Origin of the sequence: Vibrio sp. Isolate32, from assembly GCF_022397955.1 — a bacterium.
GTDB lineage: Bacteria > Pseudomonadota > Gammaproteobacteria > Enterobacterales > Vibrionaceae > Vibrio.
In genome coordinates this window covers 1-57,166 of the sequence record NZ_JAKEUQ010000022.1, presented here as the reverse complement: position 1 = coordinate 57,166, position 57,166 = coordinate 1, and the positions used below count along the sequence as shown (strand labels likewise).

At 44.5% G+C, this 57,166-nt stretch carries 57 protein-coding genes, 1 tRNA gene, 1 rRNA gene, 1 pseudogene and 1 riboswitch (1 of these 61 cut by a window edge); of the genes and pseudogenes, 27 read left to right on the top strand and 33 right to left on the bottom strand.

Features of this window, described 5'->3' with window-relative positions:
- Positions 1–579, top strand: partial view of an adenylyl-sulfate kinase gene (gene cysC / locus L1D11_RS16185; protein ID WP_004738745.1) — the 3' portion only. 42 nt of this gene lie to the left of the window's left edge; only the last 579 of its 621 coding nucleotides appear in the window; its start codon lies off the left edge, out of view; it ends in the stop codon at positions 577–579.
- Between the two features lie 152 nt (positions 580–731).
- Here the strand turns inward: cysC and L1D11_RS16180 are convergent, their stop codons facing one another.
- The 7 genes from L1D11_RS16180 to L1D11_RS16150 all read right to left on the bottom strand — a co-directional run bounded on the left by L1D11_RS16180 (position 732) and on the right by L1D11_RS16150 (position 6,369).
- Entirely contained in the window at positions 732–1,640 is a 909-nt protein-coding gene (locus tag L1D11_RS16180) for a TIGR03899 family protein (RefSeq protein ID WP_239831816.1), read from the bottom strand.
- Positions 1,641–2,067: 427 nt separating this feature from the next.
- Complete coding sequence (locus tag L1D11_RS16175; protein WP_239831803.1) at positions 2,068–2,583, bottom strand: DUF3299 domain-containing protein; 516 nt, start codon at positions 2,581–2,583, stop codon at positions 2,068–2,070.
- Positions 2,584–2,596: 13 nt separating this feature from the next.
- The gene (locus L1D11_RS16170; RefSeq protein WP_239831802.1) at positions 2,597–3,856 is read right to left on the bottom strand and encodes an FtsX-like permease family protein; all 1,260 of its coding nucleotides are present in this window, start codon (positions 3,854–3,856) and stop codon (positions 2,597–2,599) included.
- Complete coding sequence (locus L1D11_RS16165; RefSeq protein ID WP_239831801.1) at positions 3,853–4,569, bottom strand: ABC transporter ATP-binding protein; 717 nt, start codon at positions 4,567–4,569, stop codon at positions 3,853–3,855. The genes L1D11_RS16170 and L1D11_RS16165 overlap by 4 nt, the downstream gene beginning before the upstream one ends.
- A gap of 140 nt (positions 4,570–4,709) precedes the next feature.
- A complete protein-coding gene (locus tag L1D11_RS16160; RefSeq protein WP_239831800.1) occupies positions 4,710–5,393 on the bottom strand; it encodes a DUF2796 domain-containing protein in 684 nt (227 codons plus the stop codon).
- Positions 5,394–5,435: 42 nt separating this feature from the next.
- Positions 5,436–5,726: a DUF2607 domain-containing protein gene (locus L1D11_RS16155; RefSeq protein WP_239831799.1), complete on the bottom strand. Its 291-nt coding sequence runs from the start codon at positions 5,724–5,726 to the stop codon at positions 5,436–5,438.
- 91 nt (positions 5,727–5,817) lie between these two features.
- Complete coding sequence (locus L1D11_RS16150; protein ID WP_171368767.1) at positions 5,818–6,369, bottom strand: YtfJ family protein; 552 nt, start codon at positions 6,367–6,369, stop codon at positions 5,818–5,820.
- A 252-nt stretch (positions 6,370–6,621) separates the two neighbouring features.
- Between L1D11_RS16150 and L1D11_RS16145 the strand changes: the two genes are divergently transcribed.
- Entirely contained in the window at positions 6,622–6,822 is a 201-nt protein-coding gene (locus L1D11_RS16145; RefSeq protein ID WP_239831798.1) for a DUF1107 family protein, read from the top strand.
- Positions 6,823–6,932: 110 nt separating this feature from the next.
- On the opposite strand, the gene msrA is transcribed toward L1D11_RS16145, so the two are convergent.
- On the bottom strand, positions 6,933–7,562 hold the full coding sequence (gene msrA / locus L1D11_RS16140) for a peptide-methionine (S)-S-oxide reductase MsrA (protein ID WP_239831797.1): 630 nt from the start codon (positions 7,560–7,562) through the stop codon (positions 6,933–6,935).
- Between the two features lie 192 nt (positions 7,563–7,754).
- On the opposite strand from msrA, the gene L1D11_RS16135 reads away from it, so the two are divergent.
- From L1D11_RS16135 to L1D11_RS16125, 3 genes are all read left to right on the top strand, one after another.
- Positions 7,755–9,467 carry an autotransporter assembly complex family protein gene (locus L1D11_RS16135; protein WP_239831796.1) on the top strand — a complete coding sequence of 571 codons (1,713 nt, stop codon included), beginning with the start codon at positions 7,755–7,757 and terminating at the stop codon, positions 9,465–9,467.
- Complete coding sequence (locus L1D11_RS16130) at positions 9,464–13,222, top strand: translocation/assembly module TamB domain-containing protein (RefSeq protein WP_239831795.1); 3,759 nt, start codon at positions 9,464–9,466, stop codon at positions 13,220–13,222. The genes L1D11_RS16135 and L1D11_RS16130 overlap by 4 nt, the downstream gene beginning before the upstream one ends.
- 74 nt (positions 13,223–13,296) lie before the next feature.
- The gene (locus L1D11_RS16125) at positions 13,297–13,653 is read left to right on the top strand and encodes a gamma-glutamylcyclotransferase (protein ID WP_239831794.1); all 357 of its coding nucleotides are present in this window, start codon (positions 13,297–13,299) and stop codon (positions 13,651–13,653) included.
- Positions 13,654–13,741: 88 nt separating this feature from the next.
- Here the strand turns inward: L1D11_RS16125 and fbp are convergent, their stop codons facing one another.
- Entirely contained in the window at positions 13,742–14,752 is a 1,011-nt protein-coding gene (gene fbp / locus L1D11_RS16120; RefSeq protein ID WP_239831793.1) for a class 1 fructose-bisphosphatase, read from the bottom strand.
- A 274-nt stretch (positions 14,753–15,026) separates the two neighbouring features.
- On the opposite strand from fbp, the gene mpl reads away from it, so the two are divergent.
- From mpl to thiQ, 5 genes are all read left to right on the top strand, one after another.
- Positions 15,027–16,385, top strand: coding sequence for a UDP-N-acetylmuramate:L-alanyl-gamma-D-glutamyl-meso-diaminopimelate ligase (mpl, locus tag L1D11_RS16115; RefSeq protein WP_239831792.1), 1,359 nt, complete (start codon positions 15,027–15,029; stop codon positions 16,383–16,385).
- A 38-nt stretch (positions 16,386–16,423) separates the two neighbouring features.
- The gene (locus L1D11_RS16110) at positions 16,424–17,047 is read left to right on the top strand and encodes a flavin prenyltransferase UbiX (RefSeq protein WP_239831791.1); all 624 of its coding nucleotides are present in this window, start codon (positions 16,424–16,426) and stop codon (positions 17,045–17,047) included.
- 43 nt (positions 17,048–17,090) lie between these two features.
- Positions 17,091–17,210, top strand: a riboswitch (TPP riboswitch).
- Between the two features lie 53 nt (positions 17,211–17,263).
- Complete coding sequence (gene thiB / locus L1D11_RS16105) at positions 17,264–18,256, top strand: thiamine ABC transporter substrate binding subunit (RefSeq protein WP_239831790.1); 993 nt, start codon at positions 17,264–17,266, stop codon at positions 18,254–18,256.
- Between the two features lie 81 nt (positions 18,257–18,337).
- Positions 18,338–19,951 (top strand): thiamine/thiamine pyrophosphate ABC transporter permease ThiP, encoded by a 1,614-nt coding sequence (gene thiP / locus L1D11_RS16100; protein ID WP_239831789.1) that lies wholly within the window; start codon positions 18,338–18,340, stop codon positions 19,949–19,951.
- Positions 19,951–20,655: a thiamine ABC transporter ATP-binding protein gene (gene thiQ / locus L1D11_RS16095; RefSeq protein ID WP_239831788.1), complete on the top strand. Its 705-nt coding sequence runs from the start codon at positions 19,951–19,953 to the stop codon at positions 20,653–20,655. The genes thiP and thiQ overlap by 1 nt, the downstream gene beginning before the upstream one ends.
- A gap of 107 nt (positions 20,656–20,762) precedes the next feature.
- Here thiQ and yjgA read toward each other — a convergent pair whose 3' ends face one another.
- On the bottom strand, positions 20,763–21,287 hold the full coding sequence (gene yjgA / locus L1D11_RS16090; protein ID WP_017058909.1) for a ribosome biogenesis factor YjgA: 525 nt from the start codon (positions 21,285–21,287) through the stop codon (positions 20,763–20,765).
- A 118-nt stretch (positions 21,288–21,405) separates the two neighbouring features.
- On the opposite strand from yjgA, the gene pmbA reads away from it, so the two are divergent.
- Positions 21,406–22,749 carry a metalloprotease PmbA gene (pmbA, locus tag L1D11_RS16085; protein ID WP_239831787.1) on the top strand — a complete coding sequence of 448 codons (1,344 nt, stop codon included), beginning with the start codon at positions 21,406–21,408 and terminating at the stop codon, positions 22,747–22,749.
- An 80-nt stretch (positions 22,750–22,829) separates the two neighbouring features.
- Here the strand turns inward: pmbA and mgtE are convergent, their stop codons facing one another.
- The 12 genes from mgtE to L1D11_RS16025 all read right to left on the bottom strand — a co-directional run bounded on the left by mgtE (position 22,830) and on the right by L1D11_RS16025 (position 32,103).
- Positions 22,830–24,185: a magnesium transporter gene (mgtE, locus tag L1D11_RS16080; RefSeq protein ID WP_239831786.1), complete on the bottom strand. Its 1,356-nt coding sequence runs from the start codon at positions 24,183–24,185 to the stop codon at positions 22,830–22,832.
- Positions 24,186–24,333: 148 nt separating this feature from the next.
- Entirely contained in the window at positions 24,334–24,609 is a 276-nt protein-coding gene (locus L1D11_RS16075; protein WP_137407606.1) for an HPr family phosphocarrier protein, read from the bottom strand.
- An 8-nt stretch (positions 24,610–24,617) separates the two neighbouring features.
- Positions 24,618–25,481 carry an RNase adapter RapZ gene (rapZ, locus tag L1D11_RS16070; protein ID WP_239831785.1) on the bottom strand — a complete coding sequence of 288 codons (864 nt, stop codon included), beginning with the start codon at positions 25,479–25,481 and terminating at the stop codon, positions 24,618–24,620.
- 1 nt (position 25,482) lies between these two features.
- Positions 25,483–25,944, bottom strand: coding sequence for a PTS IIA-like nitrogen regulatory protein PtsN (ptsN, locus tag L1D11_RS16065; RefSeq protein ID WP_004738707.1), 462 nt, complete (start codon positions 25,942–25,944; stop codon positions 25,483–25,485).
- 1 nt (position 25,945) lies between these two features.
- Positions 25,946–26,233: a ribosome hibernation promoting factor gene (gene hpf, locus L1D11_RS16060; protein WP_239831784.1), complete on the bottom strand. Its 288-nt coding sequence runs from the start codon at positions 26,231–26,233 to the stop codon at positions 25,946–25,948.
- 60 nt (positions 26,234–26,293) lie between these two features.
- The gene (locus L1D11_RS16055) at positions 26,294–27,754 is read right to left on the bottom strand and encodes an RNA polymerase factor sigma-54 (RefSeq protein ID WP_239831783.1); all 1,461 of its coding nucleotides are present in this window, start codon (positions 27,752–27,754) and stop codon (positions 26,294–26,296) included.
- A gap of 54 nt (positions 27,755–27,808) precedes the next feature.
- Positions 27,809–28,534, bottom strand: a complete 726-nt coding sequence (lptB, locus tag L1D11_RS16050) for an LPS export ABC transporter ATP-binding protein (protein WP_004738702.1) — start codon at positions 28,532–28,534, stop codon at positions 27,809–27,811.
- Positions 28,535–28,536: 2 nt separating this feature from the next.
- The gene (gene lptA / locus L1D11_RS16045) at positions 28,537–29,031 is read right to left on the bottom strand and encodes a lipopolysaccharide transport periplasmic protein LptA (RefSeq protein ID WP_239831782.1); all 495 of its coding nucleotides are present in this window, start codon (positions 29,029–29,031) and stop codon (positions 28,537–28,539) included.
- Entirely contained in the window at positions 29,012–29,575 is a 564-nt protein-coding gene (gene lptC, locus L1D11_RS16040) for an LPS export ABC transporter periplasmic protein LptC (RefSeq protein ID WP_004738700.1), read from the bottom strand. Before lptC ends, lptA begins: the two co-directional genes overlap by 20 nt.
- On the bottom strand, positions 29,572–30,129 hold the full coding sequence (gene kdsC, locus L1D11_RS16035) for a 3-deoxy-manno-octulosonate-8-phosphatase KdsC (RefSeq protein ID WP_239831781.1): 558 nt from the start codon (positions 30,127–30,129) through the stop codon (positions 29,572–29,574). The genes lptC and kdsC overlap by 4 nt, the downstream gene beginning before the upstream one ends.
- On the bottom strand, positions 30,129–31,100 hold the full coding sequence (gene kdsD / locus L1D11_RS16030) for an arabinose-5-phosphate isomerase KdsD (protein ID WP_008220426.1): 972 nt from the start codon (positions 31,098–31,100) through the stop codon (positions 30,129–30,131). The genes kdsC and kdsD overlap by 1 nt, the downstream gene beginning before the upstream one ends.
- A gap of 34 nt (positions 31,101–31,134) precedes the next feature.
- Positions 31,135–32,103 (bottom strand): calcium/sodium antiporter, encoded by a 969-nt coding sequence (locus tag L1D11_RS16025; RefSeq protein WP_239831780.1) that lies wholly within the window; start codon positions 32,101–32,103, stop codon positions 31,135–31,137.
- Between the two features lie 265 nt (positions 32,104–32,368).
- Between L1D11_RS16025 and mlaF the strand changes: the two genes are divergently transcribed.
- The 8 genes from mlaF to L1D11_RS15985 all read left to right on the top strand — a co-directional run bounded on the left by mlaF (position 32,369) and on the right by L1D11_RS15985 (position 37,830).
- Positions 32,369–33,163 (top strand): phospholipid ABC transporter ATP-binding protein MlaF, encoded by a 795-nt coding sequence (mlaF, locus tag L1D11_RS16020; protein ID WP_239831779.1) that lies wholly within the window; start codon positions 32,369–32,371, stop codon positions 33,161–33,163.
- 1 nt (position 33,164) lies between these two features.
- Positions 33,165–33,944, top strand: a complete 780-nt coding sequence (gene mlaE, locus L1D11_RS16015) for a lipid asymmetry maintenance ABC transporter permease subunit MlaE (RefSeq protein ID WP_239831778.1) — start codon at positions 33,165–33,167, stop codon at positions 33,942–33,944.
- Between the two features lie 2 nt (positions 33,945–33,946).
- Positions 33,947–34,438, top strand: coding sequence for an outer membrane lipid asymmetry maintenance protein MlaD (gene mlaD / locus L1D11_RS16010; protein ID WP_135384604.1), 492 nt, complete (start codon positions 33,947–33,949; stop codon positions 34,436–34,438).
- Positions 34,439–34,442: 4 nt separating this feature from the next.
- Positions 34,443–35,102, top strand: coding sequence for a phospholipid-binding protein MlaC (locus L1D11_RS16005; RefSeq protein WP_239831777.1), 660 nt, complete (start codon positions 34,443–34,445; stop codon positions 35,100–35,102).
- Positions 35,102–35,410, top strand: coding sequence for a lipid asymmetry maintenance protein MlaB (locus tag L1D11_RS16000; RefSeq protein ID WP_239831776.1), 309 nt, complete (start codon positions 35,102–35,104; stop codon positions 35,408–35,410). Before L1D11_RS16005 ends, L1D11_RS16000 begins: the two co-directional genes overlap by 1 nt.
- Positions 35,411–35,423: 13 nt before the next feature.
- A complete protein-coding gene (gene ibaG / locus L1D11_RS15995; protein WP_004738686.1) occupies positions 35,424–35,678 on the top strand; it encodes a BolA family iron metabolism protein IbaG in 255 nt (84 codons plus the stop codon).
- A gap of 8 nt (positions 35,679–35,686) precedes the next feature.
- Entirely contained in the window at positions 35,687–36,952 is a 1,266-nt protein-coding gene (gene murA / locus L1D11_RS15990) for a UDP-N-acetylglucosamine 1-carboxyvinyltransferase (RefSeq protein WP_171368779.1), read from the top strand.
- Between the two features lie 152 nt (positions 36,953–37,104).
- The gene (locus tag L1D11_RS15985) at positions 37,105–37,830 is read left to right on the top strand and encodes a 1-acylglycerol-3-phosphate O-acyltransferase (RefSeq protein WP_239831774.1); all 726 of its coding nucleotides are present in this window, start codon (positions 37,105–37,107) and stop codon (positions 37,828–37,830) included.
- Between the two features lie 108 nt (positions 37,831–37,938).
- Here L1D11_RS15985 and L1D11_RS15980 read toward each other — a convergent pair whose 3' ends face one another.
- From L1D11_RS15980 to arcA, 5 genes are all read right to left on the bottom strand, one after another.
- Entirely contained in the window at positions 37,939–38,328 is a 390-nt protein-coding gene (locus tag L1D11_RS15980) for a RidA family protein (RefSeq protein ID WP_004738682.1), read from the bottom strand.
- Positions 38,329–38,463: 135 nt separating this feature from the next.
- Positions 38,464–38,925 carry an aspartate carbamoyltransferase regulatory subunit gene (pyrI, locus tag L1D11_RS15975; protein ID WP_004738681.1) on the bottom strand — a complete coding sequence of 154 codons (462 nt, stop codon included), beginning with the start codon at positions 38,923–38,925 and terminating at the stop codon, positions 38,464–38,466.
- A 12-nt stretch (positions 38,926–38,937) separates the two neighbouring features.
- Positions 38,938–39,867: an aspartate carbamoyltransferase gene (pyrB, locus tag L1D11_RS15970; RefSeq protein ID WP_004738679.1), complete on the bottom strand. Its 930-nt coding sequence runs from the start codon at positions 39,865–39,867 to the stop codon at positions 38,938–38,940.
- Between the two features lie 269 nt (positions 39,868–40,136).
- The gene (locus tag L1D11_RS15965; RefSeq protein ID WP_239862626.1) at positions 40,137–41,138 is read right to left on the bottom strand and encodes an ornithine carbamoyltransferase; all 1,002 of its coding nucleotides are present in this window, start codon (positions 41,136–41,138) and stop codon (positions 40,137–40,139) included.
- Positions 41,139–41,295: 157 nt separating this feature from the next.
- Positions 41,296–42,516, bottom strand: coding sequence for an arginine deiminase (arcA, locus tag L1D11_RS15960; RefSeq protein WP_004738676.1), 1,221 nt, complete (start codon positions 42,514–42,516; stop codon positions 41,296–41,298).
- Positions 42,517–43,092: 576 nt separating this feature from the next.
- On the opposite strand from arcA, the gene rraB reads away from it, so the two are divergent.
- Both rraB and L1D11_RS15950 read left to right on the top strand, forming a co-directional pair.
- Entirely contained in the window at positions 43,093–43,509 is a 417-nt protein-coding gene (gene rraB, locus L1D11_RS15955) for a ribonuclease E inhibitor RraB (protein WP_004738675.1), read from the top strand.
- 124 nt (positions 43,510–43,633) lie between these two features.
- On the top strand, positions 43,634–44,428 hold the full coding sequence (locus L1D11_RS15950; protein WP_239862624.1) for a hypothetical protein: 795 nt from the start codon (positions 43,634–43,636) through the stop codon (positions 44,426–44,428).
- A gap of 8 nt (positions 44,429–44,436) precedes the next feature.
- Here the strand turns inward: L1D11_RS15950 and L1D11_RS15945 are convergent, their stop codons facing one another.
- The 5 genes from L1D11_RS15945 to pepA form a co-directional block, all read right to left on the bottom strand.
- Positions 44,437–45,342 carry a bifunctional helix-turn-helix transcriptional regulator/GNAT family N-acetyltransferase gene (locus tag L1D11_RS15945; protein WP_239862623.1) on the bottom strand — a complete coding sequence of 302 codons (906 nt, stop codon included), beginning with the start codon at positions 45,340–45,342 and terminating at the stop codon, positions 44,437–44,439.
- A gap of 96 nt (positions 45,343–45,438) precedes the next feature.
- Positions 45,439–45,837, bottom strand: coding sequence for a DUF2061 domain-containing protein (locus tag L1D11_RS15940; protein WP_171368783.1), 399 nt, complete (start codon positions 45,835–45,837; stop codon positions 45,439–45,441).
- 232 nt (positions 45,838–46,069) lie between these two features.
- Entirely contained in the window at positions 46,070–48,943 is a 2,874-nt protein-coding gene (locus L1D11_RS15935; protein ID WP_239831767.1) for a valine--tRNA ligase, read from the bottom strand.
- A 102-nt stretch (positions 48,944–49,045) separates the two neighbouring features.
- Positions 49,046–49,495 carry a DNA polymerase III subunit chi gene (locus tag L1D11_RS15930; RefSeq protein ID WP_239831766.1) on the bottom strand — a complete coding sequence of 150 codons (450 nt, stop codon included), beginning with the start codon at positions 49,493–49,495 and terminating at the stop codon, positions 49,046–49,048.
- Between the two features lie 99 nt (positions 49,496–49,594).
- Positions 49,595–51,115, bottom strand: a complete 1,521-nt coding sequence (gene pepA, locus L1D11_RS15925) for a leucyl aminopeptidase (protein ID WP_004738667.1) — start codon at positions 51,113–51,115, stop codon at positions 49,595–49,597.
- A 192-nt stretch (positions 51,116–51,307) separates the two neighbouring features.
- On the opposite strand from pepA, the gene lptF reads away from it, so the two are divergent.
- On the top strand, positions 51,308–52,408 hold the full coding sequence (gene lptF / locus L1D11_RS15920) for an LPS export ABC transporter permease LptF (RefSeq protein WP_063522543.1): 1,101 nt from the start codon (positions 51,308–51,310) through the stop codon (positions 52,406–52,408).
- 3 nt (positions 52,409–52,411) lie between these two features.
- Positions 52,412–53,482 carry an LPS export ABC transporter permease LptG gene (lptG, locus tag L1D11_RS15915; protein WP_105025884.1) on the top strand — a complete coding sequence of 357 codons (1,071 nt, stop codon included), beginning with the start codon at positions 52,412–52,414 and terminating at the stop codon, positions 53,480–53,482.
- 59 nt (positions 53,483–53,541) lie between these two features.
- Here the strand turns inward: lptG and L1D11_RS15910 are convergent, their stop codons facing one another.
- Positions 53,542–54,018, bottom strand: a complete 477-nt coding sequence (locus L1D11_RS15910) for an RDD family protein (protein ID WP_004738663.1) — start codon at positions 54,016–54,018, stop codon at positions 53,542–53,544.
- Between the two features lie 194 nt (positions 54,019–54,212).
- Between L1D11_RS15910 and L1D11_RS15905 the strand changes: the two genes are divergently transcribed.
- The 4 genes and pseudogenes from L1D11_RS15905 to L1D11_RS15890 form a co-directional block, all read left to right on the top strand.
- Positions 54,213–54,297: transfer RNA gene (locus L1D11_RS15905), tRNA-Leu, on the top strand.
- Between the two features lie 473 nt (positions 54,298–54,770).
- Positions 54,771–55,178 carry a VOC family protein gene (locus tag L1D11_RS15900; RefSeq protein WP_239831765.1) on the top strand — a complete coding sequence of 136 codons (408 nt, stop codon included), beginning with the start codon at positions 54,771–54,773 and terminating at the stop codon, positions 55,176–55,178.
- A 144-nt stretch (positions 55,179–55,322) separates the two neighbouring features.
- A pseudogene (locus tag L1D11_RS15895) lies at positions 55,323–56,016 on the top strand (HD domain-containing phosphohydrolase); the annotation flags it as partial.
- 1,012 nt (positions 56,017–57,028) lie between these two features.
- A 16S ribosomal RNA gene (locus tag L1D11_RS15890) occupies positions 57,029–57,166 on the top strand; the annotation flags it as partial.

The window sequence follows — 57,166 nt, the reverse complement described above, 5'->3', positions numbered from 1 at the left end:
CATCAACACTCGATTGATAAAGCATTCCGCGCGGATCTGAAATCACAAAAGCCTGCTGTGCTTTGGTTCACTGGGCTGTCTGGTTCTGGTAAGTCGACAGTGGCAGGTGCGCTAGAGAATCGTTTGGCGCAACTGGGTTACCATACCTATTTGCTGGATGGTGACAATGTTCGTCATGGTTTGTGTAGTGACCTTGGCTTTTCTGAGCAAGACCGCCGAGAGAATATTCGTCGTATTGGTGAGTTAGCTAAATTGATGGCTGATGCTGGTTTGATTGTACTATCTGCATTTATTTCTCCTCACCAAGCGGAAAGACAACTAGTACGCGACTTACTGCCTGAAGGAGAGTTTCTTGAAGTGTTTGTGAATACGCCATTAGAGGTTTGCGAACAACGCGACCCTAAAGGTTTGTATAAGAAAGCACGTGCGGGAGAGATTCCTAATTTCACGGGAATTAGCTCGACTTACGAAGCGCCACAAAACCCTGAGATTGATCTACCTGCAGGAGAGAAGACGATCGATGAATTGGTCGAGTTGTGCATTGATGCGTTAGAGAAGCGTAACATTTTAGCCAATTGAGATCGTTGGTATGATTAAGGCTGCGCATGGGCATGTTCGCTAAAAGCAATGCAGCCTTAATCTACCGAGACAAGAAACCTACCCTCTAGATTATCTTTGTTTCTCTCAATACTCTTCACTTTTTACACCGTCTATTTCCTAGACTCTATTATCTAGACGGTGTAGTTCACACTGCTTTTCACCTCGGTTTGAACCGTGAACTTCTGACTCAGTAGGGCAACCAATTGGTCGTAATAAGGCATGTTAGGTTTATTGCCTAGTAGCGCACACAGTTCATTGCCTGTAGGGCTAAACCGGTAGTACACCAACTTAACGCCTTTTGATAGCGGCGCTAATGACATACTTTTGCCTTGGTACGTCAGATGTAATGCTGGGTCGAAGTCGATCTCTCCAGACTCTAATTCCGTGCCTAGAATAATGCCAAGTTCAATCAGGTGGAGAAGGCTAGAGTAGGGAAGGTTATGCCCACCAAGGTTAATGGTGTTGGTGGTGTCTCTTTTACCAAAACTAAATAGCCCTGCGTGAGATTTAAAACCAAGCAACAGCTTTTTACTGTTGTCGCTGCCAAAGCTACAACCCAGTGAAGCGGCTCTTTGTAAGGTCAGAGCTTCCTTTGGTGTCATATCTTTTAGGATTTGCAGCGCCTTCATCGACGTAGAACCTGGGTTAGTGACCTCTCGTTTCAGTACCTGAGCCCAAAGCCTTTGCATCGACGTATTGTGGATCTCTTGTGCCATATCGAAAAAGCGATATAACCAGTCCTGATCCGGGTCGCCAGCCGCCTCATCTTTACATGAAGAATGTGCCAGTTTCAGGACTTGCTCTAAGTTCTTCTGGCGCAATTCCTTGCGTTTCTTCTCTCGTAATAACGCTCGCTCGATCAGTGTGCTAGCGGCTTTATCGTTCGCTTTGTTACTTTGACTGATTAAGGAATCTAAACCGAAGCTTTGGGCAATGTGCAGCATTCGACTAGCACTGTCGGCAATATGAGGCTTTTTCTCATGCTTATGCTGTGTATCGCTAGCATGCTCAATGATTACTGGCTGTTTGGTTTCTGACATAAGAGTACCGTTAGGAGACGAATCAATACCAATCGTAGTCATTCATTGCTCGCCCTAGCTTGTTAGAACGCTATTTCTGATTACTTACTGTGATTGGTATAACTGTCTAAAATGTAACTCTTTATCTGATTGGTGGCTATATTTTGCGTGCAGAGTTGAAGACTTCAACAAAATTTTACTTTTGATAATGATAATAAAATGTTAAATTTGTTGTAATTATCAAGGAGGAGTTATGAATCAAGTCAATGATAACAAGCTGAAAAAGCAGCTTGGTATAGGTTTATTACTCGCGACTTATGTGGGTGTGCTAGCTTATTTATCTAATTATATTGCGTAACTTAGAGGAACAATATCGTTATTAAACTGTTATTGAATAATTTTGTTTATTCAGTGACGGCGGCTCATTGCTGAGCCACCCTCCAAACGACTACATGTCGTCGTATTCTTCTATCGCAGTCCCTTCAATCAGATAGCCTGTTTGTGCTAAATCGTGACTGATCGATTCTGTTTTCAGCGTACCTACCAAATAGATAACATCCCATAATTGCTGGATTGGTGCTCCCTTAGGGAACTTAACGTAGATGATTTGGTTTGGTGGCGGTGGTGGCACGTGGATACATGCTCCAAAATATGGCACCAATAGAAACTCAGTGATCATATTCTCATCGCCTTCCAATGGGATCACAAAGCCTGGGATCTTAACCTTACTGCCATTTAGCTCGGGGCGAACTGCGCCTTGAGTCGACTGTTGAGGTTTCTCCATGCTGTTATGGTCAACCATTGGCATGCCAAACGAATCTAGTTTAGCGCGCTCTGATTCTGGAATTAAATCAATCCATTCGAGTGTTAATACTGATTCCTCATTCTGAGGTGCTTCAGCGTGAGCTGTACTCATAAATGGGAACATTAGTAGCCCAAATATCAGTAGGAATTTGCGTTGCATCGTAGTTTCCTATTTAGATTCGAATTGTCATGCCATCAGACAATGACTGACGGTAAGCCCTGAAAGCGGGAATGAAGCCGATAATTATTCCGGCAATTTGCACCAGCATAAGCAATTTCCACTCGTGTGGTGTAATCGCAGATATCGAGATGTTGATACCATAACTTTGTTGCACAATAGGAGCAACTACTGCGATCAGAGCAAACAACACTGCAACGCCCAATGTTATGCCTAAGAAGGTCAGGGCACTGGCTTCACTAATCAATAGACCAAACACATGACGAGGCCTTGCGCCCATCGCACGCAGAATAGCCATCTCTCGACGTCGCTCTTGTAAGCTAGTCAGTAAGCTACTTAGCATCCCCAGTAAACCGGCAACGACAACAAACCCTGAAACAATCAGCAATGCTTGTTCTGCGACGGCCATCATGCCCCATAATTCATGCAGAGCAATGCCCGGCATAATTGCGCTCAATGGCTCTTGACGGTAGTTATTGATTTCTCTTTGCAGTGCGAAGGTTTGAATCTTCGAGTTCAGTCCAAGCATCATCGCTGTGATTTGCTGAGGTTGGAAATCGTAGGTTTTCAAGGTTTCGGCATCTGGGGTGTGGCCTAGGTTGGCACCTGACTCCCAACCAACGTGAATCGCTTCGATTGCTTCTAACGATACATGCACGGTTTTGTCTATTGGCGTTCCTGTTGGTGCGAGTATTCCGACAATCTTGAAGGGCAGGTTATCGTGACGGCTGAACGCCACATCACTGATACCGTGTGCAAGAATGATTTGATCACCAATCTTGTAATCTAACTTTTTCGCGACATCGGCACCAATCACTACATCAAATAGCGCATTAAACTCTTTACCTTGCTGGAAAGTAAGTGGTTGCTTACTTCCATAGCGGTAGTTTTCAAAGTAGCTATGGTTAGTACCCATCACACGGAAGCCTTTATGAGAATCACCCAATGAAATAGGGATCGCCCACTTTACGGCTTTGTGTTGGCTAAATTCTTGATAGCTTTTCCAGTCGATATTGTTGGTCGCATTACCGATTCTAAATACAGAGTAGAGCAGAAGGTTTACCTGACCTGAGCGGCCACCAACGATAAGGTCAGTGCCTGAAATGGTATTAGCAAAGCTGCTCTTGGCTTCGGTTCTAACACGTTCTACACCGAGTAATAGAATAACCGAGACTGCCACAGTAAGGATTGTGAGAATAGCCGTAGCTTTACGGTTGAGTACACTTTTTAGGGCTAAGTGAGTAATTACTTTCATACGACAACCTTAGCTTGGTTAACGGTTTTTAAATCTATGGTTCGAGTGAACAGTTTTTCTAATGTTGGATCATGGCTGACAAATATCAGAGTAGAGCCTGCTTGATTTGCTTGTTCTAGCAACAGTTCGATAAAGGCTTCTCGGTTGTCATGATCGAGTGCCGAGGTAGGTTCATCTGCAATGATGATTTTAGGTTGCCCCATAAGAGCACGGGCAGCGGCAACACGCTGTTGCTGGCCAATACTCAACTCAGTAACAGGTTTGTTCATTAGGGCTTGAGGCAGCTTTAGTCGTAACAATAAATCTTGAGCAGTGGCTTGCAGGCTGTTCTTACTTTCTGTGACTTGCTGCTTACGTGTTTTTGAGAATTGGCAAGGAAGCGTGACGTTATCGATCACTGATAAATAAGGAAGAAGGTTAAAGTGTTGGAAAATATAACCAATATGATCGGCTCTAAACGTGTCTCTTTGGCGAGGTGTTAGCTGAGTCAGATCTTGACCTAAAATAGAGACTTCGCCTTGCTCTGCTTGGTTTATGCCAGTCAGTAACCCTAATAATGTTGACTTGCCACAGCCACTTGGCCCTTTTATGAAGAGGTGCTCTTGGGCTTGGATATGCAGAGAAGGGATTTCTAGAGTTGGGGGTAATTCTGGTTTCCAACGAAAGCTGATATTTTCGAGTTTGACCACAAGTGATGAACTGTCAAAAGACATGCTAGCTCCAATAATTAAAGCGGTGTATCTACTGGTCAGCAGTTAGCAACATAAATTCCCATAGCACACCGATTTGAACAGCCAAGTAAGTAGGCACTTACTTGGCTGTTTGTTTTACGTTTAATCCGATCTAGTAGTGATTAGAATCGGAAACTAATACGCTCTGCGTTAAGTACTTCTTGTACTTGAGCTGTATCTGTTAGTAGGTTCACCGTCATTTTTTCAGTGTTGCTGAACTTAGAGAACCACTGAGTGCTAACTGTGTCTAGCTTAGCTACATCTGAACATTGGTAGTGGTACTCAACAGTGAACTCACCGTGGCCACCTTCAGAGTGGTCATGACCTTCATGATCGTGGTGGTCGTGACCTTCGTGGTCGTCATGATCGTGTTCAGCGTGGTCATGGTCTTTGTGGTCATGATGATCGTGCTCAGCATGGTCATGGCCTTCGTGGTCATGATGATCGTGTTCAGCATGGTCATGACCTTCGTGATCATCATGATCGCCTTCTAACGTGTTTGTCACTGACTTGAACTTCAACGTACAGTTCGCGTTGTTAAAGCTAAATAGCTCGTCTGGCTTGTTAAGTTGTGCAATAGCTTGCTCAAATACTTTCTTTTGCTCTGCTGTTTCTGGAGCGTGCTCAAAGCCAACTACATCTGCACCTGGTGCAGTTACTTCAACAAGCAGTTCTTGTCCGTCTTGAGCGATGTTTACTTCAACATGTCCGTGTTCGTGTGCACCGTGAGAACGGAACTCCTCATTAGCTAGAGCAGTAGTAGAGACAGTCATACCGATAACAACGGCTAAAATAGAAGGTTTCATGTTTTTTTTCCTGAATAAAGGTTAATTAAAAAGTAGTGGTAATTAAGTAATTTTGACAGGAGGAGAGCGCGCCAGATAGGCGAAATAGTGGCGCTGCAGTGAGGCTACTGAGTCTGTGATAACGGCAGTAAACTCTGAATGAAACTCTGGAACTTGTGGTAGCGAGTGCGCAGTAATGAACTGATTTATGGAAAACAGCTCACAGTGATGCGAAGTGTGGTGCTCCGGGTCAATATCCACTATATGTGTCGCTGCTAACACGCTTAGCATGAGCATTAGCCCGAGCAAGAAGCTTGTTTTGCGTTTCACATTGTTGGGTGTGTTTTGCCACATGAGGATGATTGACCACAGAATTAAAAAAGGATACTGTTATAATATAACAATATCCTTTGATAAGGTCTCGAAAAAAGACGCGAATATATGATTAAAGGCTGGCTTTAATCAATTCAATAACTTGCGTTACCTCTGATTCGTTAAGTGCGCCTTCCTTTACAAACAAGATCTTACCTTGTTTGTCTTGCACGATAATCGCTGAGCTCTCTTCTTTTAGAGCCCATGACGAAGCAACGGTGCCACTTTCATCAAGAACCATAGAAGACCATGGAAATTCTTCTTTGCTGCTTTCTGCTGATGATTTTACAAAAGAGCCTGTGCCCCAAATCGCATCATCTTGGTTGATAATGGTCGTAGTTTGGTAGCTGTCTTCTGAAAACTTCGATGCTGTGATAGCTGCCATCAGTGGTGCATTAAGCTCTTTTGAGCTGCTGCGGCCTGCGATAGCTTGAACGACACGAACTTTACCCAGAAGATCCTTGGTTGCCCAAGCTTGATATTCTGTAGCTCCGTCTTTTAGAACGATTTCACCATAGTTACTAACGTCAACGGCAGGAAGAGTTGAACCTACAGATAAGTTATGAGCATTGGCGAAGAGTGGAGAGGCTGCGGCTAATAAAGCCAGTAGAGTTTTGTTTTTCATTATATATTTGTTCCGCTTGTTGGTTTGCATTGAAAGTATAATATGAAATTTGAAAAATGCCTCTTTAACTTTTTTATCGTACGACGTAGAAATAAGTTGCAGGCTTGTTACTAAAGGGTATAATGCAACGATATCAAGATGAACAATAGATTATCTTGCTGCTTGCTAAAGGAATTAGCGATTAAATGTGCTTTGAACTCGCCAGTGTTCAGGTGCGTGACTGTAGTACTCAAATGGAATTGAGGTTTTAATATGTTAAGAAAATTTTCTACTTACCGCCCACATCAGGTGGCGCGTTTCGTTAAAGTCCTATTCAAAGGCCAGTTTGCCATCGAAGGTGTCGGAGAGTTTCGTTTCGACTATGGTAAAGTGCTGCCTCCTGAAGTTTCAGACAAACAAAAGCTCACTATTTTTAGAGAAGTGAACGGCACAATTGCTACTCTGCCGATGTAATTAAGCTTTATTGATTGGTCTTACTTCAAATAGATTAACAATGAAAAGGGCTTCCGAGTGGAAGCCATTTTTAATGGATATCGTTTGAGGTAGAGCAGCCTAACTGCCCTTTATTGTGGAGGGAAACAAACACCGGTTCCGCCCAACCCGCAGTACCCATTAGGGTTCTTAGCCAAGTACTGTTGGTGGTAGGTTTCCGCGAAAAAATATTTCCCTGCAGCCAGAACTTCTGTCGTAATCTCATTGCCTAAAGAGGCAGTAATCGCTCTTTGGTAATTTTGTCGAGATTGTTCAGCAATGGTCTGTTGTTCTTCACTGAAGGTGTAGATAGCAGAACGGTATTGTGTCCCTAAATCATTACCTTGGCGCATGCCCTGAGTTGGGTCGTGGCGTTCCCAGAAGGTCTCAAGTATTTGTGCTAGAGAGGTTTGCTCGCTATCAAAAATGACACGAACGACTTCTGTATGACCAGTTTGTCCGGTACACACTTGTTCATAGGTTGGATTTACTGTGTAACCGCCAGCGTAGCCAACTGATGTAGAGACCACACCGTCTAATTGCCAAAATAGACGTTCAGCTCCCCAGAAACATCCCATGCCTAACAAGACTTCTTGTTGGGATCCCACCGGGGCAGCTAGCAAGTCAGTTTGATTAACGTAATGGCGCTCAGTGATTTGAATTGGAGCTGCATTTCCCGGTAATGCGGTGGCTGAGGAAACCAGTTGTTGTTTGTTTAGCATGTCATATTCCTTTTCGCATACGTGACCACGTTGGCTTTTGTGAACTGTGGGCGCATTAACGCTTGGTTCATATTAAATAAGTCTTTAAATTAGACCGTGTTATTGCAGGATTACTTACAGACTCAATGCCTTTTTAGCGGTATTATTTCTTTTTGATTATTAACGTATTGATAACTTCTTCACCAATTAAGCATGATAAGAAAAACTTTACCAGTTCTGATTGGCACTCTATTGTCATCGGCGCTCGCTTTTGCTGACGTTTCCCTTGAAGTTAAAGGGCTTGATGGGGCGCTTGAAGATAACGTAGATGCTTATCTGAGTGCTGTGCCTGAAGAAGAGTATGCGGTATCACTAAGATTCCAGTCTCGCTTGGAGTCTTTGATTAAAGAAGCCCTCAATGCGTTAGGCTATTACCAACCCACCATTACGTTTTCCCACTCTGAAGATGAAACCGAGCTCACGGTGACGGTTGAACAGGGAGAACCTGTTCGTATCTACACATCAGACATTGTTCTGAGCGGTGAAGCCAAAAATGACTCAGACTTTCTAGCTTTAATAGCCAAGAGCAAGCTATCGAAAGGCACGATTTTGAATCATGGTAATTACGACTCTTTGAAATCATCGATGCGTAATCTCGGATTGGCAAAAGGCTATTTCGATGGCGCGTATGAGGTTAGCAAGTTAGAGGTTGCGTCTGAATTGAATCGTGCTTATGTTCGCCTTCATTACAACAGTGGTATTCGTTACCACTTTGGCAAAACTACAGTGACCGGTAGTCAAATCGAGGATGATAAGGTTCAATCTCTCAAGACCTTTGAAGATGGTGAACCCTATTCGATTACTAAAGTGGGGGAATACAACCAAAACTTGTCCAACACGGATTGGTTCTCCTCGGTTTTTGTTGAGCCTGATTTAAGCCGATTAGGTGAAGGCAGAGAAATTCCGATGAAGGTCAGCCTTGCTCCGCAAGCGCGTAACCAGATTGAAACGGGTATTGGTGTCTCTACCGACCTTGGTGTGAAAGGTACACTCAAATGGAAGAAACCTTGGGTTAACGAGCTTGGCCACAGCTTTAACAGCAGCTTGTCGATCTCCAAGCCTGAGCAGACGATTACCGCGACTTATAAAATCCCATTAGATGATGTGCTTAACGATTATTACCAAGTTAAGTACGGGATGAAGAACCTAGATAATCGCGATACCAAGAGTTTGGAATCAAACTTAGCGCTAGAAAGATATTGGCGTCTCGACAATGGCTGGCAACGCACCGTATTCATTCGATACTTGGTTGAAAACTATGAGCAAGGTTTGCAGGATGATTTAGCGCAATTCGTGTTGCCGGGTATTGCTTTCTCACGAACTCGAACGCGTGGTGGTTCAATGCCGATGTGGGGTGATAAACAAACCATCATGGTTGAAGCGGGTGATGACACCTTACTGTCGGAAACCAAGGTGGTACGCTTTCAAGGACATACGGCATGGATTCGTAGCATTGGTAACAACCACCGTGGTCTAACCCGCCTACAGTTTGGTGGGAACTTTGCTGATGAATTTGAGAAGCTGTCTCCCTCACTAAGATTCTTCGCCGGTGGTGACAACAGTATCCGCGGTTACGGCTATGAATCGATCTCTCCTCGTGATGAAAGTAACGCATTAACCGGTGCTAAGTTCATCGCAACCAGCTCGTTTGAATATCAATACCGTTTAGTTGGAAACTGGTGGGGTGCAGCCTTCTACGATATTGGTGATGCGTTCAATGATAAACCAGAGTGGAAACGTGGTACTGGTGTTGGTGTTCGTTGGGCATCACCCGTTGGACCTGTCAGCCTTGACTTTGCGTGGGGTCTAGATGAGAAGAAAGGTGATGAGTTCCAATTGCACTTTAGTTTAGGACCAGAGTTATGATCAAAGTGATGGGCAAGTGCATAAAATGGACGTCGATTTCATTGACGTCCATTTTGCTGCTGTTAATAGCCCTGTTAGGTTTTGTATTGTTTACAAACCCTGGCTTAAACACTGTGTTGTGGGGCGCTGAAAAAGCTCTGCCACAACTTAAAGTGGGAAGTACAAAAGGTGCTTTATTCCCGAGCTTTACGCTCAATAATGTTCAATTCAAAGATGATAGTCTCCATATCGATACCAAAGTGGAAAAACTGGTATTGGCTATTAATCCTCGTTGTTTGCTCGACCCTAAGTTGTGTGTTGATCGCATTGTAATTCAAGGGCTAGATTTTGCTTTTACGGAGCTTCCTCCAGCCTCTACAGAAGAGACTGAGCCAACGCCACCTATTAAGTCGGTAAAAACGCCAATTCCAATCACCATCAATCGCATCGCTTTATCTGATATTAAGCTGAACATCTTGGGTAATGAGATTGAATGGAGCTTGTTCTCAACGGCTTTGAGTATGCAAGGTGAAAGGCTGACAATATCGCCAACCTTGTTCAATGACCTAAAAGTTAAACTTGCTGAATCAACAGAAGATCCAAAGCCAGAAGTAGTTGAGCCGGAACCTGCGGTGAAAACAGCGATAGAGCTGCCTGAGGTCTGGATCCCATTACAGGTTGTACTAGAACGATTTGATCTCAACCGTTTCACCTTAGAACAAGAGACGCCAATCGTTGTCAATCATCTCGGGCTTGAAGCGAGCGCCGGAAAAAACACCGTCGATGTATCCACTCTTGAGCTCGACATGCCGCAGGCGAGTGCGAATCTTTCTACTAAGGTTGAGCTTAAAGATGGCTATCCTTTAGAGCTTTCATTGGACGCTAAGGTGAAGGAAACCGACCTTGCTGGTCAGAAGTTATCACTGAAAGCACAAGGCAGTGTGGCTAAGCTGCAGCTCGACTCGAAGTTTTCTGACTTGATAAAAGCCAAGCTCTCTGGAGAACTTCAACCTTTAGAGCCTACGCTGCCATTTGATTTACTGCTAGAAGATGGACAAGCGCAATGGCCCCTAATTGGTAAAAGCGATTACCAAGCCGAAATTGAACGCCTTAAAGCCGACGGTTCATTAGATGGTTTTAATGTTCAGCTTAAAGGTAAAGCGGATGGTAAGGAGATTCCTGCACTAGCCATCGACTTACAGGGTAAAGGTACCACTGAACAAATAGAGCTTGAGCGACTGAAATTGAACATCTTGGGCGGTGAGCTCAATGGTTCGGTCAAAGCTAACTGGGCAAAGCTTGTTAATTGGCAAGTGGATGTATCCCTAAAAGACATTCAACCTGCTCTGCAATGGCCTGAAGCGGAAGGTAATATCAGTGGTAGCATAGTAACATCGGGTGAATTGACCGAGGCTGGTGGCTGGGCAATTGAGCTACCTAAGCTTGATATTGAGGGTATCTTGCGTGATTACCCATTGGATATTGAAGGCCAGTTGTCGGCGTCTGATCGAAGCGCAAGTGGTGAGCCTAAGCTGAAAACCAGTGGCTTGATCTTAGCTCACGGTGTGAATTCGATTAAGGCACAGGGACAGCTCGATAAGCAGTGGGATATGGGCGTTGATATTTACTTCCCTGAGCTTGTGAAAAGTGTTCCAGACTTGAAAGGACAAGTGATTGGTAACATCCAACTTAGTGGTCCTACTCAAGAGCCCAAGGTCGATCTAACACTGAACGTGAATAAGGTGGATTGGAATAGCGAAGCAACACTGGAGTCGCTATCTCTTAATGGTTCAGTGGTTCCATTGCCATTACCTGAAGCGCAAGCCGACCTTGTGTTAAAAGCCAAGAACTTGAGTTATCAAGAACAAAATGTAGAAAGTATCGATTTGACGGTAAGTGGCGGTGAGAAAAAGCACACTGTGACGTTAGATGTTATATCCGACATCGTATCGACAAGTTTGGCGATTTCTGGTGGGTTGATTCAAAAGCCTTCTCTTATCTGGAATGGCTCGTTAGACCGAGTGAAAATCACGACTCAGCAAGGCCCTTGGGTGCTTGAACAACCTGTCTCTATTAAGGCCGATGTCGACAAGCAGTTTGCTGATGTTCAAGCGCACTGTTGGAAGCAAGCTAGTTCGAGTGTGTGTCTGGACGAAGACATCCGTGCAGGAAAATCGGGTGAGGTCAAGATCGCAATTAATCAGTTCGACTTCGATCAGATTAAAGCCTTTGTTCCTAAAGAGACTGAACTACAAGGCTTAGTGAATGTTAAAGCTCACGCAAAATGGTCGGAACAAGGTCAGCCAGAAGTCACAGTAAGCCTTGATATGCCAAAAGGTCAGGCTGTACAGCAAGTCGGTGAACCAATCACAATCGGTTGGGAGAGCGTTGCCCTAAACGCTCAACTGAAAGATAACAAGCTAGATGCGGACTTCAAACTGGATGTTTCTGATAACGGTGATCTGTCTGGTACTGTGTCGCTACCTGATATTCTTGCACAAGATCAAATAGTCGATGCTGCGATTAAGTTGACGACTTTCCATTTGGATTTCTTGCAGCCTATTTTAGGTGAATACAGCTTGTTGAAAGCCGACCTTGCGAGTGACTTGCAGGTAAAAGGCTCTTTGATGCATCCCCAAGTGTTCGGGCAATTTTCAGTGGACGGCATTCAAGTTAAAGGCGACGTAACCCCAATTGATGTGAAAGATGGTCGTATTGACCTCGACTTTGATGGCTATAGTGCAAAGCTAGATGCCAATGTAGAAACCCCAGATGGACACCTTGATATTGAAGGCTCTGGTGAGTGGCAAGATCTTCAAGCATGGCATTCGAACGTTAGAGTGTTTGCCGATGAATTGATGGTGGATGTTCCACCTATGGTCAAGGTTAAGGTCGTCCCTGACATGACCATTGATGTTACGCCTGAGCTTGTAAAAATTACCGGTGATATTGCATTACCATGGGGACGCATTGTGGTTGAAGACTTGCCGCCTTCTGCGGTTGGCGTTTCTTCTGATCAAGTTATTTTGAATAAAGATCTGCAACCTGAGGGCGAATCGACCATTCCATTTGATGTCGTGACGAACATTAATATCTCCATTGGTGATGATTTTAAGCTGTCCGCTTTCGGCCTTGAAGGTGATTTGGTCGGTAAACTGAATGTTGCTCAAAAAGACCAAGGCCCTTTTATCACCGGTGAAGTGAACATCGTGGATGGTACTTACCAATCATTCGGACAAGACCTGTTGATCGAAGAGGGCAAGATTCTAATGAACGGTCCGCCGGATCAGCCTTATGTAGCGATCAATGCGATCCGTAATCCTGACAATACTCAAGATGATGTGACGGCGGGTATTCGAGTGACTGGCCCGGCAACAGAGCCTGCTATTGAGATTTATTCAGACCCTGTGATGCCGCAAGCAAATGCACTTTCTTACATCTTGCGTGGTCAAGATATCGATGGCGAGTCGAGCGGCTCCATGACAACCACTTTAATTGGTTTGAGCTTAGCGAAGAGCGGTAAGGTCGTTGGGGAGATAGGTGAGGCCTTTGGTGTACAAGATTTGCAACTGGATACCGCAGGCTCTGGTGACGACTCACAAGTAACGGTAAGTGGTTACATCCTTCCTGGCTTACAGGTTAAGTATGGTGTGGGTATCTTCAACTCGCTTGGTGAGTTTACTGTTCGTTATCGATTGATGCAGGACCTCTACGTTGAAGCCGTTTCTGGTTTAGACAGTGCAGTAGACCTCTTATATCAATTTGAGTTCGAGTAAAGCTATTTGAAGTCACCTAGGTAATACATCAGCCATTCATTACCGTGCTCGTGTGAATGGCGTGTGGAGGATTTATGAAGCATCTTGTTTTTGTGTATGGAACCTTGAGACAAGACCAATCCAATCACCATTATTTAAAGGGTTGTAAATTACTAGGTAGGTTTGAGACTCCTGAGGAATACGATCTTTTTGAACTAGATGCTTATCCAGCGATGATTTTAGGAAAGAAAAGTGTCGCTGGGGAGGTCTATATGATTAACGACGAAGTTTTGGAGTCGCTCGATCGGCTAGAAGATGTGCCTATTGAGTATCGTCGCGAGCAAATAGAGACTATATTTGGATTAGCATGGGTATATTTGTATCAGCTTGATCTAACAGCTAATAAAGAAATACTTTCGGGTGACTGGTGTAAGCGGAACAATGATTCCTAATTAGTTATTCACCTAGCGAGGCAACAAAAAGCCAGCATTTCGATGCTGGCTTTTTTAATGAGATTAAGTTGAGAAAGAAACGAGAGGGTTAGTCTGGGTTCTGCTCAAGAAACTCTTCAACTTTACGAACCATATTCTTAGAACCAACGAAGAAAGGTACACGCTGGTGTAGCTCAGTTGGTTTGATGTCCATGATACGTTGTACACCATCAGAAGCGATACCGCCTGCTTGCTCCATGATGAAGGCAATAGGGTTGCATTCATAAAGCAAACGCAGTTTACCTTGAGGGTGGCTTTCTGTACTTGGGTATAGGTAGATGCCCCCTTTAAGTAGGTTGCGGTGGAAGTCAGATACAAGAGAGCCAATGTAGCGAGAAGTGTAAGGACGATTATCACTTGGCTCGCTTTCCTGACAGTACTTGATGTACTTCTTAACACCTGTAGGGAAGCGAATGTAGTTACCTTCGTTGATTGAATAAATCTTACCTTCGTCAGGGATCATCATGTTTTCATGAGACAGACAGAAGGTGCCTAGTGATGGGTCGTAAGTGAAGCCATTTACACCCGCACCGGTTGTGTATACAAGCATGGTCGAAGAGCCGTAAATCACGTAACCAGCAGCAACTTGCTTATGTCCAGGCTGTAGGAAATCTTCTTGTGCTGGTGGAGTACCAATCGGTGATACTCGGCGGTAGATTGAGAAAATTGTACCGACCGATACATTCACATCGATGTTTGAAGAACCATCAAGTGGATCCATTAGTACAACGTATTTTGCGTTTTTGTTGAGCTCTTTATTGAAGGCAACGGCTTCGTCTTCTTCTTCACTCGCGACACCACAAACTTGATCTCGAGCTTCAAGTGCGGCTTTAAACTTGTCGTTAGCATACAGGTCTAGCTTTTGTTGCTCTTCACCTTGAACGTTGTCTGTACCAACAGCGCCAGTAATATCGACAAGACCTGCTTTGTTAATTTCACGGTTAACAATTTTTGCAGCAAGACGAATTGATGACAAAAGGGATGATAGATCACCGCTTGCATGGGGGAAGTCATTTTGTTTTGCAACAATGAACTCACCAAGGGTGCGCATCTCAGACATGTTATTTCCTTAAACTTCTCTGAATATTAGGGGGGGGGGATTTGAGCACTATAGAATTGGCCTCTTATATGGGCTTTATTCATCTAGACGCTTACCTAAATTCTAAAGGCTAGATCTTTTTAATGGTAATGAACTAAGCGACACAGATCTCACTTACTATGTCGACTAAATTTGTTTTGCATTGCCGCTCGCTTTTAACCGCCATTTAATGATAATGAGTGCAAGCCGTTTTAATTAGGCACCGTTTATTTAGCCAAGCGTTTGGAAGCAATTTATGCATATTCATATCTTAGGAATTTGTGGCACCTTCATGGGTGGTGCTGCGGTATTGGCTCGTCAACTAGGTCACAAGGTTACCGGTAGTGACGCGAATGTTTATCCTCCAATGAGTACTTTGTTGGAATCTCAAGGGATCGAAATTATTGAAGGTTTCGACCCTAGCCAGCTAGAACCAAGGCCGGATCTCGTGGTTATAGGTAATGCGATGAGCCGCGGTAACCCATGCGTAGAGTATGTCTTGGATAACAACCTTCGATACACCTCTGGTCCACAGTGGTTGCAAGAGTTCTTGCTGCATGACCGTTGGGTTCTGGCGGTGTCCGGTACTCATGGTAAAACCACGACATCAAGCATGCTGGCTTGGATCTTGGAAGACTGTGGTTATGCTCCGGGCTTCTTAGTTGGCGGTGTGTTGGGTAACTTTGGTATCTCTGCTCGCCTTGGTGAAAGCATGTTCTTTGTGGTAGAAGCCGACGAATACGACAGTGCTTTTTTCGATAAACGATCTAAGTTCGTTCATTACCACCCAAGAACCTTGGTGATGAATAACCTAGAGTTCGATCATGCGGACATCTTTGACGATCTTGAAGCGATTAAGCGTCAATTCCATCATTTGGTGCGTACAGTGCCTAGCAATGGCCGCATTTTCTCACCTAAGCAAGACGCTGCTATTCAAGATGTTCTAGCTCGCGGTTGCTGGAGTGAAACTGAATCGAGTGGCGAGCAAGGCGACTGGGATGCCAAGAAGCTCGTCAAAGATGGTTCTCAATTTGAGGTTTACTTCCAAAATGAATGTGTTGGAACGGTAAATTGGGATTTAGTGGGCGACCACAACGTCAACAATGCCTTGATGGCGATAGCAGCTGCACGACACATAGGTGTGACGCCAGATTTAGCGTGCGAATCGCTAGCTACTTTCATTAACACTAAACGTCGTTTGGAGTTTAAAGACGAGGTGGCAGGTGTTTCTGTTTATGACGATTTTGCTCATCATCCAACGGCGATTGAACTTACTCTGGGCGGATTACGTAATAAGGTCGACACTAAGAAGATCATTGCTGTTTTAGAGCCTCGTTCTGCCACCATGAAACGTGGTGTGCACAAAGAAACACTGGCTGATTCGTTGAAGCAAGCGGATTCTACCTACTTATTCCAACCCGACAATCTTGATTGGTCGGTACAAGACGTCGCGGACGCTTGTCACCAACCGGCACTCGTGAGTGATGACATGGATGCATTCGTTGCTAAAATTGTCTCAGAGGCACAAGCGGGCGACCAAATCTTGGTAATGAGTAATGGTGGTTTTGGTGGTATTCACCAAAAACTGTTGGATGGTTTGGCACTCAAAGGCTAATGGCGCCTACGATCTTATAATTTGAAGTAATTGAGAACATGACAAAACACGATAAAGCGATAACTCTTGCTTTCACTGGCGCATCTGGTGCGCCTTATGGCTTGCGTTTACTTGAATGCCTTTTGGCTGCCGATTATCAGGTCTATTTGCTGATTTCATCGGCAGCGCGAGTGGTATTGGCGACCGAGCATGATCTCAGGTTACCTGCTGGGCCAGATGCGGCCAAACAAGCTTTGGTTAAACGCCTTGGCTGCGACCCTCAAAAGTTGGTGGTGTGTGGCAAAGATGATTGGTTCTCGCCAGTTGCCTCTGGTTCAGCTGCACCGAAGCAGATGGTAGTTTGTCCATGTTCCGCGGGAAGTTTGGCTTCGATTGCACACGGCTTATCGGATAATCTGATTGAGCGAGCAGCAGACGTAGTCATGAAAGAGCGAGGTCAACTGTTATTAGTAGTTCGTGAAACGCCATTTTCTACGCTGCATTTAGAGAATATGCACAAACTCTCGACTATGGGCGTGACGATCATGCCTGCGGCTCCGGGTTTTTATCATCAACCTAAGTCGATTGAAGATCTGGTCGACTTTATGGTGGCGCGTATTCTTGATCATCTTGGTATCGAACAAGGTTTAGTGCCACGTTGGGGCTACGATCAACGTAATTGATCCAAACTTGATAGCTTATTGTTAAAAATCAAATTACAATTCTGAACACTCATCGGGGAGCGAACCATTCAAATAATGAATGCGAGCTGAGATCAAGCAGATGCTTGGGACCCGTAAACCTGAACCAGATAATGCTGGCGTAGGAATTGAGTTAGGAACAACCTCTACCGTTCTCCTCCCTCAAACCTGTGCCGCTCAGACCATGGAGAGCGTCCAGTGAAATTCACATTAACTACCCTTGCTGTTACTACAGCGATCTCTTTTTCTGCCTTTGCTGCAGACAATACGTTAACCGTATATACCTATGACTCTTTTGCTGCGGATTGGGGCCCTCGTCCTGCCGTAGAGAAAGCGTTTGAAGAAAAGTGTGGCTGTGATGTGAATTTTGTCGCGCTGGAAGATGGCGTCTCTATTCTTAACCGCTTACGCCTTGAAGGTGGCAACAGCAAAGCTGACATCGTTCTTGGTTTAGATAACAACCTCATGGCTGAAGCGAAAGCGACGGGCTTATTGGCTGAGCACAATGTTGATACTTCGACAGTAACACTGCCAAATGGCTGGAACGATAATATATTTGTACCTTACGACTTTGGCTACTTCGCTTTTGTCTACAACACAGAGAAGCTAGCAAACCCACCGAAAAGTCTGAAAGAGTTGGTTGAGCAACGTGAAGACCTGGAGGTTATCTACCAAGATCCACGAACTTCAACACCAGGCCAAGGCATGATGTTGTGGATGAAGTCAGTTTACGGTGATGAAGCGACAGCCGCATGGAAGAAGCTTGCTCAGAAAACCGTGACGGTAACCAAAGGCTGGTCTGAAGCTTACTCTATGTTCCTAGAGGGTGAATCTGATTTAGTATTGTCTTACACCACTTCTCCGGCTTACCACATCATTGCGGAGAACGATTCTAAGTACGCAGCAGCGAACTTCAAAGAAGGGCATTACACTCAAGTGGAAGTGGCTGCAAAGGTCAAAGGCAGCAAGAATGAAAAGCTTGCTGATGAGTTTATGGCGTTTATCCTAAGTGATGAATTCCAATCGGCGATGCCGACAGGTAACTGGATGTACCCAGTGACAGATGTTGAGCTACCTAAAGGTTTCGAACAACTGACGGTACCTCAGCAAGCGCTAAGCTTTAGCTCTGAAGAGATCGCCGAGAAGCGTAAGTCTTGGATTCGTGAATGGCAGAGTGCGCTTACTTTTTAATTAACTTTTAAAAGAATGAACAACCTGTATTTAAAGCCATTCTTTATGTTTGGAATGGACTTTTACGGTAAAGATCAATTTATGATAAAGAAAACGCCTAAGGTCGGTATTTGGGTTGCGATACTCATTACCGCCTTCGTGGTTTCAGCAGTAGGGGCATTGCTTAGCAATGCCCCTTCTCTTGATATCAGCCAAGTATGGTCCGAACCCTACTATTGGCATGTAACGAAGTTCAGTTTTTATCAAGCAACACTCTCAACGGTGCTGAGTGTTGGCTTTGCTATACCTATTGCTCATGCTCTGTGTCGCAGGCAATTTTTTGGGCGAGCCTTGTTGTTAAGGCTATTCGCTTCGACCTTGGTTCTGCCAGTGTTAGTCGGCGTGTTTGGTTTACTGGCTATTTACGGCAACAGTGGTTGGTTGGCAAAACTGCTTGAGAACTTTCATATTGAACTGCCATTCTCGATTTATGGGTTGAATGGCATTTTGTTGGCACACGTCTTCTTCAATCTGCCTTATGCCAGTCGTTTACTTCTGCAAGCGTTAGATACGGTGCCTGCTGAGCAGCACAAGTTGTGTGCGCATTTAGGCATGAGTCATTGGAATAAATTCAAATGGGTTGAATGGCCGAGATTAAGACAGCAATTACCACATGTTTTTGGCTTAGTCTTCATGCTGTGCTTTACCAGCTTTGCTACTGTGATGGCGCTAGGCGGTGGACCTAAATCAACCACTATCGAGCTCGCTATTTATCAGGCGATTAAGTTCGACTTTGATCTGCAAGCGGGAGCTTTGCTGGCGATATGGCAAATGCTGTTATGTGGCGTGTTAGCAGTGAGTATTCAGCGCCTGTCTAAGCCTATCTCTGTGACGGCGAGTCAGTTGTCGGAAGAGAAATATTTGGTTAAGGACAGCTGGAGGTCAAAAGCTTGGGATAGCTTTTGGATCATCATAGTCTCAATACTGGTATTGCCGCCATTAGCTATGGTTATCGTCAGTGGTATTAACTCGCAGGCATTAACCGTACTGAGCAGTGAGCCGTTTTGGGCTGCGTTAATGACCTCGGTTAAAGTCGCGTCATTAGCAAGTGTTATCGCGGTTGGTATTGGTATCGCGATACTATTGACCAGCAGAGCATGGCGCTTACAGAATAAGAACTTTAGAGCCGATAAAATCGAGCTGATTGGCACTATTATCTTAGTCACTCCAGGGCTAGTGATCAGTACGGGGATCTTCTTATTACTGCGCTCATTCACAGATGTTTTCAGCTTAGCTTTCTTTATCGTGATTGCAGTCAACAGTTTAATGGCACTGCCTTACGTAATTAAAACCTTGGCTCAACCTATGCTGCATTTGTCTCAGCAGTACCAGTATGTGTGTGCAAGCTTAGGGATGACAGGGTTCACTCGCTTTAGGCTGGTGGAGTGGCGAGCACTGCGTAAGCCGATGGCGCAAGCATTCTCAATCAGTTTTATGCTGGCGATGGGCGACTTAAGTGCGATTGCCTTGTTTGGTAGTCAAGATTTTAGGACTTTGCCTTTGTACCTATTCCAATTGTTAGGCAGCTATCAGATGGAGGCCGCAGCGGTAGTTTCAGTGAGTTTATTGTTATTGAGTGTCGGCAGTTTTAGCCTGATTGAATTTTTGTTTAGCCGAACCTCTAAGTCTGATGCTAAAGCGTTAAGGAACCGATGATGTTAGTGATGAAAGATGTGGATTACCACTATCACCAAGAGTTGTTTAGTTTTGATTTCCAAGCTGAACAGGGCGACATTGTTGCGCTTATGGGACCGAGTGGCGCCGGTAAATCAACACTGTTAGCGCTAGTTGCTGGGTTCATCGAGCCTACATCGGGTGAGATTTCAGTGGCAGGGCAATCACTGATTGGCAAAGAAGCGCATCAACGACCGTTGGCGATGTTGTTTCAAGAGCACAACCTGTTTGCTCACCTTACGGTGCGAGAAAATATTGGCTTAGGTCTGCATCCTGGTTTAAAGCTTATCTCAGCCCAAAAGCAAGCTGTGGAGCAAGCCGCAGCGCAAGTTGGCGTCGCTGAGTATTTGGATAGATTGCCTGAGCATTTATCCGGTGGTCAACGCCAGCGTGTCGCACTAGCGCGTTGTTTTGTTCAACCACATGATATTTGGCTGTTGGATGAGCCTTTCTCTGCGCTGGATCCGCTATTGCGAGAAGAGATGCTTAGCTTAGTGAAGCGATTAGCGGCAGAGCGAAATATTACGGTTTTGATGGTGACTCACCACTTAGGTGACGCGCGCAGCATTGCAAATAAGTTTGTTTTTGTGGCGCTAGGTAAGGTGTTGGTTGAAGACTCGATAGAGGTATTGACGGCGGAGCATCCACAGCCAGAGTTAAGCTCATTTGTTAAAGCGGGTGAGTGACGATTCATCACTCCTGTTGAATGTCTCGATATTGAGTTCGTAGAAAACAAAAAGACCTAGCATGCGCTAGGCCTTTTATTCACTCTATGAGTAAAGCGAGATAACGATTAGTCTTCTAGCTTTAGCTCTTTTAAGATTTGGAAGATCTCACGAGAAGACTTTGCAGGCTTGTTCGCAGATTTCTCTTTGTTAGCTTGGCGAGCTAGCTGACGAAGACGCTGACGGTCTGCTTCAGGGTACATTTCCATTACTTCTGAAATAGCCGCATCGCCTTCAGCAACAACACGATCACGCAGTTGCTCAAGCTTATGTAGCTCAGCTGTTGCTTGTGAGTGTTTGTTACGTACTTTATCCAAAGCCGCTTGAATTGGCTCTGGATCGACATTGCGCATTACTTTACCAATGTATTGAAGTTGACGACGCTTCGCTTCATTTTTAAAGCGTTGTGCATCCTTAATCGCTTGTGCCAAATCTTCAGACAGCGGAAATTTGTCTAATACAGAAGGCTTTAGACCAACAAGCTCTTCTCCCAGCTTTTGCAGGGCATCCATGTCCGTTTTCATTTCTGTCTTACTTACCCAGATGATTTCTTCTTCTGGTTCCCATGGGGCTTTTTGGTTTTTGCGGGCCATCTTTTCTGCCTATGTCACTATCTCAAACGAATATATTGCCTATTTTAGCAAGAATCTTGGGGAGAAAGCGAAATTCTTGTTATCCTACGTAATATTGACCTAAAAAATTAGAATAGATATGGATGTAAAACAGCAAGTCGCCCAGCAAAGAGTTGAGCTAGAAGCCGCAGTAGCTAAAGCGTTGGATATGGCATCAGTGAGTGCAGACGCAGCTGAGGTCGCTATTACTAAGTCAACGGGTTTAAGTGTTTCAACACGTATGTGTGAAGTGGAAAACGTTGAATTTAATAGTGATGGTGCGCTAGGTATTACTGTTTATCGCGGCCAGAAAAAAGGCAGCGCATCTACATCTGATCTGAGTGAAAAGGCTATTGCTCAAACAGTAGCGGCTGCGCTTGATATCGCTCAGTACACTTCTGAAGACCCATTTGCAGGTCCTGCAGCAAAAGAATACATGGTAAAAGAAATTCCAGACTTGGATCTTTTCCACCCTGATGAACCAAACCCTGATTATGCTGCTGAGATTGCAATTGCTGCTGAGAAGCAAGCGTTAGCTTATAGTGACAAGATTAAGCAGAGTGATGGCGCAAGCTACGACAGCCATTATGGCATTAAGGTTTATGGTAACAGTCATGGCTTACTAGCAAGCTACGCTTCAAGTCGCCATAGCACGAGCTGCTGTGTGATTGGACAAGGCGCTAACGGTGAAATGGAACGAGACTACAGCTACACCGTTGCACGTCACCGTGATGAGCTATGGACGCCTGAGCGCGTAGGTCAAGAAGCAGCAGAAAAGACTATTAGCCGTTTGGATGCGAAAAAGCTACCAACAGGCCAATACCCAATTATGTTCGCTAACGATGTGGCTACTGGCTTGATTGGTCATCTTGTGATGGCGATCAGTGGCGGTAACCTATACCGCAGAGCGTCTTTCCTATTGGATCATCTAGGTCAGAAAATTCTGCCTGATTGGTTCAATATTTCTGAGCGTCCTCACATTCTATGTGGTTTAGCTTCAAGCCCATTTGATAGCGAAGGTGTGTTCACTCAAGATCGTGAAATCATCACTGATGGTGTTCTAGCGACTTATCTACTGACGAGTTACGCAGCCCGTAAAATGGACATGACACCAACAGGCCATGCGGGTGGTATTCATAACTGGTTCGTTAAATCGACCGGTCAAAACTTTGAGCAGATGCTAAAAGAGTTGGGCACTGGTTTCCTAGTGACGGAAGTGATGGGCCAAGGCGTTAATACTGTGACGGGTGATTATTCACGTGGTGCTGCAGGTTTCTGGGTTGAGAACGGAGAGATCCAATACCCTGTATCAGAAGTAACAATCGCAGGTAACCTAAAAGACATGTTTACTCAGATTGTTGCAGTTGGTAACGACGTAGAAACACGTTCGCAAATTCAAACAGGTTCTATCTTACTGGAGTCAATGAAAGTTGCGGGTGAGTAACTCACTTTAGTGTAAACCTGATATATTAAAAAAGGGAGCCGATGGCTCCCTTTTTGTATTTACCGAGTTAGGTAACTAAGCTAGATAAGTATGGTGGCTAAGCCTAAGAACACAGATAGGCCAATAACATCGGTTACTGTGGTCAGTGCCATACCGCCAGCAAGGGCTGGATCGATATTCATCTTCTTCAGCATCACCGGGATGGTTACACCAGCAATACCAGCGACAATTAAGTTAGTCATCATCGCTGCTGAGATGATGCCTCCCAGTATCCAGCTACCTTTCCAAGCGACCACGATACCACCAATGATAACGGCCCATAACACACCGTTGAGGAAGCCGATGGCTGCCTCTTTAAGTAGTAGTTCACGTTTGTTACTGTCACCGATATGACCGAGTGCCAAGCCACGAATCACCAGAGCAACGGTTTGGTTACCAGCAACCCCGCCCATTGAAGGCACGATAGTCATCAGAACCGCAATCGCTGCCATTTGGTCGAGCGTTGCTTCAAACATATTGGATACAGATGCGGCAGCAAGTGCAGCAAGGACATTGGCACCAAGCCAGACACTACGACGACGAGCGGATTTTACGACCGGTGCGAAGGTATCTTCGTCATCGTCCATACCCGCCATACTCATCATTGAGTGTTCGGCATCTTCACGGATAACATCAACTACGTCATCGATGGTGATACGACCAACAAGGTGCTGGTTACTATCGACGACAGGTGCTGAAACCCAGTTACGACGCTCAAACAGGCTTGCGATATCTGAAGCACTGGTTTCAACCGCGATCGCTTCGTCGGCATCATCCATCACTTCTGAAACCTGAACATCAGGCTGAGTCGTTACTAGTGTTGTAAGCGATAGGTTACCGATAAGACGTTCTTCTTCATCAATAACATATAGAGCGTCAGTTGCATCTGGCAGTTCGCCACGCATACGCATGTAGCGTAAAACAACGTCAACATCGACATCACCACGAATTGTGATCACGTCAGTGTTCATGATCGCACCCGCTGAATCTTCAGGGTACGACAGGGCGGTTTCAACTAATGCACGATCGACGGAGTCCATTTGAGACAGGACTTCGCGAGAAACATCGTCGGGCAGGCTTCGAAGTACGTACGCGACGTCATCGGTTTCCATGCCTTCTGTTGCTTCTGCCAAGGTTTCTGGTGCCATTTTCGACACAAGGGCATCTTTGACGTCTTCGTTTAGTTCATCAAGAATTTCACCGTAGTCTTCTGGATCGGTGAGTTGCCAGAGTACGTCACGACTTTTGCGAGGGGAGGCTTCTAAAAGGTGTGCAATATCCTCAGGTTCCATGTCCTGAAGTTGTCGGCGTACGTGAACAAATCGGCCGTTTTCTAGGGCTTCGCTGACTTCTTGGAGGGTTTGGTGAGCTTGGTCAAATTCTAATTGCTCTGCCATATTTTCCTCCTATCTCATTATTCTTACAATGCTTGGAATAATAACTTAATTCTAGGGCTTATTTAAATCATAAACTTAGGTAGAACTAAGATTTAATATAGGTTGGTTCACTGTTTGAGTTTGCGGCCTTACGAGTTAAGCGTCTTGGCTACTCACCCTCATCAAATTTATCTTCGATAAGGTGGCAAACGGCATCAAGTGCTTGTTGTGAATCAGCACCCGAAGCTTGAATCGTGATGTGTTGTCCTTGTGCGGATTCCAGCATCAATAGTCCCATCACGCTGTCTGCGGTGGCACTTTTATCTTCTTCACTATGAATTGTGATAGTGGCATCAAAGCTTTGGGCAAGCTCAACCAACTTTACGGCAGCTCTAGCGTGAAGACCCAAGCGGTTTTGGATCAGTACAGTTCGAGTTAATTCCATGGTTAGCCTTATTGGTGCTTCTCTAGAGAGGCATGTCTGATTTGAACTTGATGACCAAGTTGTTCGAAGTACTCACCAATTTTTTGAGTTAGATAAACCGAGCGGTGTTTACCGCCAGTACAACCAATCGCGACCGTTAGGTAACTGCGATTATTCTTCTCTAACATTGGCAACCACTGTTCAACAAAGCCTTGGATCTGTTGCTTGAGCTCAAGGACTTCTGCGTGTTTTTCTAGAAAAGAGTGAATTGGTGCATCAAGACCTGTTAAAGGCCGTAGTGCTGGTTCCCAGTGAGGGTTGGGCAAAAAGCGAACGTCGAACACATAGTCGGCATCACTTGGTAGGCCATATTTAAAACCGAAAGATTGAAAGACAATGATCAGCTCTTGCTTCTCTTTGCCTTCAACTTTAAATCGAACCTTTTCGCTCAATTCGTAGAGGTTACAGTCACTACTATCAATCACAATGCAGGCTTGCTCTGCGAGAGGTGTCAGGAGTGTCTTTTCCAAATCAATCGCTTGCTCAAGAGATAATTTTTCTTGGCCGATTGATAACGGGTGGATTCTACGTGTTTCGCTGTAGCGTTTGAGTAACGTCTGCTTGCTTGCGTCTAGAAATAATACGTTCACATCAATGTTGGTTGCAGACTCTAGCTGCTCTAGCATTTCTGTTACTAGCTGAGGCTCTTTTGGAAGGTTACGAATATCAATGCTTACAGCAACGTTTTGATTGATCTCGCGTACCGATTCGACGAAGTCGTTGAGCAGGTTTACTGGCAGGTTATCGACACAGTAATACCCCAAGTCTTCAATGACTCGCAGCGCAACACTTTTACCAGCTCCTGATTGGCCACTAACAACGATTAACCGCATGTTATTGCTCGCAAGTTGGCACTTGAATCATGATGTCGTAAAGCTCTTGATCGCTTTGAGCATTACGCAACTGTTTAAGAGTCTGCTTGTCGTTAAGTCGTTCCGCCATACAAGAAAGGGTTTTTAGATGCTCCTTGCACTGTTCACTTGGAACAAGCAGGGCAAATAGTAGGTCGACAGGACGGTTATCAATAGCATCAAATTCGATCGGATCTTGGCATTGCAGTAATACAGCAATTGCTTTATCACTGACATTCATACGAGCATGGGGAATAGCGATGCCATTACCAATGCCAGTACTACCCATTTTTTCACGGCTCAACATGCACTCAAACAGTTCTGTTGAATCTTGACCACAGCTTTCTGCTGCGATCTGACTGATGAGCTCAAGGGCTCTTTTTTTGCTTGTGCATTGGACTGCACTTTTGGTGCAGTCCAATGAAAGTACTTCGCTTAATTGCATGTTAGTGACTACTTAGCTTTTCTTTGTGCTTGTTGAGTTGGCGGACGAGTTTATCAACCAATGAATCAATCGCGGCATACATGCTTTCATCTGTTGCTGTCGCATGGATTTCCCCCTGATTTATATGCAGAGTAGCTTCTGCGATTTGATTGACTTTCTCAACTTTTAAAACAACCTGAACACTATTGATATGATCAAAGAAGCGCTCAAGTTTGTCGAATTTGGTGTGAACATAGTCTTGCATTGAATCGGTAAGATCAACGTGATGGCCTTGAATATTGATTTGCATAGACTTTCCTTTTCAGTTGGTGCCTGATAATAGCGATTGAGCTAAGAAGGACTCATTCGCTTATAGAAGGCGTTTACGCTGACTCGATGGGGCTATGCCCAGAGACTCACGGTATTTAGCTATCGTACGTCTAGCTACCTGAATTCCTTGGTCAGCCAGTAAAGCAGCTATCTTGCTATCACTGAGAGGCTTAGCGGTATTTTCTGCCGCAACAAGCTTCTTAATGAGTGCTCGAATTGCTGTCGATGAACATTCACCGCCATTGTCAGTACTGACATGGCTCGAGAAAAAGTATTTCAGTTCGAAGATGCCACGAGGCGTATGCATGAACTTTTGAGTCGTCACACGAGAGATCGTGGATTCGTGCATATCAACGGCTAAAGCAACATCGTTGAGTACCATTGGCTTCATCGCTTCTTCGCCATGTTCGAAGAAATCGCGCTGATGTTCAACAATGCATCGCGCAACTTTGAGTAGCGTCTCATTTCGGCTTTCTAAGCTTTTGATTAACCACTTCGCCTCTTGCAAGTTCGAGCGAATGTATTGGTTATCGGCGCTGTTGCCTTTACTTCCCAAGTCAGCGTACTGCTGATTGACTTTCAGCTTTGGCACGCTGTCAGGGTTAATGGTTACTAACCATTTACCTAGGTCTTTGAACACTGATACATCAGGAACCACATATTCGGTTTCGTCTGGCGTAATCTTGCTGCCAGGTCGTGGGTCCAGTTGTTGAATGAGCTGCAGAACCTCACGTAGCTCTGCTTCCTTCAACTTGGTTTCCTTGATCACGAGTTTGTAATCACGGTTACCGAGTTGGTCGATATGGCTAGTAAGTACTAACTTAGCCTCATCAAGCCAAGGTGTGTCTTGTGGGAAAGTCGCCAGTTGCAGCAGCAAGCAATCTTGAAGGTTTAGCGAGCCAACGCCCAACGGATCAAATTGCTGGATTCTTTTGCGCACTGCTTCGATTTCATCAAGTTCAATGTATTCACTGTCGAAATTTTCAAGGATATCTTCACAAGATACGGTGAGATAGCCATAATCATCAATGGCATCGATTAGCGCGAATGCAATGCTTCGGTCTGTTTCTGTGAATGGTGTGAGGTCGAGTTGCCAAAGTAGGTAATCGTGCAGGCTTTGGGTGGTTTCACCTTGATATACAGGCATGTCGTCATCAATAGCAATACCAGTGTTACCTGTATTTGCGCTATAGACATCTTCCCAAGTTGTGTCGATCTCGAGCTCGTTACCAATCTCTGATTTTTCGATTAAGTCTGAGCTGTCAGGTAAGTCTTGCTCTGCGGCTTCAACTGTTTCTTTCTCGTCACTGCTAGGTTTTTCTTCCGATGATGGCGTTTCTTCATTGCCTTCTTCGACATCGAGTAGTGGGTTAGATTCAAGTGCTTCTTGGATCTCTTGTTGCAAATCTAAAGTAGACAATTGCAGCAAACGAATCGCTTGCTGCAATTGAGGAGTCATTGCTAACTGTTGGCCTAGCTTAAGTTGTAATGAGGGTTTCATTCAGTGTTACTTACCTAGTTATTATTCTTAGAACTCTCGATACTCTCTATATAATCATAGACGGAATTGTTCGCCTAGATAAACTTGTTTAACTTGTTCGTTATTGAGAACATCTTCAGGAGTACCTTCTGCGATCAGGTGTCCTTGGCTCACGATGTAGGCCTTTTCACACACGTCTAATGTTTCACGAACGTTGTGGTCGGTAATCAAAACACCCAAACCGCGATCGCGCAGGTGTTCGATAATTTTCTTGATATCGATAACAGAGATCGGGTCAACACCAGCAAACGGTTCGTCTAGCAAGATAAACTGAGGGTTTGCTGCTAGAGCGCGAGCGATTTCAACACGACGACGTTCACCACCCGATAGGGCCATACCATTACTGTGACGGATATGTTGAATGTGGAACTCTTCTAGAAGGTCTTCTAGCTTATCCTGACGCTGTTCATTGGTCATCTCATCGCGAGTCTGTAAAACCGCCATGATGTTGTTCTCAACAGACAGCTTACGGAAGATTGATGCTTCCTGAGGCAGGTAACCGATACCAAGACGCGAACGGCTATGCATCGGCAAGATACTGATATCTCGGTCATCAATGCTGATGGTACCTTCGTCACGAGCAACTAAGCCTACAATCATGTAGAAGGATGTCGTTTTACCGGCACCATTAGGACCAAGTAAACCGACGATCTGACCTGACTCAACCTGTAGGCTTACGTCAGTCACTACTTTACGTTTGCTGTATGTTTTCGCTAGGTTTTGCGCTTTAAGAACGGCCATGGCTACTTATTCACTTCCGTTGGTTGTAAAACCGTTGATACTCGTTTGTTCTTACCACTGTCAGCGACTAGCTTCTGAGAGCCAATCTGGTAAGTGATCTTAGAGCCACGGATGATGCTGCCATCTTGAGATAGCATTGCATTCTTGGTCATGATCAGTTTATCGGCAACAAGCTGGTAATGCAGGTCGTCCGCTTCACCGTAGAGCGTTTTTCCGTCATCAGTCAGCTGAGAGAAGGTCGCCGGTTTACCGAAGCCTTGAATCTCTTCAATTTCACCGTTTACGGCGTTGCGGGTAACAATAACCTTATCGGCATTGATATTGATGCTACCTTGTTTCAGGTTTACATCACCAATGAAGGTTACTTGGTTACTTTTCATATCCAATTGCTGGCTGTCTGAGTCAATGTAGACAGGTTGCTCGCTATCAGAAGATAGGGCGTAGACATTTGATGCCGCAAGAGTCAAAGCGAATAAACTAAGGTGTAAGAGTTTCATATCTACCTTGAACAGAATTAAAGAGAGTCGCATTGTTGGTACCGAAGTTACCTTTTATTGCTTGACCCTCATTTTCAAAAAATGTACCGATCATATGGACCGGAGTATCTGAATAAAAATCTCGGCTTTTCAGCTCAACAACCATTTTGTCTGTGGTCATTGTATCGAAGCTTGCCCCTGGCAGTAGATTCTTTGCCACAACGTTGTCATAAAAAGTGACAACCTGATTTTCATCCATAATCGCGCGATCAGCGGTGACTTGCCATTCAATCGTATGCCCTTCACGGAATACCGAGAGAACAGGGTTTTGAAAGTGCGTGTCGCCAACCACTGAGAAGTGTTCTAAATACGTCGATTCAACTTGGTAGCTGCGAATACCTGACTCATCGTAACTGATGTTGTTTAGGCTGTTGCCGCTAAAAGCAGGTAGCTCCAAATTTGGAGCCACTTGTATCGTCGATGTTTGCTCTTTGTCGAACAAGTAGTAGGTCGACCAAGAGGCAATAAATATTAGTATTAAATAGATAATACGAGTAAAACTCATATGCTTAAACCTTTATGCATGTCGAGTTCATTTCTTGCTTGTAAAATCAGGTCGCAAACTTCACGAACTGCTCCATGACCACCGTTGATGGTTGTCACGTAGTTTGCTCGCTGTGCAAGTAGTGGGTGACCATCTGCCACACAAACCTTTAAGCCAACTTTTTCCATTACCGGCCAGTCGATCAGGTCATCGCCGATATAACCTGTGTTTTCAGGGTTAACTGAAAGCTTATCGCAAATATCCTGGTAAGCCTTAACTTTATCGTCTTGGCCTTGATAAATGAGTTTGATACCGAGAGCCGTCATTCGATTCTCAACAATCTGAGACTTGCGACCTGTGATGATTGCGATCTCAATGCCCGCGTTCATCAGTGATTTGATACCGTAACCATCACGAGTGTGAAAGGTTTTCAGCTCTTCGCCATTGTTGCCCATGTAGATGCGGCCATCAGAGAATACGCCATCTACATCGCAAATTAGGAGTTTGATGTCTTTTGCGATTGCAAAAACATCTGAGTCAACAGTGCCGTATAGAGTTTCGACTGTCTGTGTCATTACATTACTCCAGCTTTCAATAAATCGTGCATGTTTAGAGCACCAACTAGCTTGCCATCTTGGCATAGCATCAAGCCATTGATGCTTTTAGCTTGCATTAAGTTTAAACCCTCAACTGCAAGCATGTTCGGATCGGCAACCGTAGGGTTTAGTGTCATCACATCGCCAATTTGAGTACTATGGATATCAACGCGCTTATCCAAGATACGGCGTAAATCACCATCGGTAAAAATACCGGCCATTTGACCATCTTGATCCACGATGGCTGTCATGCCCAAGCCTTTCTGAGAGATCTCTAGTAGAGCATCTCTTACTAAAGCATCCGGAGCAACGACAGGGAGCGCATCGCCTGTGTGCATGATGTCGTCTAGTTTCAATAGTAGCTGACGACCTAAAGCACCACCTGGGTGAGATAGGGCAAAGTCTTGAGCTGTGAAGCCTCGAGCTTGTAAAAGTGCAACGGCTAATGCATCACCCATCACTAAAGTTGCAGTGGTGCTGGTTGTTGGTGCTAAGCCTAGCGGGCACGCTTCTTCCGGCACAGAAATTTGTAAATGGATGTCAGACAAGGTCGCCATATTCGACGCAGGTTTACCTGTCATGCTGATGATCTTGATGTTCAAACGCTTTAATACTGGGAACAGGCTAAGGATTTCACCAGATTCACCTGAGTTCGATATTGCAATCACAATATCACCCGGTTCGATCATGCCTAAGTCGCCATGTGCTGCTTCACCTGGGTGTACAAAGAAAGCTGATGTACCAGTACTTGCTAGCGTTGCTGCGATTTTGTTGCCGATATGGCCGGATTTACCCATGCCCATCACAACCACCTTACCCTTGTTGTTTAGGATTAGGTCACAAGCTTTGCAAAAATCATCATTAAAATATTGGTCCAATTGAGTGAGACCTGCAACTTCAGTTTCCAAAACTTGTTTGGCAACACTGCGATAATCAAATGGCTGAGACATCAAATACTCCAAGTACGGAAAGTTAAGTCAACAATTAAGCCGACATGTTCATTAGTAGGTAGCTTTGGTAAGCCACGAACGTCACGATTAACACGCCACCTTCAATACGATTCACACTACGCGATTTACCTAGCGCCATCACAACAAGCAGCAGAGATACACCTAGCATTACCCAGAAGTCACGACCCATCGCAAGTTCGCTCAAGATAGAAGGGTTAAGTATGCCAGGAATACCCATAACAGCCAGAATGTTGAATACGTTTGAGCCAATGATGTTMCCCACCGCCATATCGTCTTCGCCTTTCATTACACCAGCCAGTGATGCAGCAAGCTCAGGTAGGCTAGTACCAACGGCGATAATGGTTAAACCAATAACAAGGTCGCTCATACCGAAGAACTTAGCGATGATCACGGCATTATCAACCAGCATATCAGCAGCTAAAGGAAGAATGATTAGACCAATTACCACCCACATTGCAGCTTTCGGGTTACTTACGCCCTCAGGAATCTCTGATTCTTGTTCATCAAGAAACGCATCGCCGTTCTTTTTCTCGCTGCGGCTGATTTGCAGCATGGCAAACAAAAACGCACCGAACAGAACAAATAACAATACGCCTTCATAGAAACCTAAGTGGTTATCCCAAAGCAGTGCGCCAGCTAGTAAAGTGACACCAATCATGAGTGGTAGTTCACGTCGAATCACTGCTGAGCTGATTGATAGAGGCTTGATTAGCGCTGTGATACCTAAAATCAGCGCGATGTTGGCGATGTTTGAGCCTAGAACATTACCGACAGCGGTATCTGTTTTACCATCAAGCGCAGCGGTTGCAGAAACCATCATTTCAGGGGCTGAAGACCCCATTGCAAGAATCGTCATACCGATAACTAATGGTGAGATACCGAAGTTGCGAGCAAGAGCTGCGGCGCCGTAAACCAGCTTATCTGCACTCCACACCAAAAAACCTAAACCGATAACGAGAAAAACAATCGCTTCAAGAAGCATAATGGTTCCTAAAAAATTAATAAAAAGCGGAGAATTAACCGCTAATTTTGACCTGTTGGTAGGTAAAAGGGAAGTCACTCGGCAAATTAATTACCAGTTAGTCACCAAGAAAGAGAGCTGAATAGATAATTTTCTAATGCTTTCAAATTCCTGCATACATTCCTGTTTAATATGAATTAATTGAACAGTGCTTTTAATTCTAAAGTAGACTCATTATTATTGCAGCCATAATAGGCGTTTTTTAAAGCAAGGAAACTACAAGAGTATGTCGAATACTGAACTTGTAAAAGTTAAGAACCTTAGCTTCTCACGCGGTGAACGCGTTATTTTTGACGACATCAGTTTAGAGGTCCCTCAAGGCAAGATCACTGCCATCATGGGGCCATCGGGGATTGGTAAAACGACTTTACTGCGTTTGATTGGCGGGCAGTTGCCACCAGATAGCGGTGAAGTCTGGTTTGATGGCGACAACATCCCGACCTTATCTCGTCGAAAGCTTTATCAAGCACGTAAAAAAATGAGCATGCTTTTCCAATCGGGTGCACTTTTTACGGATCTCAATGTGTTTGATAATGTGGCGTTTCCACTGCGTGAGCACACTGAACTTAACGAAAAATTCATTCGTACTATCGTGTTACTTAAGCTTGAGGCGGTAGGGTTACGTGGTGCTGCGCAATTGATGCCGAGTGAGTTGTCTGGCGGAATGGCTAGGCGTGCCGCATTGGCGCGCGCTATTGCACTAGATCCCGAACTGATCATGTATGATGAACCCTTTGTGGGCCAAGACCCTATTACAATGGGTGTATTAGTAGAGCTCATTCGCAACCTCAATCAAGCGTTGGGTTTAACGTCTATCGTCGTTTCTCATGATGTTCCTGAGGTGATGAGTATTGCTGATTGGGTTTACCTACTGGCGGATGGCAAAATCATTGCTGCTGGGTCACCGGAAGAGTTGTACAACAATGACGATCCGAGAGTGCAGCAATTTTTGCAAGGTGAGGCGGATGGCCCGGTGCCATTTAGGTTCCCAGCGCAAAGTCTTGAAAAGGATTTGTTTTAATATGATTGGTAAAACTATTGCAGGTGTCGGCAGACGCACACTTGCGATCTGTGAGTCATTTGGTCGATCAAGCCTGATGTTATTCGGGGCTTTGTTTGGCATCCCGCGACTAAAAAACTTCCCTTTATTAGTAAAACAACTTTATAGCGTTGGCGTTCAGTCATTGGCTATTATTTTAGTTTCGGGCTTGTTTATTGGCATGGTGTTGAGCCTGCAGGGTTATGTCGTGTTAATTGACTACGGCGCTGAGGGCAACCTTGGTCAAATGGTCGCGCTTTCATTGTTACGTGAACTTGGTCCTGTAGTCACAGCATTGCTGTTTGCAGGTCGTGCTGGTTCAGCGCTGACGGCTGAAATCGGTTTGATGAAAGCAACGGAGCAGATCTCCAGTTTAGAAATGATGGCGGTAGACCCTCTAAAACGCATTATCGCACCACGCTTGTGGGCTGGGCTTATCTCTATGCCTCTACTGGCGATGATCTTTATGGCGGTCGGTATTTGGGGCGGCCAGTTAGTCGGTGTTGATTGGAAAGGCATTGATCACGGCAGCTTTTGGTCTGCGATGCAGTCTTCTGTTGAGCTAGGTCGAGATATTGGTAACAGCATGATCAAGTGTATGGTCTTTGCTATTACCGTAACTTGGATCGCACTTTTCAATGGTTATGATGCGGTACCGACATCTGAAGGTATCAGTCAGGCAACCACACGCACAGTAGTGCACTCTTCTCTAGCGGTATTAGGGCTAGATTTTGTTCTTACCGCATTGATGTTTGGGAATTAATCATGCAACAAACTCGAAAATTAGAATTATGGGTCGGCACCTTTGTTATAGCCGGAATTTGCGCAATCTTAATCATGATCTTTCAAGTCGCTGACGTAAAAGGGCTGGGTTCAAACCATACTTACAATCTAAAAGCGACCTTTGACAACATTGGTAGCCTAAAGGTTCGTTCCCCTGTGAAGGTAGGTGGCGTGGTTGTTGGTCGAGTTCAAAGCATTGAACTTGATACTGAGAGCTACCTACCAGTGGTTCAATTGTCTATTGATTCGAAGTACTCACAATTTCCAGATACCTCTAGTGCTCAAATCTTAACATCTGGCTTAATCGGTGAGCAGTACATCAGCTTGGTGCCGGGTTTCATTTTTGATGATGAAGAGATGTTGGTTGATGGTGACTCGATTGAAGACACTAAGTCGGCATTGGTACTAGAAGATTTGATTGGCCAAGTGCTGTATAGCGTTGGTGGTTCTGATGATAGCGAAGCTAAGGAGTAAGCACATGTTAAAGACGAATAACTTATTCAAGGTATGGCTTCTGACAGCCGTCGCTTTTCTTATGTCGGCTCAAGCTTTTGCTGCAGAGTCGATTGATCGTACTCAGCCATACCAAATGATGACTCAAGTAGCAGAACTTGCATTTGAGCGTTTGAAGAGTGAACAAGAAAACATCCACCAAGACCCAGAATTATTGAAGGTCATTGTGGAAGAAGAGTTGATGCCTTATGTGAATGCGCAATATGCAGCACTTAAGTTACTTGGGCCAAACTTGAAAGGCGCGGATAGAAAAGACGTGCGTGTATTTATCGACTCATTCCGTAAATACCTAGTTTCTTCTTACGCTCAAGTACTAACTCAATATACAGATCAGACAATTGAATTTGGTCCTGAACCAAAAATCAAAGCGGATAGCCGTATCACCAGTATCAAGGTTGATATCATTGATACGCCAAGACCTAACATCAAACTTGAATTTAAACTTCGTAAAGACAAAAAGTCTGGTGAGTGGAAAGCATTTGATATGGTCGCGGAGGGTATTAGCCTGCTGTCGAGCAAGCAATCAGAGTGGAATACTAAGATTCGTCAAGACGGTATCTTAGCGGTTGCTGACGAGCTAGAGAAACTGGCTGCACAGCCTATTCGCTTTGAGAGTAATAAATAATGAGTCAATCTCAATGGCAAGCGCTAAGCTCTAAAGAGTATCAGCTTCTCGGAGATATTGACCGAGAAAGCGTTCCTGCAATCTGGCGTATATTGGAAAAGTGGCAAACAACGGAATCGAGCGTTGAAATTGACCTTAGCCATATAAATCGAGTCGATTCAGCAGGAATGGTGATGCTAATTCACTTATTAGAGCATGCAAAAAATCAAAACTGTCATATAATGCTCAGTTTCGTGCCAGAACAATTACGAACGTTGTTCCAATTGAGCAATATCCAGCCAATGATGGCAGAACACATAAAAAATTAGGCAGGAGCTATTTGTGGACAGCACAAAAGTACAAGAATTATTAGCAGAGGCACTGAACCTTCAAGAGATTATCGTGAAAGGTGAAGGCAGTCATTACGAAGTTGTTGCGGTTGATCCATGTTTCGACGGCATGAATCGAGTTAAGAAGCAGCAACTAATCTACGGCCCACTAATGGAATACATTCAACGCAATGACATCCATGCTCTTTCTATCAAGGCATTTACGCCGGAAGAGTGGGAACGTGATAAGAAACTGATGTCACTTTAAGGTTTATGATGGAAAAGTTTCGAGTTATTGGATCAGACAATCCGCTAAGCGGTGAAGTGACGATCTCTGGCGCAAAAAACGCTGCGCTACCAATCCTATTTGCTTCAATTCTTGCTGAAGAGCCAGTAGAAGTAAGTAACGTTCCTCACCTACGTGACATCGATACTACGATGGAACTGCTAAAGCGTTTAGGCGCGAAAGTATCACGTAACGGTAGCGTTCACGTTGATGGCAGCGAAATTAATGAATTTTGCGCGCCTTACGATTTAGTAAAAACAATGCGTGCTTCTATCTGGGCTTTAGGTCCTCTAGTTGCTCGTTTTGGTGAAGGCCAAGTGTCACTTCCTGGTGGTTGTGCAATTGGTGCTCGCCCAGTTGATCTGCATATCCATGGCCTAGAGCAACTAGGTGCAACCATTACGTTGGAAGATGGTTATGTGAAAGCAAGTGTTGATGGCCGTCTTAAAGGCGCACACATCGTGATGGATAAAGTAAGCGTAGGCGCTACGATTACTATCATGTGTGCAGCAACACTCGCAGAAGGTAAAACAGTATTAGATAACTCAGCGCGTGAGCCTGAGATTGTTGATACGGCAGATTTCCTTAACAAACTGGGTGCGAAGATTTCTGGCGCAGGTACAGACACAATTACTATCGAAGGTGTTGAACGTCTTGGTGGTGGTCAACACTCTGTGGTTGCAGACCGCATTGAAACGGGTACTTTCCTTGTTGCTGCTGCGGTTTCTGGCGGTAAAGTCGTTTGTCGTAACACTAATGCTCATCTTCTTGAAGCTGCCCTAGCGAAGCTTGAAGAAGCGGGGGCGAAGGTTGAAACGGGCGAAGACTGGATCAGTCTTGATATGACAGGTCGTGAGCTTAAAGCGGTGAAAATTGTAACGGCACCTCACCCTGGCTTCCCAACTGACATGCAAGCTCAGTTTACTCTGCTAAACATGATGGCGAAGGGCAGTGGTGTGATCACTGAAACTATCTTCGAAAACCGTTTCATGCATATTCCTGAGCTTCAGCGAATGGGTGCAAAAGCGGAGATTGAAGGTAATACAGCTATCTGTGGTGAAACCGAACAGTTGAGCGGTGCTCAAGTAATGGCAACGGATCTTCGTGCATCTGCGAGCCTTGTTATTGCTGGTTGTATCGCACAAGGCGAAACCATCGTTGATCGTATCTATCACATCGATCGTGGCTACGATAAGATTGAAGATAAGCTTTCAGCACTAGGCGCAAACATTACCCGATTTCGTGACTCGAACTAACTTAGGTTAGTAAATTCATGAATCAGTAGCATGAAAACACAAAAGTCGGAACCTTGGTTTCGGCTTTTTTATATTTGAATTTACCGCAAATGCATCTGTTTGCTTATTATAAAGTAAATAGGTGGGTGAGCTTTGCGGTTGTGAGGAACAAAATGATAGCAATATTACGTATTTTCGCATTGGCAATATTTGCGATTCTTATGTTTGTATTCGGCTGTGGCTACTGTCTACTTAGCCCACGTAACCCAAAGCACGTATTTACCTTTGGTCGTTACTTCGGTCGTATGTCGAAAGTGTTTGGTATCAAGCTAGAGCTGCGTATCCCTGAAGATGCTTACTCTCGCGGCCAACATGTTTATGTTGCGAACCATCAGAATAACTGGGACCTGTTCACGGTATCATCGGCTGTGACACCTAAAGTGGTAACTGTTGGTAAGAAAAGTCTAGCGTGGATGCCTCTGTTTGGTCAGCTTTACTGGTTGACGGGTAATATTCTAATCGACCGTGCAAACCTCAGCAAAGCGGTTGGTACGATTGATCAAGTGGTCGATAATCTGAAAGGCAGCGATGTTTCGGTATGGATGTTCCCTGAAGGAACGCGTTCACGAGGCCGTGGTCTATTGCCATTTAAAACTGGCGCTTTCCATGCGGCAATTGGCGCAGGCTTACCTATTATCCCTATCGTATGTAGCTCTACAGGTGGCGTTAAGCTAAACCGTTGGAACAATGGTCATGTGATTGTGGAAATGCTAGCCCCAATTAATACCGAAGGCTACGACAAGTCGAACGTTCGTGAATTAGCAAATCTAACTCGTGAACAGATGGCGGCTAAGTTGGAAGAGCTAGACAAAGAAGTGATTGAGCTTAATAAAAAGTAGCTTAAACGCAGAAAACGAATAATAAAAAAGGTTGCCTAGTTGGCAACCTTTTTTGTATCTCACCAGTGCTTAGTTCAGCACTAAGCCTCTGACTAAATAGAGTGAAGCCTATTTGCGAACTGCAATAGCTTCGATCTCGATACCAACATCTTTTGGTAGACGAGCTACTTCAACACATGAACGTGCAGGGTAGTTTGCAACGCCGTGCTCATCAAAGAATTTACCGTAAACTTCGTTTACTGTGCCGAAGTCGTTTAGGTCTTTAACGAATACAGTTAGCTTAACGATGTCTTTTACAGTCAGGCCAGAAGCTTCTACAACCGCTTTAACGTTGTCTAGAGATTGGCGTGCTTGCTCTGCGATATCAGCAGATACTTCACCAGTTGCTGGGTTTACTGGGATTTGACCAGAAGTCAGTACCATGTTGCCAAGGTCAACGCCTTGTACGTATGGGCCGATTGCAGCTGGAGCAGATTCTGTGTGAAGTACTTTTGTCATTGGTTTATTCCATCAGTTATTAGATAAAAATCGTTTTTCAGTGTGCCTACAAACCGCAGCTAGGTAAAGCGCAAAATACCCCGCACAGGCGAGGTATTTCATAGTTTTTACATTTATTGCGTGCTACGCGAAAGCTTATCTTTCGGTCACGATCTCGCGAGAGAAGACTTTTTCGCAGTACTTACATTTCAGGCGAATGTCTTCATTCTTTTCAAAGATCTTAAAGCTGCTCTCAACTGGCTCGTTGTGAGTGATACAGTTGGTGTTTGGACACTCAAACACATCGTTGATTTGCTCAGGCAGTTCAAGCGCTAGCTTCTTAACCACTTCGTAATCTTCGATTTGGTTTACCGTCGCATGAGGTGCGTAAAGTGCTAACTTGTTTGCTTGCTCTTCGGTAATAAACACATTCTCAATTTTTAGTAAGTCTTTGCCACCAAGTGCTGAAGAAGGCAGATTTAAACCAATAGTGACACGCTGATGAGAGTTGTGCATATCAAACAGTTTTAGCACCTTGATCCCGATGTTTGCTGGGATATGGTCGATAACGGTACCGTTCTTGATTGCTTCAACTTTTAATTGAGTCTCTTTAGACATGATATCTCTCCTCTACAGCGTTTCGTTAAGAACAAGGGCTAGTAATGCTTCACGTGCGTAAACACCATTTTCAGCTTGCTGGAAGTAGTAAGCGTAAGGTGTTTTGTCGACATCGACAGTGATTTCATCAACGCGAGGAAGTGGGTGCAGTACCTTCAAGTTATCACGTGCATTTTCTAATAGTGCAGCCGTTAGGATGTAGGCTGACTTGATGTGGGCGTATTCAGACTCATCAAAGCGTTCTTTCTGTACGCGAGTCATGTATAGAACATCCAGCTCAGGAATCACATCTTCCATGTCGGTTAGTAGTTGGTACTTGATGCCAGCTTCGTCAAGCTCTTCACAGATGTAATCAGGCATAGCCAATGCTTCTGGCGCTACAAAGTAGAAACAGATGTTATCGAATTTAGCCAATGCTTGAGTGAGAGAGTGAACCGTGCGGCCGTATTTAAGGTCACCAACGAACGCCACGTTAAGGTTATCTAGGCGGCCTTGTGTCTCTGCGATAGAGAACAGATCAAGCAGAGTCTGTGTTGGATGTTGGTTAGCACCATCACCAGCGTTGATTACTGGGACACCATTAGAGAACTCTGATGCTAGGCGCGCAGCACCTTCTTGAGGGTGACGCATTACGTAAGCATCAACGTATGAAGAGATAACCTGTACAGAGTCTGCTAGCGTTTCGCCCTTTTTCGCCAGTGAGGTGTTACCGCCGCTGTCGAAACCAATCACATCACCACCGATGCGTTGAATCGCAGTTTCAAAAGAGAGACGAGTTCGCGTTGAAGGTTCGAAGAAGCAGCTAGCCACAACTTTGTTCTTGATAAGTTCTGGGTTTGGTTCTGCTTTAAGCTGACCAGCCGTTTGAACAATTAATTCTAGCTCTTCACGAGAAAGCTCTGGAATTGAGATGATGTGCTTTTGATAGAGCGAATTCGCCATGATCTTCTTCCCCACAATAATGTATTGGCCACAAAAAAGCCCCCCATAATGGGAGGCTTTAAAAAAGTGCTGAAAAGCAGAATAGACCGCCTGGCAAGCATGCTAGCTTGCGAGCAATATTAGGTGTTTTCACAATCTTATTATGTGTGATCACAATATTGGTTGGCGTCATTTTCACTACTCTCAGACAAATTGCCGAGAATTATACGCTTTCAATTTGTGAGCGCAAGCGATTACATCAAGCTTTTGTTTACTTTCACTATTCTCAATTAACCGAGTGTTGCGACCATAACAGCTTTGATGGTGTGCATGCGATTTTCTGCTTCATCAAACACAATAGAGTAGTCCGATTCAAACACTTCATCCGTCACTTCCAAACCGTTCATCCCATATTTGTCAGCCACTTGCTGACCGATGACGGTCTCATTATTGTGGAAAGCGGGTAAGCAGTGCATGAATTTGACTTGAGGGTTGCCCGTCAGCTTAATCACATCCATGTTCACTTGATATGGCTTCATCACTGCCACACGTTCATCCCAAGCTTCTGGTGCTTCGCCCATCGATACCCAAACATCGGTGTAGAGGAAGTCACAGCCTTTTACGCCTTCAGCCACGTCTTCAGTCAGTGTGATTTTAGCGCCGGTACTTTGCGCGATAGCTTGGCACTCTTCGACAAGTTGTTCTTCTGGCCAGAAGGCTTTTGGCGCGACAAGACGAATATCCATGCCTATCTTGGCAGCTCCTACTAATAGAGAGTTACCCATATTGTTACGAGCATCACCCAGGTAAGCAAAGCTGATTTGATGCAGCTGTTTACCGCGACCATGTTCGATCATGGTCAGGAAGTCAGCCAAGATCTGAGTTGGGTGAAATTCATCAGTAAGGCCATTCCACACTGGGACACCAGCATAAGCGCCAAGGTCTTCGACGATGCTCTGACCAAAGCCACGGTACTCGATGCCATCGTACATACGGCCTAATACGCGTGCAGTATCTTTCATTGATTCTTTTTGACCGATCTGAGAGCCCGAAGGGCCTAAGTAAGATACTTGAGCGCCTTGATCAAAAGCGGCGACTTCAAACGCACATCGAGTTCGTGTTGATGCCTTTTCAAAGATCAAAGCGATGTTTTTACCAGTAAGCTTCTTCTGCTCAGTACCTGCATACTTAGCTTTTTTTAGGTCAGCTGACAGGTCGAGTAAAAACTGAATCTCTTTAGGAGTAAAGTCGAGTAGTTTTAGAAAGTTACGATTGCGAAGATTAAAGGCCATCTCTCGCTCCTTGCGTATATAGAATCAATGAAGAACTTAGTTAAACATAAAAATGCTATATTTGTGAATATTTATTTTGTTAATTTCATAAAAAAGGCCAGTACGATGGTACTGGCCTAGATGAGTTATTGTATTTTTACTCTATAGAGCTATCCGCTTAGATACCGTCTCTTTCGATAGGGCAGCTCATACAACGAGCGCCACCACGGCCACGCCCCAGTTCATTACCTGGAATCGTTAGAACTTCGATACCTGCTTTGTCGTACTTCTCGTTGGTGTAAACATTACGCTCGTAACCGATAACTGTGCCTGGTTTCACTGTTAGTACGTTGTTGGCGTCATTCCACTGCTCACGTTCAGCTTCGTAGTTGTCGCCACCTGTGGTGATGATCTTAAGCTGATCCAGGCCAAGTGCACCTTCAATCGCTGACAGGTAGTTTTCCGCTTTCTCTACGCGCATCTCACCATTCTCTTTTGGTGTTAGGCGCCATGTGTCTAAATCTTTACGAACGATTTCTGGATACACAGAGAAGGTATCGATATCCATGTGTGTCATCACCGTATCAAGGTGCATACATGAACGGTGCTTAGGTAGATCGATAGCGATGACTTCTGTAGCTTGCCCTGACTTAAATAGGCTCGCCGCTAAGTTCTCAACACCTTGTGGCTTGGTTCGCTCAGAAATACCGATAAGTACCGCGCCTTTACCAATAACCAGTACGTCGCCGCCTTCAATGTTGGCGTTGTCGTAATGAAGGTCCTCATCACCAAAGTACTTAATGAAGTCTTGTCCTGCAAACACTGGGTGCCAGCGATAGATAGCACGCAGGTGGTTTGTCTCACGTTGACGTGCCGGCTTCATCATTGGGTTTAGCGATACACCGCCATAAACCCAACACGAAGTATCACGTGTAAATAAGTGGTTCGGCAGTGGCTCGATTACGAAATCTAGTGGGCGATGCATTTTTGGAAGCATCGATGATGATTTGATAGGAAGCTCTGAATACGCCAAGCCACCCAGTAAGATTGTTGCTAGATGCTCATTATCCATTTGAGCAAGATAGTTTCTTAGGTCACGGGCAAAAGTAGGCCCATAACGGAAATCTGAGATTTGAGTGTTTAGCAGCCATTCGCGAGCTTGAGGTACGGCAAGCGTCTCTACCAATAAATCGTGCAGTAGCAGTACTTCTACGTCTTGATTACGTAATGTCTCTGCAAACGCATCGTGTTCTTCACCAGCAGCTTCAACAGCCAACACATCATCAAACAGAAGGTCATGACAGTTAGAAGGGGTGAGGTGGGTGAGTGCTCTTTCAGGTCGATTTAGGAGAACTCGTCTTAATTGACCGACTTCGGAGCCAACGTACAGCTTACTCATTTTGCATCCTTACTTTTAATCCAGCGTCTATTTATGACAAGCTTGATCGTAATATGCAAGTTTTAGAGCTCGTGTAAAAGTGAAGTATTTTTGAAATTATCCGAGCTAAAAACCATTTTTAAATAGAAAATAGGTGTTAAATTCTAATTGAATGCGTTTGGTATAGAACAACATTTTTGCGGATCTATGCTCTATCTGCGGCCTGCCTGAAATCTATTTTGCTTATTATTAATGATTTTTTATTCACTATTATGCACTTTTTGAAAGTAACTTGAGGTTTTATGCATCTCAAAACCAGTTCATCGTATGCATTCACCATGACTAAGCACGCAATTTCTATTTAATATGTTCAAAAGTGACAATAGAGACGAAATGCTGAAATAGTCGTCAGTTAATAAAATGTTGAAAATTTGTTTCTGTGATTTTGATTTCACTTTTGAATTGATATTACCTCCGCTATCTAGCGATAAACTTATCTTTCTAGGCCTGATCTGGGTGGCTTTTCTGGACGATCCGTGCCATATTTCGTGGCAATCAAATTTGATCTTTTCATAGTCAACACTCTGGAGCAGACACATGTCTCACGAAGATGAATATCTATCAGTAGCGGAATTAATTGAATTTCAAAAGGAAGAGACTCGCGACATCATTGAAGCACTAATTGAAGATGGTAGCGATCCTGAAGCTCTATACGATATCGAGCATCACCTATTTGCTGAAGATTTCGAAGTGCTTGAGAAAGCCGTTGTTGAAGCATTCAAAATGGGTTTTGAAGTACTTGAAGCTGAAGAGACAGAAGACGAAGATGGCAACAAGCTACTTTGTTGTGATGCGACTATGCAGTCAGCTCTAGATGCAGAAGCGATCGATGCGCAAGTTGAGAAGCTTGTGAACCTTGCAGAGAAATTCGACATTATCTATGACGGTTGGGGCACTTACTACGAAGGTGAAGATGCTATCTACCCTGAAGAAGATGATGAAGGCGAAGAGTAATTTCTTCCCAGTTTGAAAAGTGCCAGCCTTGAGCTGGCATTTTTTTATCCTCAGAAAAATAAATGTCTTTAAATGCATTCATTCATTATAATGCGGTCAAAATTGATCTGGCTCAAGGAATGATATGCGGTTACTTCTCGATGGTCTTTGGCAAATTTCGCCATTGACGGATCTTTCTATTCCACAAGATGACATTACCTTTCCGGCTCCGTTGAGTTCAAAGCTCCCTGATACCTTGAGTGAAGAGCAAATCGCAGAGCAAGAGTGGCATTTAATGCACGACATTGAAGTCGATGATGCGATGCTGGCTTGCCCTTTTGTTGAGCTAGTCGTTGCGGGTGTTGATTACTTTGCTGAAGTGCGACTTAATGGTGTAGCAGTCTTTGATTGTGATGGCAGCCAAGAAGAGTACCGTAAAGACATTCGCCCTTACATGCAGCCTGGTCGAAACCGCTTTGAGATCCTGTTTCTTGAAGAAGAGGAAGGGTTGTTGCTCGAAGAAGACATGGATGAGCCATCGTCTTCGCCATCCATTGCTAAATCAGACTCTCGAATGGGGATTTGGCAAGCTCCTTATCTGCAGTTTGTTCGCAATGTGAAGCTAGACCAAGTTGTCACTGAGCAGATCTGGCACCACGGTGGTGGCTGTGAGTTTAAGGTGGATGTGATCTACCAGACGCTCAAAGCTGGGCTGGTATCGGCATCAATTAAGTTCGATGGTATGACACTGGTGATGCCGATCGATGTCCGTGCTGAACACACTGGCGTTGTATTCCAAGTTGAAGCACCGATTGTCTTTAATGTTGATAAGCCCAACCCTAAGCATTTATATCAATTAGAGGTTGAGCTCGATGGGCAAAAAGAGAGTTCTTTTGTTGCTCTTAATCCTGCGTCTTGTGTGAGTAATTTTTTACGCTAGAAGCTGCACTATAACGTTTTGGCCATGACCACTTCACAAGCGTCGTGGCCCGTTTCTCCCCAAGCGCTCTCTAGATGCTCAAAGCCTAACGCTTCATAAAGCTTAATTGCAGCCCCCAAACACTCTGTTGTTTCCAAGTACATCTGTTGATAACCCATTTGCTTGGCAAGCTTTAAACTTAAAGCGACGGTGCGTTTTGCCAGCCCTTGTCCGCGAGTCTGCTTTAAGAAATACATCTTTTGTAGCTCACATACCTCTGGTCGGCCTGCTAGTGGGGCAAAGCCGCCGCCGCCCACAACCTCACCTTGATACTCAATCACCCAGTACATCGCATTTTCTTGGCTATACACAGAGTACATGTCATCAAGCGTTGGGTCAGACACACCATAGCCTTTGTCTGCGGTTAGGCCATGCTCGGCAGAGACTTGACGAATGACATCGGCAACTTGTTCGTTGTCATCTTGAGTGAGTGGGCGCAATACAAACTCGTCAGCTTGGCAGACTTTAGTTAGCCCTTTGAGGTAAACCTCTAACCCAAGCTTTAACTTTTGCTGCTCATCTTCGCTTAGGGCTTCTAGCATGCTGTCGAAGAATGCATTTTGCTGCTGATCGAGCTCAGACAGCACCTGCTGTCCTCGAGTGGTGAGTGTGACCTTTTGACTGCGTTTGTCATTTGGGTTCTCGATGCTGTCGGTCAACTCAAGCTTGTTTAACCCTGCGACGGTGCGACTGGCATTCGACTTATCGACATTTAATCGTTGTGCGAGCTGGTTGATCGTCAGCGGTTGGAGTTGGATTTCTCCTAGGGCATGGGCTTGGACAGGAGTCAGGGCTATTTCGCCACATTGCTTATCGAGCATACCCAGCAAGCGAACGGCTTGGCGGGAGTAGTGTCTTAGTTGTCGAGCATTCATCATCACTTACCTTGTACCTTGAGGAGAAAGTTGCGCACCGCAATTAATTTAATTGCGGTGCGCAACTTTGTCAATGGGTAAGATTCGACTCTCTATTTAAGCGTGCTGGTGGACGCAAAATTGTGGTGCTTGAGTGTCTGATTTACGTAACCACACTTTCTCATGGAAGTAGTACGCGACTGTATTTAGAGCGGGCTCTAGCATTGCCATCACACCACCAACAAAGGCATCACCAGTCAGTAAGTAGACCACGGTAAAAGCAACACTGAAGTGGATGGTCGCAAAGCTGGCGGTTTTTAATTTGGTCATCCACTGACGAGCTTTAAGCGCTGGAACTTGAGCCCACGCCTTTTCATGAAAATAGAAGGCGACCGTATTTACAGAGGGCTCAATCATGGCAATTAAGCTACCAATTAAGATGTCGCCTGTTAGTACGTAAGCGACACTAAATGCGATAGTAAAATGTAATGCAGCAAAGGTTAGTGTCTTTTTCATGATAATTACTCAATCGTTGTGTTGTTTCGATAAGGCTATTATTGAGAATTATTATCATTAAATAAAATGGGTATTAGAGATTAATTTGATAGGCAAAAACTATCAAGCTGTCGGCGGAGTTTGGAAAGTGCTGGTATTGGCTGATAAGTCCAATCGCATAAAAAAAGGCTGACCATAAGGCCAACCTTTTTATCTATAGTAAGAAGTTTAAAGGCTTCTCATTAAGCGAGGATTAAAGAGCTGCGATAGTCGCTTTTTGCTCTTCAAGCTTAGTTAGTGTCTCTTGGTAACCCACTAGCTTCTCACGCTCTTTCGCGATAACCGCTTCAGGTGCTTTAGCAACGAAACCTTCGTTACCTAGCTTACCTTCAATACGCTTGATTTCGCCGTGCGTTTTCTTCACTTCTTTATCAAGACGAGCAAGTTCTGCATCTTTGTCGATAAGGCCTGCCATTGGGATCATCAGCTCAGATTGACCCACTAGCTTAGTCGCACATGCAGGCGTCTCAGCGTCGTCTGCAAGAACCGTTAGGCTATCTAGTTTAGCAAGAGAGTTTAGAACTACCTTGTTTGCTTCGATACGTGCCGCGTCTTTCTCACTAGCAACTTTGATCATTACTTCTAGACCTTTGCTAGGTGCAATGTCGTACTCTGCGCGTAGGTTACGGATAGCAGTAATGAAAGTCTTAACCCATTCGATGTCTTCTACGATCTCAGCGTCGAAGTTCTCTTCGTTAAACTGAGGAAGCGCTTGAGTCATGATAGTGTCGCCTTCAACACCGTCTACTAGCGGCTTAACGCTCTGCCAGATAGATTCAGTGATGTAAGGAAGTACTGGGTGAGCAAGACGTAGTGTCTTCTCTAGAACAGTGATCAGCATGTAGCGAGTCGCTTGTTGCTGAGCTTCTGTACCTTTCCATAGAACTGGCTTAGTTAGCTCTAGGTACCAGTCACAGAATTGGTTCCAGATGAATTCGTAAAGCGTGTTCGCTGCCATGTCTAGACGGTAGTTGTCTAGGTGAGCATTAAACTCTTTCGCTGCCAGTTCAAACTGAGATTCAATCCACTTATCTGCTAGAGAGAATTCCATGTTTGCACGGTCTTCAGCTGATAGTGACATGCCACAATCGTGCTCTTCTGTGTTCATCAGTACGTAACGGCTTGCGTTCCATAGCTTGTTACAGAAGTTACGGTAACCTTCAAGACGCTTCATGTCCCAGTTGATGTCACGGCCAGTAGAAGCCATCGCAGCAAGAGTGAAACGCAGAGCGTCAGTACCGTATGGTTCGATACCGTTTTCGAAAGTCTTACGTGTGTTCTTCTCAATCTTCTTCGCTAGTTGAGGCTGCATCATGTTGCCACAACGCTTCTCTACTAGAGACTCAAGATCGATACCATCGATCATGTCGATAGGGTCAAGTACGTTACCCTTAGACTTAGACATCTTGTCGCCGTTTTCGTCACGGATTAGGCCAGTAACGTAAACTGTCTTGAATGGTACTTGCGACTTACCGTTTTCATCTTTGTTGAAGTGCATGGTCATCATGATCATACGTGCAACCCAGAAGAAGATGATGTCGAAGCCCGTTACTAGAACGTCTGAAGGGTGGAATGTCTTCAGGTCTTCAGTTTGCTCTGGCCAGCCTTGAGTACCGAAAGTCCATAGTGCAGAAGAGAACCATGTATCTAGTACATCGTCGTCTTGGCGAAGAACGACTACAGGTGCAAGGTTGTTGTTTGCACGTACTTCTTCTTCAGTACGGCCTACGTATACGTTGCCATTGTTATCGTACCATGCAGGGATACGGTGACCCCACCAAAGTTGACGAGAGATACACCAGTCTTGAATGTCACGCATCCAAGAGAAGTACATGTTTTCGTACTGCTTAGGAACGAACTGGATATCACCATCTTCAACCGCTTTAACAGCAGGCTCAGCAAGAGGTGCAGCACGTACGTACCATTGGTCAGTTAGCATTGGTTCGATAACCACGCCACCACGGTCGCCGTAAGGAACGGTTAGATCGTGATCTTTGATTTCATCAAGAAGACCAAGTTCTTCGAATTCAGCAACGATCGCTTTACGAGCAGCAAAACGCTCCATGCCATGGTATTTAGCTGGTAGCTCAGTAGAGTAAACATCGCTCGCTTCACCGTTAGTAGTGAAGACTTCAGCCGCATCACGTATATCAGCGTTGAACGTTAGGATGTTGATCATTGGTAGGTTGTTGCGCTTACCAACTTCGTAGTCATTGAAATCGTGCGCAGGCGTGATCTTCACACAACCTGTGCCTTTTTCCATATCTGCGTGTTCATCGCCTACGATAGGGATAAGGCGGTTCACGATAGGAAGTAGGATTTCTTTACCGATGAGATCTTTGTAACGTGGATCTTCTGGGTTTACAGCAACACCTGTATCACCAAGCATTGTCTCAGGACGAGTGGTCGCAACAACAATGTAGTTTTTACCTTCAGCGGTTTTCACGCCGTTTGCTAGCGGGTAGCGGAAGTGCCACATGTGGCCTTTCTTGTCTTTGTTTTCAACTTCAAGATCAGAAATTGCAGTGTGCAGTTTAGGATCCCAGTTTACTAGACGCTTACCGCGGTAGATTAGGTCATCTTCGTATAGGCGAACGAATATTTCTTGAACAGCATTAGATAGACCATCATCCATCGTGAAACGCTCACGGTCCCAGTCTACAGATGCACCAAGGCGACGAAGCTGCTTAGTGATTGTGCCCCCAGATTCGTTTTTCCATTCCCAGATCTTGTCGATGAAAGCGTCACGGCCGTAATCGTGCTTAGTTTTGCCTTCTTCTGCCGCGATCTTACGCTCAACAACCATTTGAGTTGCGATACCAGCGTGGTCAGTACCCACTTGCCAAAGCGTGTTCTTACCTTTCATACGCTCAGCACGGATCAGAGTATCCATGATAGTGTCTTGGAACGCGTGACCCATGTGTAGGCTACCAGTGACGTTCGGTGGCGGGATCATGATGCTGTAAGCTTCTTTTGATGTGTCACCGTGTGGCTTAAAGTAGCCTTTCTCTTCCCAAGTCTGATACAGAGCTTGTTCGATTGATGTTGGGTTGTATGTCTTTTCCATAGTGCTCTTAAACGGATACTGTGAATGGTTAATCGTGGTCAAACTTCATAAGTGAAGCTTCTTGAATCTAAATTCAAAGATAGCTTTATCTATGAGGTTTGACTATGGATGTTGAATCTCGATAGTCTGCAGCTGATATCTAGCCTGACGGTAAATTTTATACCTTTCTCGAGCGAGTTGCTTAGCTTTTTCTTCGCAAGGGACGAAGTCTATCACCTGAGCAAAGGCGTTCGCAAAGGTTGTATGATTATCGGCCAGATTAATTACTAGCTGACGATTCCAATTGTGTTTTACACCTTGGTAGCCAATCTCAATGTTAGTTGAATACTTCGGGCCTTCGCCAACCAAGTTATGCGCGATAAATTCACTGGGATCGACTTGCCAGAAAACTTCTGCGATACGCTCGGCATGGGCTTTGTCATTACAGTTAAGATAAAGTTTAGCGCCTTGTTTTGCAAAGTGCTGAGCAAGAAACAGCACATAGTTAGCGAAACCTTCCTCACTGGCTTGTGGGCTGTCTGATGACACTATGTAAAACGTAGCTGTTTGCATACTGAATACTCGAACTGAAAATTGTGGCTATTTATCTTACTTGGTCAACAGGCCCTAACAAATAGCGCTTATTAAAAAAGGGCCCGTAGGCCCTTCTTATTATTTTGAAGATTGCTCTTCAGTCTCTTGGCCGCTGCGGTTCAATAAGAATTGGACTAGCATTGAGACAGGACGACCTGTCGAGCCTTTTGCTGCGCCAGATTTCCAAGCTGTACCTGCGATATCTAGGTGAGCCCAGTGGTATTTCTTAGTGAACTTAGACAGGAAGCAACCAGCAGTGATAGTACCGCCTGGGCGGCCGCCGATGTTCGCCATATCTGCGAATGGGCTGTTTAGCTGCTCATGGTACTCGTCTGCCATTGGTAGACGCCATGCACGGTCACTTGCTTGCTCAGAAGCATTCACAAGTTCGTGAGACAGTGGGTTGTGGTTCGATAGAACGCCACTGATGTGGTGACCTAGAGCAATAACACATGCGCCTGTTAGTGTTGCAACGTCAACCACACAATCTGGTTCGAAACGCTCAACGTAAGTTAGCGCATCACAAAGAACCAAGCGACCTTCAGCATCAGTGTTTAACACTTCAACTGTTTGGCCTGACATCGTCGTTAGGATGTCTCCTGGGCGGTAAGCATTGCTACCTGGCATGTTTTCACAACCAGCAAGAATACCCACAACGTTGATTGGCAGGTTCAGTTTAGCTAGCGCTTTCATAGTACCGAATACAGACGCAGCGCCACACATGTCGTACTTCATCTCATCCATACCTTCGCCAGGCTTAAGTGAGATACCGCCTGAATCAAACGTTAGGCCTTTACCAACAAGTACAATCGGTTTTGCATCAGAATCTGGTGCGCCCTTGTACTCCATGATAGACATCATCGATTCGTTCTTTGAACCACGACCAACCGCTAGGTAAGAGGTCATGCCCAGTTTTTCCATCTCTTCTTCGCCGATGATCTTAGTCGTTACGGTTTCGAAGTCGTCAGCTAGGCGACGAGCTTGAGATGCAAGGTATGCTGGGTTAGCGATGTTTGGTGGCATGTTGCCAAGGTCTTTAGATGCTTTCACACCTGAAGCAATCGCAAGACCGTGAGCAATCGCTTTTTCACCGAGGCTCAGTTCACGACGTGTTGGTACGTTGAATACCAATTTACGTAGTGGGCGACGAGTCTCTGGCTTGTTGCTCTTGAATTGGTCAAATGTGTAAAGACCATCTTTAGTCGCTTCTACCGCTTGACGAACTTTCCAGTAAGTATCGCGGCCTTTAACGTGCAGTTCTGTTAGGAAACATACTGCTTCCATAGAACCTGTTTCGTTTAGTGTGCTGATGGTTTTCTGAATAATTTCTTTGTATTGACGTTCGCCTAGCTCACGCTCTTTACCACAGCCTACAAGTAGAACACGTTCTGAAAGTACACCAGGCACTTGATGCAGTAGTAGCATCTGACCAGGTTTACCCTCTAGGTCACCGCGACGAAGCAGTGAACTAATGTAGCCATCACTAATCTTATCTAATTGCTCGGCTACTGGAGAAAGACGGCGCGGTTCGAACACACCGACAACGATACATGCGCTGCGTTGTTTCTCTGGGCTGCCACTTTTTACACTGAACTCCATGCGTACTCCTACATCCTGAAGACAAATCGAACTAAATGTTAGATAATGAGTTCTTACTTGTTGGATCCTATAATGGAACTAACCTTAAAGAAGAACGCTAACACTTAGCTTAAAATTTAAAAAAATAAAAGGTTCAACGGGAAATTATAGTGATTCAATCAAAAAAACAAGTTTTGTATAGGTAATTTGAGCGTGATTATTGTTAGATATTTGATCCGCGAGACAATCAAGAGCCAATTTGCGATCTTTTTTGTTCTCTTTCTCGTGTTTCTCAGCCAAAAATTCATCAGTGTGTTAGCGGACGCCTCTGATGGTGCTATCCCTGCGAGTCTAATCTTGTCTATCGTTAGCCTTAATATGCCTGCGATGGGCTTATTGATGCTTCCGCTTAGCATCTATATTGGTATTTTGCTTACTTTTGGGCGTCTTTACGCTGAAAGTGAAATAGTGGTCATGAACGCGACCGGCATCGGTAACAAATTCCTGATTCAATCGGCGCTGTACTTAGCTTTGATTACCGCATCGGCTGCCGCTTTTAACTCATTCTGGTTATCCCCTTGGTCGCAAGACAAGGTTGAACAGATGTATGAGGAAGTGGCAGCAGAGAACAGTGTTGATTTGCTACCAAAGGGGAAGTTTGAAGGAACGCCAGACGGTTCGTCTGTGGTGTTCATCGATGATATCGACGGAAATAAGCTAGAAAACGTGTTCGTTGCTCAAATGCGTCCACGTGATTCTGTACTTCCAAGTGTTATGTATTCGAAGTCGGGCGATGTAAAAGAGCTCAGCGACGGTCGCCAAGTTATCGTGATGTACGATGGTACTCGTCATGAAGGTGTCCCAACTCGTCTTGATTATATGGTGACACACTTCGAAGAGTATGAAGGCTTGATTGGCCAGCGAGAAGTGGAGAAGAAAGGTCGTGATTGGGAAGCGATTCCGACACTTGATCTTGTCGGTAATCCAAACAACAGCGCAAAAGCTGAATTGCAATGGCGAATTTCATTGGTACTCTGTATTCCGTTGTTGACCATGCTTGTTGTGCCACTCTCGGCGGTAAACCCAAGACAGGGACGCTTCGCTAAGATTGGTCCTGCAATTTTGATTTACCTGACCTACTTTTTGGCAATCAGTGCAACCAAATCAGCAATAGAAGAGGGTAGTATCCCTGCAGTAGTCGGCATGTGGCCAATCAATGCTTTGTTGTTAATTGTCGCGATTGGTGCAAACTTTATGGATAGCGTGCCAGTAAGGCGTTTGAAAGAAAAATTCAAGAATAAGAGGTTGGCTTAAGCCGTGTTTAAGATTCTCGATTTATATATAGGCAGAACCATCATCGCAACCACATCACTGGTATTGGTGACGTTTGTTGGCCTCTCAGGGATCATCAAATATGTAGAGCAGCTAAGAAAAGTGGGGCGTGGTACCTACGATCTGCTCCAAGCTCTGTACTTTGTTTTATTAAGTATCCCACGTGATATCGAAATGTTTTTCCCAATGGCAGCCTTGCTTGGTGCATTGATCGGATTGGGTATGCTTGCGGCGAGCTCTGAGCTGGTCGTCATGCAGGCGGCGGGTTTCTCTAAGTTAGATATCGGTTTGTCGGTACTTAAAACTGCGATTCCATTAATGATAGTGGTGACGCTATTAGGACAATGGGGGGCACCTCAAGCGCAAAAGATGGCTCGTGACTTAAGAACCATATCGATTGCAGGAGGGAATATCATCTCCACGCAAAGCGGTGTCTGGGCTCGAGATGCCAATGATTTCATCTTTATTGTCAAAATCGATGATGACAAGCTATACGGTATGAACATGTGGCGTTTTGATGAAAACAAGGCTCTGAAAACCGCTATCTATTCTAAAGAAGTGGATTACGTTGGAGACAATGTTTGGACGATGAAAGATGTTGTCGTCACTTCGTTTGAAAATGAACTGCAGATAACAAAAGAGAATTTGCCAACATATACTTGGAAAACATCACTCGCTCCAGACAAGCTTGCGATCGTGACGGTTAAACCAGAAGAGCTGTCATTAAGTGGTTTGTATGATTACGTATCTTATCTGAAAGCGTCAGAACAAGATGCCGCTCGTTATGAACTGGCATTGTGGAGAAAGATAACTCAGCCTATCTCTATCGCAGTGATGATGTTGATGGCGCTGTCATTTATTTTTGGTCCACTGCGTAGTGTGACGATGGGTGCAAGAATCCTATCTGGTGTTATCGCAGGCTTTACCTTCTATATATCCAGTGAGTTCTTTGGCCCAGTGAGTTTGGTGTATCAGATACCACCGGCCTTTGGTGCAATAGCACCGAGCGTGGTATTCCTCGGAATAGCTGTGATGCTCTTGAGGCGGAAGCTATAATGAAAAAGGAAGGCATAACGCCTTCCTTTTTTGATCTGAGTTGAAGCTGTTTAGAAACATTATCGTGCTTGAGGCAACACAACCACTTCTGTTTTCGCCCAGATATCGTGAAAGCCACGCTTTTGAGGATCTAAGGGAACGCACAGATTGGCTAGACCAAAACCAGAAGTTCCTAAGCGAATAAGAGCTTGAGTGACAGTAATCGCAGAGCCATCTTTGTTCTGGACGCGAAGCTTCCACGCTCTCATTCCCAGAGTTTGACCAGCTCGAGTCCAGAAGAACACAAAGAAGTAAACCCAAACCGCCACTAGATAAAATGTGTAAACCGGGCTCCAGATAGGGTGGTTGGTTAGGAAGTCACTGACATCGGCATAACCACTATGGTCAAAAATGCCAAGAGCCATAAGCGCATGCAGTAAAGCGATAATGACGCCAGCTGCCATCATTTCAATAGCGATTACGATAAGGGCGTCATAGAACAAAGCACCGAATCGGCGCATCATTCCAGCTGGTGGCAATGTGTTGGTGGATGTCATGGTGTTATTACTTCTTCAAAAATTTAGGCGTCAGAATATAGTTTAAGGCTGAACGTGAAAAGAGACATGACGCACAGCTTATGACTTAGTGGCGAAATTATCGGCAAACACACGTGAATTCAAGTTTTTATACTTGCCACATCAGCTTGCATACGTATAATGCCAAACATCGACAGGGCAATGCCCACGATAATGCCGGTATGGTGAAATTGGTATACACGACGGATTCAAAATCCGTTGCCTTCGGGCGTGGCGGTTCAAGTCCGCCTACCGGTACCATATTTAAATGACAAAGCCTCGACTCAAGTCGGGGCTTTGTTGTATCTGGAGTCTGAAAAGCGTTGCCTTCGTGGTAGCGGAAGGAATGCCTGTCCAATCAGTCCGCCTACCGGTACCATATATAGAAAGGTCGCTTTTATAGCGGCCTTTCGTCGTTTTGGGCGTTTGTGAATTTGAAACCCAGCGTGTCGGCTTGGATGCAAGCCCAATCAAGTCGCCTACCGGCACCATATTTAAATGACAAAGCCTTGACGAAAGTTGGGGCTTTGTTGTGTTTGGAGTGCGAAAAGGTTGCCTCGTGGTGGTGGCTGGGATACCTGTCCAATCAGTCAGATCTTGATGCTTCAATCTTGAATCTAATCGATAAACTTCGTAATTAGAGACTTCGCTAAATTAATCATCTTAAATCAGCTTGTTACCTTTAATTCTATCTTCTATTGTCTATGTTTAAAGAAATAACAAAGGAGAGAAATATGCTAACAGTAACCCCTTACTTATTCTTTGATGGCCGTTGTAGTGAAGCCTTAGATTTTTACCATAAGTGTTTTGGTGGGGTAGTCTTATCGAAACAACTTTTTAGTGATGCACCACAGGTAATAGAGGGAGCTCAACCTGATTGGGTTATGCATGCTGAGTTCGAAGCGTTTGGTATGAAGCTGATGATGTCTGATGGCGTTAAAGCCAAGGATCTTGAAGGTAACAATCTAGCTCTTTCCCTTGTAACTGAAGATACTGCAACTCAAGAACAAATTTTTGAAACGCTAAAGGAGGGAGGGCGGATAATGACTCCACTCGCAGATACGTTTTGGGGGGCTCGATTTGGCAAAGTAGAAGATAAATTCGGTATACGCTGGATGGTGCACTGTGACTCTTTAAGCTGAACCTCTTAAATAGGAAAGTGAAATTGCTGCTTGGTTTTATTAGAATTATAAATAGAGATTAATCATCAACATTATATATAAAAATGGGCAGCATAAAGATTACCGTAGATCGAATTTAGCCCAGTTTGCATATACGACTTCCTGTACAACACACAACAGTTGAAAGACCTGTCCTTTGCTGCGTTATTTCATGATGTCGGAAGAATCAAAATACCTATCGCTATATTAAGAAAGCAGAGCGCATTGACGTTGCCAGAAGAGAACTACTAAAAGCTCCATACTAAGTATGGCGCGGATATCGTTTCTGCAATAGATGACTTTCCTGAAACAGCTAAAAAGGTAATTGCTCGGCATCATGAGATGAATGATGGTTCTGGTTACCCAGAAGGCTTATAAGGAAGAAGAGATTGATGAGTTTGCCAAGATAGTAGCGGTGGCTAATGCATTTGATAACTTGTGCCATGGTAAAACACAGTCACCGCCAATGTTCCCTTACTTATCGCTTTCCCACTTATATAAGAACGGTAAACACCTACATAGCCAAGACAACTTAAGTCTATTGGTTAAGTTCATGGGGTTGTACCCGCCAGGAACAGTGGTTCAGCTCTCCAATGGTTCAATTGGTATTGTGATTTCGGTAAATGCCAAGCATATGCTTTATCGTAATGTGCTGACCTATGAGCCTAGCGTACCCAGAACACAAGCCCCGGTAATCGACCTGCTTGCTAAAGATATCAAGATCGTTAATGCGGTTAATCCCTATAAACTGCCTGAACAAGTGAGAGAGTACCTAAACCCCAGGTCTCGATTGTGTTACTTTTTCGATAGTGGTGATTAGTTATCCACAGGGTGTTGTGAGTAATTTGTTCGAAAGTTGGGCTTAAAGTGGTACAAATAAGTCCTTGGTTGAAATGTCTTCGCTTAACCTCTTTTTTCAATAAAAAATGCATTTAATGCTTGCCAATATTAGAGGCGTCTCTATAATGCCGCCTCACTGATACGGCAGACGCCATAAGGCTTCAGCGAAGAATATTAGTAAAGGTAACTAGTTTTGAGTGATAATTTACTCCTGCTTTTAGAAAGTAGAAATTAATTCCAAATAAGTGTTTGACACTGAGAATTAAATCGCTAGAATATCCGCCTCTTACGAAGTGACGCAAGTCACAATGAAGAGAAGCTCTTTAACAATTTAAACCTATCAATCTGTGTGGGCACTCGTTGATGAATATCAAAACGTTATTACTTAGGTAATGACAGTTACTTCGGTAACAAAATGATTTCAATGAACTGAGTGACCAATCGATAATTTATTATCGGCACAGTCAATTCATTATCATTCTGTTCCTATTTATTTAAGAAGAGAGGGGTAATAGCTTTAGAATTACATGTTCATTTTCGAATGAATATTAGTTTTGAAGTCAGTATTCGTTGAGTCGACAAAATCTTAAATTGAAGAGTTTGATCATGGCTCAGATTGAACGCTGGCGGCAGGCCTAACACATGCAAGTCGAGCGGAAACGAGTTATCTGAACCTTCGGGGGACGATAACGGCGTCGAGCGGCGGACGGGTGAGTAATGCAGCTCTTTAACAATTTAAACCTATCAATCTGTGTGGGCACTCGTTGATGAATATCAAAACGTTTTATCGTTAGATAAAACAGATTCTTCGGAATCAAAATGATTTCAATGAACTGAGTGACCAATCGATAATTTATTATCGGCACAGTCAATTCATTACCATTCTGTTCCTATTTATTTAAGAAGAGAGGGGTAATAGCTTTAGAATTACATGTTCATTTTCGAATGAATATTAGTTTTGAAGTCAGTATTCGTTGAGTCGACAAAATCTTAAATTGAAGAGTTTGATCATGGCTCAGATTGAACGCTGGCGGCAGGCCTAACACATGCAAGTCGAGCGGAAACGAGTTATCTGAACCTTCGGGGGACGATAACGGCGTCGAGCGGCGGACGGGTGAGTAATGCCTAGG

Excerpts from the sequence above, each read along its gene's own strand:
- L1D11_RS16180 (WP_239831816.1), bottom strand. The coding sequence starts at position 1,640 with ATGTCAGAAACCAAACAGCCAGTAATCATTGAGCATGCTAGCGATACA.
- L1D11_RS16175 (WP_239831803.1), bottom strand. The coding sequence starts at position 2,583 with ATGCAACGCAAATTCCTACTGATATTTGGGCTACTAATGTTCCCATTT.
- L1D11_RS16170 (WP_239831802.1), bottom strand. The coding sequence starts at position 3,856 with ATGAAAGTAATTACTCACTTAGCCCTAAAAAGTGTACTCAACCGTAAA.
- L1D11_RS16165 (WP_239831801.1), bottom strand. The coding sequence starts at position 4,569 with ATGTCTTTTGACAGTTCATCACTTGTGGTCAAACTCGAAAATATCAGC.
- L1D11_RS16160 (WP_239831800.1), bottom strand. The coding sequence starts at position 5,393 with ATGAAACCTTCTATTTTAGCCGTTGTTATCGGTATGACTGTCTCTACT.
- L1D11_RS16155 (WP_239831799.1), bottom strand. The coding sequence starts at position 5,726 with ATGTGGCAAAACACACCCAACAATGTGAAACGCAAAACAAGCTTCTTG.
- L1D11_RS16150 (WP_171368767.1), bottom strand. The coding sequence starts at position 6,369 with ATGAAAAACAAAACTCTACTGGCTTTATTAGCCGCAGCCTCTCCACTC.
- L1D11_RS16145 (WP_239831798.1), top strand. The coding sequence starts at position 6,622 with ATGTTAAGAAAATTTTCTACTTACCGCCCACATCAGGTGGCGCGTTTC.
- msrA (WP_239831797.1), bottom strand. The coding sequence starts at position 7,562 with ATGCTAAACAAACAACAACTGGTTTCCTCAGCCACCGCATTACCGGGA.
- L1D11_RS16135 (WP_239831796.1), top strand. The coding sequence starts at position 7,755 with ATGATAAGAAAAACTTTACCAGTTCTGATTGGCACTCTATTGTCATCG.
- L1D11_RS16130 (WP_239831795.1), top strand. The coding sequence starts at position 9,464 with ATGATCAAAGTGATGGGCAAGTGCATAAAATGGACGTCGATTTCATTG.
- L1D11_RS16125 (WP_239831794.1), top strand. The coding sequence starts at position 13,297 with ATGAAGCATCTTGTTTTTGTGTATGGAACCTTGAGACAAGACCAATCC.
- fbp (WP_239831793.1), bottom strand. The coding sequence starts at position 14,752 with ATGTCTGAGATGCGCACCCTTGGTGAGTTCATTGTTGCAAAACAAAAT.
- mpl (WP_239831792.1), top strand. The coding sequence starts at position 15,027 with ATGCATATTCATATCTTAGGAATTTGTGGCACCTTCATGGGTGGTGCT.
- L1D11_RS16110 (WP_239831791.1), top strand. The coding sequence starts at position 16,424 with ATGACAAAACACGATAAAGCGATAACTCTTGCTTTCACTGGCGCATCT.
- thiP (WP_239831789.1), top strand. The coding sequence starts at position 18,338 with ATGATAAAGAAAACGCCTAAGGTCGGTATTTGGGTTGCGATACTCATT.
- thiQ (WP_239831788.1), top strand. The coding sequence starts at position 19,951 with ATGTTAGTGATGAAAGATGTGGATTACCACTATCACCAAGAGTTGTTT.
- yjgA (WP_017058909.1), bottom strand. The coding sequence starts at position 21,287 with ATGGCCCGCAAAAACCAAAAAGCCCCATGGGAACCAGAAGAAGAAATC.
- pmbA (WP_239831787.1), top strand. The coding sequence starts at position 21,406 with ATGGATGTAAAACAGCAAGTCGCCCAGCAAAGAGTTGAGCTAGAAGCC.
- mgtE (WP_239831786.1), bottom strand. The coding sequence starts at position 24,185 with ATGGCAGAGCAATTAGAATTTGACCAAGCTCACCAAACCCTCCAAGAA.
- L1D11_RS16075 (WP_137407606.1), bottom strand. The coding sequence starts at position 24,609 with ATGGAATTAACTCGAACTGTACTGATCCAAAACCGCTTGGGTCTTCAC.
- rapZ (WP_239831785.1), bottom strand. The coding sequence starts at position 25,481 with ATGCGGTTAATCGTTGTTAGTGGCCAATCAGGAGCTGGTAAAAGTGTT.
- ptsN (WP_004738707.1), bottom strand. The coding sequence starts at position 25,944 with ATGCAATTAAGCGAAGTACTTTCATTGGACTGCACCAAAAGTGCAGTC.
- hpf (WP_239831784.1), bottom strand. The coding sequence starts at position 26,233 with ATGCAAATCAATATTCAAGGCCATCACGTTGATCTTACCGATTCAATG.
- L1D11_RS16055 (WP_239831783.1), bottom strand. The coding sequence starts at position 27,754 with ATGAAACCCTCATTACAACTTAAGCTAGGCCAACAGTTAGCAATGACT.
- lptB (WP_004738702.1), bottom strand. The coding sequence starts at position 28,534 with ATGGCCGTTCTTAAAGCGCAAAACCTAGCGAAAACATACAGCAAACGT.
- lptA (WP_239831782.1), bottom strand. The coding sequence starts at position 29,031 with ATGAAACTCTTACACCTTAGTTTATTCGCTTTGACTCTTGCGGCATCA.
- lptC (WP_004738700.1), bottom strand. The coding sequence starts at position 29,575 with ATGAGTTTTACTCGTATTATCTATTTAATACTAATATTTATTGCCTCT.
- kdsC (WP_239831781.1), bottom strand. The coding sequence starts at position 30,129 with ATGACACAGACAGTCGAAACTCTATACGGCACTGTTGACTCAGATGTT.
- kdsD (WP_008220426.1), bottom strand. The coding sequence starts at position 31,100 with ATGTCTCAGCCATTTGATTATCGCAGTGTTGCCAAACAAGTTTTGGAA.
- mlaF (WP_239831779.1), top strand. The coding sequence starts at position 32,369 with ATGTCGAATACTGAACTTGTAAAAGTTAAGAACCTTAGCTTCTCACGC.
- mlaE (WP_239831778.1), top strand. The coding sequence starts at position 33,165 with ATGATTGGTAAAACTATTGCAGGTGTCGGCAGACGCACACTTGCGATC.
- mlaD (WP_135384604.1), top strand. The coding sequence starts at position 33,947 with ATGCAACAAACTCGAAAATTAGAATTATGGGTCGGCACCTTTGTTATA.
- L1D11_RS16005 (WP_239831777.1), top strand. The coding sequence starts at position 34,443 with ATGTTAAAGACGAATAACTTATTCAAGGTATGGCTTCTGACAGCCGTC.
- L1D11_RS16000 (WP_239831776.1), top strand. The coding sequence starts at position 35,102 with ATGAGTCAATCTCAATGGCAAGCGCTAAGCTCTAAAGAGTATCAGCTT.
- murA (WP_171368779.1), top strand. The coding sequence starts at position 35,687 with ATGGAAAAGTTTCGAGTTATTGGATCAGACAATCCGCTAAGCGGTGAA.
- L1D11_RS15985 (WP_239831774.1), top strand. The coding sequence starts at position 37,105 with ATGATAGCAATATTACGTATTTTCGCATTGGCAATATTTGCGATTCTT.
- L1D11_RS15980 (WP_004738682.1), bottom strand. The coding sequence starts at position 38,328 with ATGACAAAAGTACTTCACACAGAATCTGCTCCAGCTGCAATCGGCCCA.
- pyrI (WP_004738681.1), bottom strand. The coding sequence starts at position 38,925 with ATGTCTAAAGAGACTCAATTAAAAGTTGAAGCAATCAAGAACGGTACC.
- pyrB (WP_004738679.1), bottom strand. The coding sequence starts at position 39,867 with ATGGCGAATTCGCTCTATCAAAAGCACATCATCTCAATTCCAGAGCTT.
- L1D11_RS15965 (WP_239862626.1), bottom strand. The coding sequence starts at position 41,138 with ATGGCCTTTAATCTTCGCAATCGTAACTTTCTAAAACTACTCGACTTT.
- arcA (WP_004738676.1), bottom strand. The coding sequence starts at position 42,516 with ATGAGTAAGCTGTACGTTGGCTCCGAAGTCGGTCAATTAAGACGAGTT.
- rraB (WP_004738675.1), top strand. The coding sequence starts at position 43,093 with ATGTCTCACGAAGATGAATATCTATCAGTAGCGGAATTAATTGAATTT.
- L1D11_RS15950 (WP_239862624.1), top strand. The coding sequence starts at position 43,634 with ATGCGGTTACTTCTCGATGGTCTTTGGCAAATTTCGCCATTGACGGAT.
- L1D11_RS15945 (WP_239862623.1), bottom strand. The coding sequence starts at position 45,342 with ATGAATGCTCGACAACTAAGACACTACTCCCGCCAAGCCGTTCGCTTG.
- L1D11_RS15940 (WP_171368783.1), bottom strand. The coding sequence starts at position 45,837 with ATGAAAAAGACACTAACCTTTGCTGCATTACATTTTACTATCGCATTT.
- L1D11_RS15935 (WP_239831767.1), bottom strand. The coding sequence starts at position 48,943 with ATGGAAAAGACATACAACCCAACATCAATCGAACAAGCTCTGTATCAG.
- L1D11_RS15930 (WP_239831766.1), bottom strand. The coding sequence starts at position 49,495 with ATGCAAACAGCTACGTTTTACATAGTGTCATCAGACAGCCCACAAGCC.
- pepA (WP_004738667.1), bottom strand. The coding sequence starts at position 51,115 with ATGGAGTTCAGTGTAAAAAGTGGCAGCCCAGAGAAACAACGCAGCGCA.
- L1D11_RS15910 (WP_004738663.1), bottom strand. The coding sequence starts at position 54,018 with ATGACATCCACCAACACATTGCCACCAGCTGGAATGATGCGCCGATTC.
- L1D11_RS15900 (WP_239831765.1), top strand. The coding sequence starts at position 54,771 with ATGCTAACAGTAACCCCTTACTTATTCTTTGATGGCCGTTGTAGTGAA.